The sequence below is a fragment of the Alloalcanivorax profundimaris genome, from assembly GCF_015265435.1.
Classification (GTDB): Bacteria; Pseudomonadota; Gammaproteobacteria; order Pseudomonadales; family Alcanivoracaceae; genus Alloalcanivorax; species Alloalcanivorax profundimaris.
On the sequence record NZ_JABJWH010000011.1, the window covers coordinates 1 to 44,621 of the forward strand.

The following is a 44,621-nucleotide window of genomic DNA, read 5'->3' on the forward strand; positions in this document are numbered from 1 at the left end:
CAGGATGTCAAACCGGGAGCCCCCAGGGACGGGTTCACGGCGTTCCCGGAAAGGGGGCCACGCCGAGACGCGGCCCCGATGGAGGGTCCATACGTCTAACGAAAACGAAATCACCCATGCCCTCGCGCCGTGGGATCCAACGCCGTCCGCATGGACTCCCCCAACGCATTGAACGCCACCGCCGTGACCATGATGATCAGCCCCGGCGCGTACATTTGCTCCGGCACCAGCGACATATACAGATAGCCCCGCGCGATCATGGCGCCCCAGCTCACGTCCGGCGGCTGTACCCCCAGACCCAGGAAGCTGAGGCTGGCCTCCGCCAACAACGCCACCGCCAGCAGCAGCGTGCTCTGCACGATCACTGGCTGAATCGCGTTGGGCAGCACATGCCGCCCCAGCAGCCGCAACGGCGAGGCGCCAAAGCAGCGCGCCGCGTCCACGTACAGCTCCTGACGCACCACCAGCGTCCGGGCGCGGATCAGCCGCGCGATCTGCGGCGCGAACACCAGCCCCACGGAAAACATGGCGTTGGTCAGACCGATGCCCATGGCGCCGGTCACCGCCACCGCCAGAATGATCGCCGGGAACGACAGGAAGGTATCGATCAGGCGGCTGATGGCCACGTCGGTCCAGCCGCCCACGAAGCCGGCGATCAGCCCCAGGGGAATGCCGATCAGCAGCGCCACGGCCACCGCCAGCAAGGCGGCGTACAGGGAATTGGCGCCGCCGTGGATCAGCCGGCTGAGCACATCCCGGCCCAGGTCGTCGGTGCCCAGCCAGTGGGCCGCCGAGGGCCCTTCCAGCATGTGTTCCAGATCCTGATGGGCGGGGTCGTAGGGGGCCACCCAGGGGGCCAGCAGGGCGGTGCCGAGAATCAGCACCAGCACCACCAGGCTCAAGGCGGCGCGCGGGTCGCCACGCAGCCAGCCGAGCGCGCGCCGGGCCAGGCCCGGCTCGTCGGCGGCGGGCGCGGACGGGGAAGAAACGGTGGCGTTCATGCGTGAATCCTCGGGTCGAGCACGGTGCAGGCCAGATCGGTGCACAGGTTCACCAGAATCACCGTCACCACCATGGCGAGCACGGCGCCCTGCACCACCGGGAAGTCGCCCTGCAGCACGGCGTTGACGATGGAACTGCCGATGCCGGGAATGGCGAACACCGCCTCCACCACCACGGTGGCGGCAAGAATCTTGTTGAACAGCAGGCCCACCACGGTGAGCAGGTTGACGCTCACGTTCTTGAGGCCGTGCTTCCAGAGAATGCGCGCCGGGCTCAGGCCCTTGGCGTGCAGGGTGCGCACATGCTGGGAAGACTGGATCTCCACCAGGGAGCCGCGCAGTTGCCGCGCCACCTCGGCGATGCCGTTGGTGCACAGCGCCAGCGCCGGCAGGGTGGCGTACCAGAGCGCGGCGCTGAAATCCTCCGTCGGCGATACGAAGCCGGTGGCGGGAAACCACTGCAGCCCCAGGGCCAGGAACAGCACCAGGATCATGCCGAACCAGAAATTGGGCACCGCCACGCCCAGGGACGCGGCGCCCATGATGGCGCTGTCCAGGGGCGAGCCGGCGCGGGTGGCGGCGAGAATGCCCAGCGGCACCCCCACCAGCACCGAGATCAGCACCGCGTAGACGGCGATCAGCAGGGTGTTGGGGAAGGTGCGCGCGATGGTCCGCGCCACCGGCTCGCCGGACAGCAGCGAGCTGCCCAGTTCACCCTGGGCGGCGTGGCCCAGCCACTGGCCGTACTGCACCAGGAACGGCTGGTTCAGGCCGTAGGCCTCGCGGATCTGTTCGATGCGTTCCATGGAGGCGTTCTCCCCGGCCAGGGTCACGGCCACGTCGCCGGGGATCAGCTGCATCAGGCAGAACACGATGAAGGTGGCGAGCACCAGGATCGGCAGGGACTGCAGCAGCCGGGCGCCGACCATGCGCTGTTTGACGCGGTTGGCCACGGGATCAGCCCTCGAGAGTTACATCATTGAACTTGGGTTTGCCGAGCAGGTTGTTGCGCAGGTTCTTCACCTTGCCGTTGACGGCGACGATGCTTTCCCGGAACGCCAGCGGCACCACCAGGGCGTCCTCCATCACCAGCCGTTGCACCTTGGCCAGGGCCTCCTTGCGGGTGGCCAGGTCGTCGCTGCCGCGCGACGCCAGCAAGGCCTCGGTGAAGCCCTCCGGCGGCGCCTTGTCGCCGGCGTTGAAGTAGGACTCCTGGTTGTACATCAGCGAGTAGCTGAGGCTGGGGTCCGGCCGGCCGGTCCAGGCGGACAACAGCAGATCGCCCTGTTTCTTGGCGAAGTATTCCGCCGACATGTCGGCGATGGTGCCGGTGCGGAAGCGGCCCTTGATGTTGGCGCGCTCGAACTGCGCCAGCAGCAGCTCCTGCATCTGCACCGAGGACTGGTCGTTGTAGCCGCGCATATCCAGGGTCACGCCGTCGGCGTAGCCGGCCTCTTTCAGAAGCGCGCGGGCCTTATCCGGATCATGGGGGTACAGCTCGGCGGTTTGCGCGTCGTAGGCCCAGTGGGATTTGGGCAGATTCATGTAAGCGGCTTCACCGGAGCCGGCCATGGCGCCGCGAATAAAGGCGTCCCGGTCCACGGCGTAATTCAGGGCCTGGCGCACCCGGCGGTCGGCCAGGGTGTCCCGGGACATGTTCAGGTAGAGCTGATAGCAGTACACGGTGGAACCGATCACGCCGTTCAGGGTGGGCAGTTTCTCCACCAGCGGTTTCTGCCGGCCGTCCAGGTGGTAGGCCAGGTCCGCCTGGCCGGACATCACCGCGCGCAGGCGGGTGGCGCTGTCGGTGATGATCGAGAAGGTAATGCCGGCCAGGGCCGGTTTGTCGTCGCGGCGGTAGCCGTCGAACGCGGTCAGGGCGATCTCGCTGCCGTCGTTCCACTTCTGGAATTTCATGAAGCCGGTGCCCACCGGGGTGCGATCCACCCGGTTGCCGTTGGCCTCGAGCGCCTTGGGCGACACCATCATGCCGGCCCGGTCGGAGAGGATCAGCGGCAGGGCGGTGTCCGGGTTCTTCAGGTGCAGGGTGACGGTGTGCTCGCCGTTCACCGTGACCTGGTCCACCGAGCCCAGGTCGGAGCGGATGTTGGAAAATTCCGCCGCGCGGCTGCGATCCAGATTGGTCTTCACCGCCTCGGCGTTGAAGGGCGTGCCATCGTGGAAGGTGACGCCCTGGCGAAGATGCAGTACCAGGGTTTTCGGGTCGGTGAATTCCCAGCGTTCCGCCAGGCCCGGCTCCGCCTTGAGGCTGTCGAAGTCCCAGGTCACCAGGGTGTCGTAGATCGGGAACAGGAACACATGGTCGGAGCCGGAGCCGCCGGTGGCCGGGTCCAGGCTGGACGGGTTGGCGTTGGCGCCGACCCGCAACACGGCGCCGCCGCCCTGGGCCCAGAGCCGGCCCGGCGCGCCGAGCGTGCCGACCGCCAGGGCGCCGGACAGATAACCGAGAAAGGCGCGGCGGGAGACCGCGTGGCCGCCCACGTTCAGGGTGTCGTGGTCCGGGTGTGGGTGGTGGGGCTCTTTCATGTTCATGGGGCTCTCCTGGAATTTTGTTGTTTTGTTCGGAAAACGGGTGGTTCAGGCGGGGCCGGCGAAATGGCAGGCCACGCGATGGTCTGGTGCCACTTCCCGCCATTCCGGCGCCTGCTCGGCGCAGCGCGTTTCCGCCCGCGGGCAGCGGGTGCGGAACGGGCAGCCGGACGGCGGATTGAGCGGGCTGGGGATTTCGCCCTGCAGGCGGATGCGGCGGCGGTGGTCACGCTGGTCGCTGGGCAGGGGCAACGGCTCCGCCGACAGCAGCGCCTGGGTGTAGGGGTGCAGGGGCTGTTCGCACACGGTCCCCGCCGGGCCCTGTTCCATGAGCCGGCCCAGATAGAGCACGCCCACCCGGTCGCTGACGTGGGAGACCACGGAGATGTCGTGGGTGATGAAAGCGTAGGTGATGCCGAACTCGTCCTGCAGATCGGCGAACAGGTTGAGAATGGCGCCGCGAATGGACACGTCCAGGGCCGCCACCACCTCGTCGCAGACGATGAAGCGCGGCCGCAGGGTCAGGGTGCGGGCGATGTTGACGCGCTGTTTCTGGCCGCCGGACAGCTCGTGGGGGTAGCGCCGGCCGATCCCGGCGGGCAGGCCCACCCTTTCCAGGGCTTCGTCCACCACCCGGCGCCGCTGGCGGCGGTCGCCGTCGCCGAGGATATCCAGGGGCTCCATCACCGACCGGGCGATGGACATGCGCGGGTTCAAGGCGGCGTGGGGGTCCTGGAAGATGATCTGGTGGTCACGGCGCTGGCGCCGCCGTTGGGCCCGGTTCAGCGAAGATGGCGCCTGGCCGTCGTAGAACAGGTGCCCGTCGGTGAGCGGCTGCAGGCCGGCCAGGGCCCGGCCCAGGGTGGTCTTGCCGGAACCGGATTCGCCGATCAGCCCGAAGGTTTCGCCGGGGTGGATGTCGAAGCTCACGTCCTCCACCGCCTTGACGGTGCCGGCGCGGGTGGGGAAGTGGACGCGCACCCGGTCGGCGCGCACGCCGGCGCCGGTGGCGGTGCGGGGAGTCAGTGGTGCGTTCATGGGGTCACCGCTCCGGGCAGGGTGAGTTCGGCGCCGCGCCAGCAGCGCGCCAGGCGCCCGCCGTCCAGCTCACGCAGGGGCTGGCTTTGTTCGCAGCCGTCGGCGGCGTGCGGGCAGCGCGCCTGGAAGCGGCAGCCGGAGGGCATCTCCGCCGGCGCCGGCACGCGCCCGGGAATGGATGGCAGCCGGCCGCCCCGCTCACTCAGGCCGGGCAGGGAACGCAGCAGGCCGGAGGAATACGGGTGGCCCGGGCGCCGCAGCACGCTGTCCACCGGGGCGCTTTCCACCACCTCGCCGGCGTACATGGTGAGCAGCCGGGAGCAGGTTTCCGCCACCACGCCCAGGTCGTGGGTGATGAACAGCAGGGCGGTGCCGGTGGTGTCGCTGAGCTCGCGCAGCAGGTCGATGATCTGCGCCTGCACGGTCACGTCCAGGGCGGTGGTGGGTTCGTCGGCGATCACCAGCCGGGGCCGGCAGATCAGCGCCATGGCGATCATCACCCGTTGCCGCATGCCGCCGGAAAACTGGTAGGGGTAGTCGTCCAGGCGCTGCCGGGGCGACGGGATGCCCACGTCCTCCAGGGCGGTGATGGCGCGTTCGCGGGCCTCCTTGCGGCTGACCCGCTCGTGGGCGCGCAGGGTCTCGATGAGTTGCTCGCCCACGGTGAACACCGGGTCCAGGGCGCTCATCGGCTCCTGAAAGATCATGCTGATGTCGCGGCCGCGCCGGCGGCGCAATTCCCGGGCCGGCATCTTCAACAGGTCGCGGCCCTGGAACAGGATCTCGCCGCGTACCCGGGCGGTGCGTTCCGGCAGCAGACCGAGCAGGGCCAGGCCGGTGACGGTCTTGCCGCAGCCGCTTTCGCCGACCACGCCAACCCGCTCGCCATGGCCCACCGTGAACGACACGTCCCGGGTAATGGCGGTCTCGCCGGCGTCGTGCGCGAACGCGATCTTCAGATTGTTCACCGCCAGCAGGGGCTGGCCGGCGGTACTTTCCTGTTGCTCGTGCGCCATGGTTTATCTCCGTGCCGGCACATCCACGGTCGGCCTCTTCCGGGGCCGAAGGGGATTGTTGTTATCGGTTGCCGTAAGCGGCGGTGACGGTGTCGATCACCGCCTGATAATGGTCGAGCAGTTTGTTCAGGCCGCTGTGCTGGGTGAGCAGCGAGCCGAAGTACCAGAGCGGGGTGATCAGCATCACCACCTGGCGCACCGGGGTGTCGGGGCGCAGTTCGCCGTCGCCGATGGCCAGTTTCACGGCGTGGGACACATGGTCCTCGAAGTGCCGCGACATCTCGGAGATGCCTTCCTGGATGCGCTCCGGAATCAGATGCCGCTCGAAGCGCGCCCGCGCCGACAGGCTCCAGGGGTTACGGCCCCGTTCGTTGTCGTTGAATTCATAGAAGCGACGCTCGCAATCCCGGGCCACCAGCCCGATGCGCTCCGCCAGGGTCAGGCCGGGGCGCGCCCAGACGTTCTGGAACTGCTGCTCCAGGTCGTCGAAGGTTTCCTGGAACACCGCCTCGATCAGCGCCGCCTTGTTGCCGAAGTGGTAATGCAGGTTGGCGCGGGTGGTGTTCACCACCTCGGCGATGTCGCCGTAGCTGACGTCGCTGAGCCCGCGCTGGATGAACAGGGCCCGGGCGGCGGCCTTGATCTGGGCCTTCATGGGGGGCTGGCCCAGCTGGGATTTTTTTTCCGGTCGGGCCACGCCGGCCTCCTGATGGTTGAGTGAAACACCGCAAGTGCTGACTAATCTGCAAGTAAATAAAACCCGAGTCAATACTAATTGACGTGCAAGTCAGTATCTCGCTATCTTGCCGCCAAACCGATCACTAAAACGAACAAACCGGACCGCGCCATGACCCGTAAGCTTCTGATCGCCAACCGTGGCGAAATCGCCGTGCGCATCGCCCGCGCCGCCGCCGACCTGGACATCGCCACCGTGGCGGTGCACCCCGCCGACGACGAGCGTGCCCTGCACACCCGCGTGGCCGACCAGGCGGTGGCCCTGGAAGGGCGCGGCGCCGCCGCCTACCTGGACGCCGAGCAGTTGGTGCGGGTGGCCGTGGAAACCGGCTGCGACGCGGTGCACCCCGGCTATGGTTTTCTCAGCGAGAGCCGGGATTTCGCCGAGCGCTGCCAGCAAGCCGGCCTCACCTTCGTGGGGCCGACCCCGGAGGTGCTGGCCCTGCTCGGTGACAAGGCCCGCGCCCGGGTGCTCGCCGAGGAATGCCAGGTGCCGGTGGTGCCCGGCACCGGCGCCGACACCACCCTGGAGCAGGCGCGGGCGTTCCGCGACGGCCTGGGCGCCGACGCCACGGTGATCGTCAAGGCGATCGCCGGCGGCGGCGGGCGTGGCATGCGCATCGTGGGCCCCGGCGACGATCTGGCCGAGGCGTTCAAGCGCTGCCAGGCGGAAGCCGAGGCCGCGTTCGGCAACGGCGCCCTGTACGTGGAGCGTTTTATCGATCGCGCCCGGCATATCGAGGTGCAGGTGGTGGGTGACGGCGGCGAGACGCCGGTGCATCTGTGGGAACGGGAATGCAGCCTGCAGCGCCGCAACCAGAAACTGGTGGAAATCGCGCCGGCGCCGACCCTTTCCGACGCGACCCGGCAAAAGCTGCTGGACGCCGCCCTGCGGCTGGCGAGCCGGGTCGGCTACCGGAGTCTGGGCACCTTTGAATTCCTGGTGGACGCGGACGAAAGCCGCTTCGCCTTTATCGAGGCCAACCCGCGCCTGCAGGTGGAGCACACCGTCACCGAGGAAGTCACCGGCGTGGACCTGGTGCAAACGCAATTGAGGATCGCCGGCGGCGCCTCCCTGGCGGACCTGGGCCTGAGCCGCGACACCGTGCCGGCGCCCGCCGGCTTCGCCGTGCAGCTGCGCATCAACATGGAGACCATGGACGCCAGCGGCGAGGCGCGGCCCGCCGGCGGCACCCTGGCCACCTTCGAGCCGCCCTCCGGCCCCGGTGTCCGGGTGGACACCTTCGGTTACCGGGGCTACCGCACCAGCCCCCACTACGATTCCCTGCTGGCCAAGCTGATCGTGCACGGCCGCGGTGACTACGCCGCCGCCGTGCGCCGCGCCTACCGCGCCCTGTGCCAGTTCCGCATCGAGGGCGTGGACACCAACATCGGCTTCCTGCAGAACCTGCTGCGCCGGGACGAGGTGGCGGACAACGCCGTTTACACCCGCTTCGTGGACGACCACATGGCGGCGCTGGTGAACGGCGGCGAGCACCCGTCCCTGCACTTCGGCGCGGCCGGCGGCGAGGCGGAATCACAGGGCCCGTCGATCCAGGCGCCGGCGGGCACCGAAGGCGTACCCACGCCCATGCAGGGCGTGGTGGCGGAGCTGCTGGTGGCCGAGGGCGACAGCGTCCGCGAAGGCCAGCCGGTGGCCTTCGTGGAGGCCATGAAAATGCAGCACCGGGTGGAGGCGGCCACCAGCGGCACGGTGCGCCAGCTCGCCTTCGCGGTGGGCGACGCGGTGGCCGCCGGCGACCCCTTGTTGTTCATCGAGCCCGGCGAGGTGGCGGTGGACGCCGATGCGGAGGAAGAAGACATCGACCTGGACCGCATCCGCCCGGACCTGGCCAAGCTGCAGGCCCGGGAAGCCCTGCTGCGCGACGAGAACCGCCCGGACGCCGTGGCCAAACGGCGCAAGACCGGCCAGCGCACCGCCCGGGAAAACGTGGCGGCGGTGGTCGACGAGGACAGCTTCATCGAATACGGCGCCTTCACCTTCGCCGCCCAACGGGCCCGCCGGGAGGTGGACGACCTGATCCACAACACCCCGGCGGACGGCATGATCACCGGCATTGGCTCGGTGAACGGCGCGCTGTTCGATGAGACGAAAAGCCGCTGCGCGGTGCTGGCCTACGACTACACCGTGCTGGCCGGCACCCAGGGCACCATGAACCACAAGAAAACCGACCGCATTCTGCAGGTAGCCGAGCAGCAGAAGCTGCCGGTGATCTTCTTCGCCGAGGGCGGCGGCGGCCGCCCCGGCGACACCGACAACGCCACCAAGGTGGCCGGCCTGGATGGGCCCAGCTTCCTGCAATACGCCCGCCTCAGCGGGCTGGTGCCGCGCATCGCCGTGGTGTCCGGCCGCTGCTTTGCCGGCAACGCGGTGCTGGCGGGCACCAGCGACATCCTGATCGCCACCGAGAACGCCTGCATCGGCATGGCCGGCCCGGCCATGATCGAGGGCGGCGGCCTGGGCGTGTTCAAGCCCGAGGAAGTGGGCCCGGTGTCGGTGCAGCGCGCCAACGGCGTGGTCGACTGCGTGGTGAAGGACGAACAGGAAGGCGCCGCCCTGGCGAAAAAACTGATGGGCTACTTCCAGGGCACGGTCACCGACTGGCAGTGCGAGGATCAGCGCTGGCTGCGCCGGGCGGTCCCGGAAAACCGCCTGCACGCCTACGACATGCGCGAGCTGATCCGCCTGCTGGTGGACACCGACTCCACCGTGGAGCTGCGCCGGGATTTCGCGCCGGGCATGATCACCGCCTTCGTGCGCGTCGAGGGCCGGCCCCTGGGCCTGATCGCCAACGATCCCAAGGTGCTGGGCGGCGCCATCGACGCCGCCGGCGCCGACAAGGCCTCACGCTTCATGCAGCTGTGCGACGCCTTCGGCATTGCGCTGGTGAGCCTGTGCGACACCCCCGGTTTCATGGTCGGCCCGGACGAGGAAAAAACCGCCATGGTGCGCCGCACCTGCCGCATGTTCGTCACCGCCGCCAGCCTCACCGTGCCGCTGCTGTCCCTGGTCACCCGCAAGGGCTATGGCCTGGGCGCCCAGGGCATGACCGGCGGCTCCTTCCACGCGCCCCTGTTCTGCGCCTCCTGGCCCAGCGGTGAATTCGGCGGCATGGGCCTGGAAGGCGCGGTGAACCTGGCCTACAAGAAGGAGCTGGACGCCCAGGAAACCCCGGAGCAACGGGAAGCGCTGTTCAAGAAGCTGGTGGACAAGCTCTACGAGCGCGGCGAGGCGTTGAGCATGGCCGCCGCCCTGGAAATCGACGCGGTCATCGACCCGGCGGACTCCCGCGCCTGGATTCTGCGCGGCCTGCGCGCCACCCCGCCGGGCGGGCTGGAACCCATCGCCGGGAAGCGCCGGCCGATGATCGACACCTGGTGAGGCAGTGAACAGTTAACAGTGAACAGTTAAGAGCGCTTGGGTGGTCGGCGTGTCACCCGGCTTGGGGGCGGCTTTAGCCGCGATTGCCGGGGTGGACCAGATTCTGAAGCGGTTCCCCGTTGGCGATGCGGCGTACCTGTTCGCGCAGGTAGGTGGCCAGGCGTGGTTTGAGGGCTTCCGAGCGGCCGCCCACGTGGGGGACCAGGCAAAGTCCCGGCGCGTCCCACAGGGGATGGTCGGCGGGCAGGGGTTCCGGGTCCACCACGTCCAGGGCGGCGCGCAGGCGGCCGCTTCGCAGCTCGGCGAGCAGGGCGTCGGTGTCCACCACCGGGCCCCGGGCCACGTTCACCACCAGGGCGCCGTCCGGCAGGCGGGCCAGGAAGTCCGCGTTCACCATGCCCCGGGTGGCGTCGTTGAGCGGGGTGATCAGGATCACGATCTCCGCCGCCGGCAGCAGCGCCGGTAACTCGTCCACGCCGTGCACATGGCCGCGCTCATCGTCCCGGGCGCGGGTGCCGACCCGGGTCAGCTCGACGCCGAACGGCGCCAGCCGCTCGGCGATGGCGGCGCCCACGCCACCGGTGCCGATCATCAGCACCTTGCGGTCCAACAGCCCCGGCGTGGTGAACGGCCGCCAGACGTGCTCCGCCTGGTCCCGGGCGAAGTGGTCCAGGCCACGCTGGGCGGTGAGGATCAGCCCCAGGGTCAGTTCCGCCGTGGGGCCGGCGTGCAGCCCATAGGCACTGGCCACGGCGGCGCCGCGTCCCGCTTCGATAAAGCCGTCGTAGCCGGTGGACTGGGTCTGGATCAGCTTGAGATTGGGCAGGGTGGCCAGGCGCTGTTTGCCCGCCTCGCCGGCGGGATGATGAAACACCACCGCTTCCACCTCCGCCTCGCTCAGGCCCTCGGGCGCGCCTGTCAGATCCCAGACGCCCAGCTTCAGATCCCCGGCCTGATCCTTGACGGTGTCCAGGTGCCATTGGGTGGGCAGGGTAAGGGTGCGGATGTTGAGGGTGGTCACGGCAAAGCTCCGGGCGCGTAAGAAGAAGTTAACAGTGAACAGTTAACAGTGAAGGGGACCGGGAGGGGAGTCTACCGCATGGCGCGCTGTTAACTATTCACTGTTAACTTTCCCCCGCCATGCCTTGCAGCGCGCCGCCGGCGTCTCTATAACGGGAGCCTGTCATTATTCAAGGTTTTGAAGCGGGAGAATGCTTGTGTCTCAACTGGTGCCCGAGGTGGATCCGGACGGTCTGCTGGAATACTCCGTGGTGTTCACGGACCGGTCCCTCAATCATATGTCCCAGGCGTTTCAGCAGGTGATGCGGGATATCTCCACCACCTTGAAGCAGGCCTACGGCGCCGAGGCGGTGGCGGTGGTGCCCGGCGGCGGTACTTTCGCCATGGAAGCGGTGGCCCGCCAGTTCGCCACCGGCAAGCGCTGCCTGGTGATCCGCAACGGCTGGTTCAGCTACCGCTGGAGCCAGATCTTCGAGATGGGCGGCATCCCCGCCGACGAAACCGTGCTCAAGGCCCGGCCGGTGAGCGGCGAGGGTGAGCCGGCGCCGTTCGCGCCGGCGCCGCTGGACGAGGTGCTGGACACCATTCGCCGGGAAAAGCCGGAGATGGTGTTCGCGCCCCACGTGGAAACCGCCGCCGGCATGATCCTGCCGGACGATTACATCAAGGCGGTGGCGGAGGCGGTGCACGAGGTGGGCGGCCTGTTCGTGCTCGACTGCATCGCCTCCGGGGCGATCTGGGTGGACATGCGGGACACCGGCGTGGACGTGCTGATCAGCGCGCCGCAGAAAGGCTGGAGCTCATCGCCCTGCGCCGGCCTGGTGATGTTCAACGACACCGCCCTGGCCCGTCTTGAAGAGACCCGCAGCACCAGCTTCGCCGCCGATCTGAAGCGCTGGCTGGACATCATGCGCGCCTACGAAAACGGCGGCCATGCCTACCACGCCACCCTGCCCACGGACAGCCTGGCGCGCTTCCGCGACTTCATGGAGGAGACCCGTGCCCAGGGCTTCCCGGTGGTGCGGGCTCTGCAGGAAGAGCTGGGCGGCCGGGTGCGTGCGCTGTTCGCCCGCCACGGCATCCGCAGCGTGGCGGCGCCGGGCTTCGAGGCCCCGGGTGTGGTGGTCTGCTACACCGACGATGACGGCCTGCACAACGCCAGCAAGTTCATCGCCGAAGGCCTGCAGACCGCCGGCGGCGTGCCGCTGATGTGCGACGAACCGGCGGATTTCAAGACCTTCCGGGTGGGGCTGTTCGGCCTCGACAAGCTCAACCACGTGGAGCGCACCGTGGAGACCCTGGAAAACGCCCTGAAGCACATCCTGGGCTGACCGCGCCCGCCGGGCGCCCGCCGGCGCCCGGCCCGTTTTCACGGTTTTTTATAAACTCATCCACCGGATTGCCCTTCTAATAGAGGGAATGAAGCGACCACGGATTGGCAGACAACTTTGACGAAGTTGTATACCCTTCACGTCGCTCACCGCCTTCAACCGAAGAGGAATCCACCATGATTCGACCCCTGATTTCCGCCCTGATCGCCGCCCCGCTGCTCGCCGCCGGCACCGCCGCCTGGGCCGCCGACGACAGCCACGCCATCGAGGGCGTCTGGGAAACCGACAGCGGCGGCTATGTGCAGATTTACCAGGCCGGCGAGGACACCTGGAACGGCCGGGTGGTGGGCTCCAGCAGTGGCGAGGCCCGCTACGACGAGAACAATCCGGACGAGGACAAGCGTGGCCGCCGTCTGCTTGGCGTGGAGGTGCTCAAGGATCTGCACTACGCCGGCGGCAACAAATGGGAGGACGGCAACATCTATTCCCCCGACAACGGCAAGACCTACAGCGCCAAGGCCACCCTGGCCGACCCGGACACCCTGGAAGCGCGCGGCTACATCGGCGTCAGCCTGCTCGGCCGCAGCCAGACCTGGCAGCGGGTCGGCACCGACGCGCCGCACCTGCACGAGGAACTGCTTGAAAAGCAGTGAATAGTTAATAGTGAACAGTTAACAGCGGCGCGGGTGGGCGGGGCGCCACCGCGAGGCCCTGCCCGCGCTTAAAGGCCGCTGGCCGCGGGAAAGCCCTTCCGACCGCGCTTTCTTTTAGCTGTTAACTCTTAACTCTTAACTGTTAACTGTTAACTGTTAACTGATTTTCCCAGTTCGCCATCCACGAAGTGGGCGACCATGTCGCCCAGTCCGCGCACCAGATCGTCGAAATCCACCGCCGGGTTCGGGTCGGTGAGATAGCGGATCACCGTGAACACCCCGCCATTGATCATGATGAAGCCCATGGCCGGCAGGTTGCCCAGCCGCGTCAGCTGTGGGTGATGCATCACGTACTGCACCAGCAGGTTCATCAGCAGCTGGTTGATCGGCTCCAGCTGATTGCGCGGCGCGAAGTAGGCGGCGTAGCTCATGTAGCGCAGATAGCGGCCGTCGTCCCGCTCCAGCAGATCCCGGAAGCGGTACAGCAGTTCGGCGATCAGCTCGCGGATGTCCAGGCGTACCAGCTCCGGAATGCGCGGCTGCACCAGCGCCACCACCTCGCGCACGACGTGCTGGTGCATGGCGTCGAACACCTCCTCCTTATTGGCGAAGTATTCGTACAGCGAGCCCACGCCGACGCCGGCGATCTCGGCGATGTGGCGGGTGGTGGTGCCTTCCACGCCGTGCCGGCACAGGGAAATGAAGCCCGCTTCGACGATGGCGTTGACGGTGGCCTTGGCCCGTTGCTGGGTGGGCCGGCGCTGGCGGGATGAGGTGGGCATATCCGAGTTGAATCCGAACAAATGATCGGACTACTTTGCCATTGATGAATGTCACGGTCAATTTGGCACCGTGCTGGCGAGGACTCCGAACATGACTGACAGCCTGACCCGAAATTCCCGTGCCGTGGTGACCGGCGCCGGCAGCGGCATCGGCCGCGCCTTCGCCCTGGAACTGGCCCGCCGTGGCGGCCGCGTGGTGTGCGCCGACCTGGACCAGGCCGCCGCCGGCGCCACCGTCGACGCCATCCGCGAGCAGGGCGGCCAGGAGGCCCTGGCGGTGCACTGCGACGTGTCCCGCCTGGAGCAGGTGGAGGCCCTGGCGGAGCGCGCCGCCCAGTGGTTCGGCGAGGAGCCGGATCTGGTCATCAACAACGCCGGCGTGGGCGCCGGCGGCAAGCGCATCGGCGACATCCCCATGGAGGACTGGCACTGGGTCATGGGCGTCAATATGTGGGGCGTGATCCACGGCTGCCACGTGTTCGCGCCGCGCCTGCGCGGCCTGGGCGGCGCCGGCATCATCAATGTCTGCTCCACCGCCAGCTTCGCGGCGGCGCCCAGCATGGGCCCCTACAACGCCAGCAAGGCGGCGGTGCTGGCGGTGTCCGAGACCCTGGCGGCGGAAAGCGCCGGCAGCGGCCTCAGGGTCACCGCCCTGTGCCCCACCGTGGTGAAGACCAACATCTTCACCAGCGGCCGCATTGACGACTCGGTGACGCCGCTGATGAACCGCTGGGTGTCGCTCACCGGCGTCTCCGCCGAGGGCGTTGCCCGCACCACGCTCAAGGCCCTGGACAAGGGCCGGCTCTATGTCCTGCCGCAGATCGACGCGCGCCTGATCTGGCGCGCCAAACGCTACGTGCCGGCGCTGTACGCGCGCGGCGCCGGTCTGCTCAGCCGTTTCACCCTGGCTTCCTGAATCCTTCAAAAAGGGAGAACAACATGGCTTCCATCGATCTCGAAAAAATGCTCGCCAAGGTCAAGGCCAGCCAGTGGGCGCTGGCGGACATCGACTGGGACGCGCCGGGCGCCGAGCTGGTCACCGAGGAGCAGTGGCCCAAGCTCAAGGCGTTCATGGCCGATCTGATGTGGATCGAGCACGTCGGTGCCCGGGGCTTCGCGGCCATGGCCAGGAAAGCGCCCAACGACACCCTCAAGGAAATCTACACCTACTTCCACGCCGAGGAGCAGCGCCACGCCAACGCCGAGATGGCACTGATGAAGCGCTGGGGCATGCTGGATGGCGACCGGGTGCCGGAGCCCAACAAGAATCTGCGCCTGGTGATCCAGTGGCTGGATCGCTACAGCGACGACATGCCCCTGGAGGTGCTGGGTTCGGTGATCCCGATGCTGGAGATCGCCCTGGACGGCGCGCTCTGCACCTTCCTGCTGGACACCGTGGACGATCCGGTCTGCCATCAGGCGTTCGCGCGCATCAACGACGATGAATCCCGGCACCTGGGCGTGGGCTTCCACGTACTGGAAATGCAGGGCCACGGTGACGTTTACAGGAAGGTGATCAAGACCCTGGGCACCATCCTGGACCCGCGCCTGATCCTGGGCATCGCCTCCTACGCGCCGCTGCTCAACCGCATGCGCGATAACGTGATCGCCATGGGGCTGGGCGAGGAGCGGCTGTACGCGGCGATGAAGAAATTCGAGCGCATCGGCGGGCGCACCGCCGACGGCCGCCGCAACCCCTGGTATCAGATCATCAGCCGCCATGGCCGCATCGTCATCAATCGCCGCCACAAACTGTACCACACACCGGTGGATGCCATGGTGCGCCTCACCGACCGGATTCCAGACCGGGTGATGCCCTCCCGCGTACCCACCTGGGTCAAGGGCATCACCTACAAACCCGTGGTGTAACCACCTTGGTGGCGGCTGGGCGGCATGCCGCTTCAGCCGCGCCTCCGAGCAAAGTCTGAAACAGCATGAGCAACAGCATGAGCGAAACCGACCAGCCCCGGACCAGCGCCAACCAGACATCCGCCGCGACGCCCTCCAAAACCGCCGCCAAGAAGGCGGCGTCGCGAAAACGCCCGGTGAAAAAAGCGGCGCCGAAAAAGGCCGCCGCTAAGAAAGCCGCCAGTACGAAATCCGCCAGCAAGAAAGCCGGCGCCAAGAAGGCCCCACGCAAGGCCGCCGCCCGAAAACCCGCCGCCAAACCGGCCTCGGTGCTGATCGTGGGCGCCGGTTTCGCCGGCCTGGGCATGGCCATCCGCCTCAAGAAGGCGGGCATCGAGGATTTCGTGATCCTGGAACGGGGCGAGGACGTGGGCGGCACCTGGCGGGACAATACCTACCCGGGCGCCGCCTGCGACATTCCCTCCAACCTGTATTCGTTTTCCTTCGCGCCCAACCCGAACTGGTCGCGCAGCTATTCCGGCGGCGCGGAGATTCTTGATTACGTTCACTACCTGGTGTCCGCCTTCGGGCTGCGCAAGCACATCCGTTTCCAGCACAACGTCACGGCGCTGGACTTCGACACCCGCCGGGGGCTGTGGACCGCCGAGCTGGAAGGCCGTGAACCGCTGCGCGCCCGCGCCGCGGTGATGGCCCAGGGGCCGCTGTCCAACGCCAGCTTCCCGGACATCGAAGGCGTCGAGGACTTCCAGGGCAAGAAGATCCACAGCGCCCGCTGGGATCATGACTACGACTTCACCGGCAAGCGGGTGGCGGTGATCGGCACCGGCGCCAGCGCCGTGCAGATCGTCCCCGAGCTGGTGGAAAAAGTGGTCCGCCTCAAGGTGTTCCAGCGCACCCCGGCCTGGGTGATTCCGCGCCCGGACTTCCGCACCCCGGACTGGAACAAGACCCTGTTCCGGGCCCTGCCCGCCAGCCAGAAGGCGGTGCGCGAGGCGCTGTTCTGGACCCACGAAACCATGGCCATGGCGGTGATCTGGAATTCGCCGCTGACCCGGCTGGCGGAGCGGCTGGCGCGGCGCCACCTGCGCCGCCAGGTGAAGGACGACTGGATGCGCCGGCAACTGACGCCGGATTTCCGCATCGGCTGCAAGCGGGTGCTGGTGTCCAACGATTATTATCCGGCGCTCCAGAAGGACAACGCCCAACTGATTACCTGGCCGATCGCCAAGCTCTCGGAGAACGGCATCCGCACCGCCGATGGCGTGGAGCACGAGCTGGATTGCGTGGTGTTCGCCACCGGCTTCGACGTGCCCAAGAGCGGCACGCCCTTTCCGGTGCGCGGCCGCGCCGGCCGCGAGCTGGGCGAGGAATGGGCGCGCGGCGCCCAGGCCTACAAGAGCATCAACGTGGCCGGTTACCCGAACCTGTTTTTCCTGTTCGGGCCCAACAGTGGGCCGGGGCATAACTCCGCCCTGGTGTACATGGAGGCCCAGCTCGACTATGCCCTGCGTGGCGTGCAGCGGCTGCTGGACGACAACCTCAAGCTGATGGACGTGAAGCCGGCGGTGCAGGCGCGTCACAATAAACAGCTTCAGAAGCGCCTGGCGCGGACCAATTGGAATTCCGGCTGCAAGAGCTGGTATCTCACCGAGGACGGTTTCAACGCCACCATGTTTCCGGGGTTCGCCACCCAGTACCGGGCGCAGATGGCGACCTTCGAGGATCGGGATTATGAGTGGGTGGCGCTCAAGGCTTAGTGGGAGCCGGACCCTCCAGAGGGCGCGCGTCCCGGTGTGGCCCCCTTTCCGGGAACGCCGTGAACCCCCGCAAGCGGGTCCGGCCCCCCATCACAGATGGGCGGCGTTCGGCGGCGCGCGAAGCAGTGCTTCGCAACACGCTTGCCTCACCCCTGGGGGCTCCCGGTTTGACATCCTGTCAAACAGGGTCCCGGAAAGGGGGCCACACCGGGACGCTTCGAGGTAGCGTCCCGCGCGGCTTCGCCTCTTGGGGTGGGTGGTGCGTTGTAGGAGCGGCCGGGCGGCGTACCGCTTTAGCCGCGATTCGGCGTTTCTACAGGGTGAAATAGGCCGCCGTGTCGCCTCGGTGTTCGCGGGCTTTTTTGAGTTCGGCGCGGGCCACGGTGCGAAGGTGCACCTCGTCCGGGCCGTCCAGGAAGCGCAGGGCCCGGCCCCAGGTGTAGAGGTAGGCCAGCGGCGTGTCCGGGGACAGGCCCATGGCGCCGAACACCTGGATCGCCCGGTCCACCACCCGGGTTTGCAGGCGCGCCGCCACCAGCTTGATGGCGGACACCTGGGTGCGGGCGGCGGCGTTGCCGTGGCGGTCCATGGTCCAGGCGGCGTGCAGCACCAGCAGCCGGGCCTGGTCGATTTCCAGCCGGGATTCGGCGATCCAGTCCTTCACGTTCTCGTGCTCGCTCAGGCTCTTGCCGAACACGCGCCGTTCCAGGGCCCGTTCGCACATCATTTCCAGGGCCAGCTCGCACTGGCCGATGGTGCGCATGCAGTGGTGCACGCGGCCCGGGCCGAGCCGGGCCTGGGCCATGGCGAAGCCTTCGCCGGGGGCGCCCAGCCGGTGGCTGACCGGCACGCGCACGCCGCGGAACACCAGCTCGCAGTGCCCTTCCGGGGAGTGGTGCTGAAAGATCGGGATGTTGCGTTCCACGGTGAGGCCGGGGGCGTCCATGGGCACGATCAGCATGGAGTGCTGGCGGTGCGGTTCGCCGGTGGGGGCGTCGTCGCAGCGGCCCAGCACCACGGCGAAGGCGCAGTGCGGGTGGTTGGCGCCGGTGATGAACCATTTGCGGCCGTCGATCACGTAGTGGTCGCCGTCGCGGCGGAAGGTGGTGCCGATATTGGTGGCGTCGGAGGAGGCCACGTCCGGCTCGCTCATGGCGAAGCAGGAGCGGATCTCGCCGTCCAGCTGCGGGCCCAGCCACTGGCGGTACTGGTGCTCGTCGGCGAAGCGGTGCAGCAGTTCCATATTGCCGGTGTCCGGGGCGCTGCAGTTGAACACCTCGGCGGCCCAGGGCAGCCGCCCCATGATTTCCGCCAGGGGCGCGTAGTCCAGGTTGCTCATGGCGGTGCCCGGTTCGTTCTCGCGCAGCTCCGGCAGGAACAGGTTCCACAGGCCCAGCTCCCGGGCGCGGGCCTTGAGCGGTTCCAGCACCGCCAGCGGGTAGCGGCCTTCGTTGGCGGTCCGGTGCCAGTCGGCGTTGCGGGGCAGTACCTCCTTGTCCATGAAGCGGCGCATCAGGTCCTGGACCTGAACGGCGTATTCGGAATAACTGAAATCCATGGCGGCTCCGGATCATCGGCAAGAGGGTGGCATGATCCGGCCAGGGTAGGGCGCCCGGGCCGGGCCGCCGTTGACGCACATCAAGGGCCGGCGAAGGGGCCAGCGGATTGGCCGTAGCGCCGTCGGAACGGCCCGTTTTGCCCTTTCCCCGGCGCCGGGGCGGGGGCATCATGGCGACCCTTGAAGTTGACATTGAGTAATGTAAGCCTTGGTGCCGCAGCGCGGCCGGGCTGGAGGTAAAGCATGTCCGGGAACCATTTCGACGTACTGATCATCGGCGCCGGCCTGTCCGGCGTGGGCGCCGCCTGCCACCTCAGCCGTGACTGCCCCGACCGCAGCGTGGCGTTGATCGAGCGCCGCCAGCGCATGGGCGGCACCTGGGATCTGTTCCGCTACCCGGGCATCCGCTCCGACTCGGACATGTACACCCTGGGCTACAACTTCCGCCCCTGGACCGATCCCAAGGTGCTGGCCGACGGCCCGTCCATCCGCCAGTACATCGTCGACACCGCCCGCCAGTACCGGATCGAGGACAAGATCCACTACGGCCTGCGCATGCTCGGCGCCGACTTTTCCACGCAAACCAGCCTGTGGACCGTGCAGGTGGAGCGCGAGGAAACCGGCGAGCGGGAAACCTACACCTGCCAGTTCCTGCTCTGCTGCACTGGCTACTACAACTACGATGAAGGCTATAAGCCGGCCTTCCCCGGCGAGGACGACTTCAAGGGCCGGGTGATCCATCCCCAGCACTGGCCGGAGGATCTGGACTACAAGGGCAAGAAGGTGGTGGTGATCGGCAGCGGCGCCACCGCCGTCACCCTGGTGCCGGCCATGGCCGGCGAGGCCGGGCACGTGACCATGCTGCAGCGCTCGCCCACCTACATCGCCACGGTGCCCGAGCGCGACGAGATCTCCGTGGGCCTGCGCCGTTTCCTGCCGGAGATGGTGGTCTACCGCATGGCGCGGGCGCGCAACATCAGCCTGCAGCGTTTCATCTTCAAGCTTTCCAAGCAGCGCCCGGGCCTGGTGCGCCGCGCCCTGCTCGCCGCCGCCCGCCGCCAGCTCGGCGGCGAAGTGGACATGAAGCACTTCAAGCCCAGCTACAATCCCTGGGACGAGCGCCTGTGCGCGGTGCCCAACGGTGATCTGTTCAAGGTACTCAAGAAAGGCGAGGCGTCCATCGTCACCGACCACATCGACACCTTCACCGAGAACGGCATCCGCCTGAAATCCGGCGAGGAGCTGGAGGCGGACATCATCGTCTCCGCCACCGGCCTCAATGTGCAGCTGCTGGGCGGCGCCGACCTGACCGTGGACGGCGAGACCCGCGAACCCAACGACATGCTGGTCTACAAGGGCCTGATGCTGCGCGACGTGCCCAACATGGCCATGGTGTTCGGCTACACCAACTCCTCCTGGACCCTCAAGGCGGACCTGGTGGCGGAGTACGTGGGCCGCCTGCTCAACTACATGTCCCGCAAGGGCCTGCGTCAGGTAACGCCCCGGGACCCGGAAGGCTGCGACACCGACGCCTCCTTCCTCGACCTGCAGTCCGGCTATGTCCAGCGCGCCGCCCACAAGCTGCCACGCCAGGGCAGCAAGGCGCCCTGGAAGGTGCTCAGCAACTACTTCTACGACCTGCCGCGCCTGCGCTTCGGCCGGGTGGACGACGGCAGCCTGGAGTTCGTCAAGGACGAGAGCCGCAAGCGGCGCGGCGTCGCCGCCCTGCTGCGCGGCTGAGGGCCGGCGCCGGGGCCAGGGACGGCGCCCTGTCATCTAGTTGTCACGGTAATTTCTCCGTGAAGGCCGCATAATCGGGCTCCCATTTTTCTGCTCCGGGGGGAGTCTTTCATGAGCCACAGACCGGGCGATGCATCGCCGTTGATGGCGCGCCTTACCGAGGCCGCGCGCGCTCAGGACGAGGCCGCGCTGGCCCTGCTCAAGGACCGGACCACCCTGGACCCGGACCGGGTTCATGATCTTCGCGTCACCGTCAAACGCCTGCGCGCTCTGTGGCGCCTGGCCGGCACCCAGGGCCCGCGCAAGCTGGCCGACAAGCAGGACAAGCGCCTGCGCGCCGCCGCCAAGAGCCTGGCCGGCGCCCGCGATCTTCAGGTCATGGGCGAGACCCTTGATGCCCTGCGCGCCGCCACCCGCCGTGACTACGAGAAAGAGGCCCTGGACCGGGTCCGTGAACTGGCCCTGGCCAACGACGCCGGCGACGCCGTGCAGCCGGAGAAACCGGCGGAGCTGGAACAGGCCTTCCTGGACGACCGCGACCGCTGGACCAACCTGGAAGTGGACGGCGACGACGACACCCTGATCAAGAAAGGCTTCGGCCGCCTCTACGCCAACACCCGCCGCCTCGGCCACGACGCCATCGCCGAGGACGAGCCGGAGGCCTGGCACGGCTTCCGCAAGTGGGTGAAATACCAGCTCTATCAGCTGGAGCCGTTCGCCGGGCCGCTGGAAAACAGCGACATTTCCCTCAAGGATTTCAAGAAACTGGGCAAGAAGCTCGGTGATCTCCACGACCTGCACGTGCTCGACGACTTCCTGCGCCAGGCCAAGAAGAAAGCCGACGACAAGGAACCCTTCGGCCACGTGCGCCAGCTCATCGGCCGCCGGGAATCCGCCCTGGTCAGCGACTGCGAGAAACGCACCCGGAATGCCTTCAGCCTCAAGCCCAAGGCGTTCCGCAAGGCCCTGCGCCAGGCGCTGGACACCGGCGCCTGATTTCAGGCCCGGCCGGCGCCGTCTTCCTGTTCGTCGTCGTCCTTCACCGCGGGCTCGAAGGCGCGCTTGTCGTCGGGCAGGGCCACCGGGTCGCCCACCGAGAGGCCGGCGTGCTGGTCCAGGCGCTTGCCGCTGTCCGCGTCCATGATCGCCGCCACCTTGCCATGGCTGATGCCTGCCTTGCGGTCATAGGCGTCCACGGTGACGCGCACCACCCGGCCCCGGTAGCGGGCCGACAGCACGCTGCCGGCGTGGGGTTCCGGGTCGATGTTGGGGTCGTTCCGGTAATAGGCGGTGACGCTTTGCGCGCCCGGGTCGTCCCAGTCGATGTGTGCCATCAAGGCTCTCCTTAAAGCTCGCCGTCCAGTTCCGGGTAATGGCGAAAGATGCCGTTTTCGTTGAACGGCTGCCGGCGGTCCGAGTCCAGATAGTCGCGCAGCCGTGGGCGCGCCGCCACCCGTTCCACCAGGGCGCCGATCTTGGGCAGGTCGTCCTCCGCCTGGCGCATGGCCCTGGGCAGGGCGTAGCGCAGGCCGGTGACGGTCTGGAACAGGGACAGATCCACGTAGCCGTGGCGGTCGCCCACCAGCACGTCGGCGCCGCCCGGGTTTTGCTCCATCACCTGCTCGAAGTATTCCAGGAAGCGCGGCAGCCGGTGTTCGCGGAACAGGGCGGCGCGCTTCAGCGCTTCGTCGCGCTGCTCCTCGTAATAGAGGCTCGACGACAGGGGGTGATGGGTGTCATGAATCTCGGCGACGAAATCCATCAGCGTCAGCTGCAGGCCGTGGGCCCAGTAGCGCTGATTCTCGTCCTCCGGGACCAGATCCAGGCGCGGCGCCAGGAACTGCAGGATATTGGCGGTGTGCGAAAGCACCAGGTCGCCGGCCTTGAGGAAGGGCGGCGCGAACGGCGGGCGCGGCGTGGCGTCGCCGCTCAGGTAGATGTCCAGGGCGGGCACGCCCAGCTCCTGGTCCGGGGCGCCGCGGCCCACGTCCAGGTAGTCGGCGCCGGCATCCTCCAGGGCGAGCCGGACGTATTCGCCGCGGCCCTGGATGCCCGGCCAGTAGAACAGTTCGTAGTGCATGACGGTCTCCCTGCTCGCTCCTGTGGAACCTCAAAACGGTAGGATAATTCGACCGGCCGCGTCCAGCGACGCCCGCTCAGGCGCGCACGCCGGGCTGGCCGCGCAGCAGTTCGATCAACCAGTCCACGAACACCGTCACCTTGCCGGACAGGTGGCGGTTGTGGGGGTAGACCACGGACACCAGGGAGGGTCTGGGCCGGTATTCGGGCATCACCTCCACCAGCTCGCCGCCGGCCAGGTAGCCGTGGCAGCCGTGCAGCGGAATCTGCACCAGTCCCAGGCCGGCCAGGGCGGCGGCCACGTAGGCCTCGGTGTTGTCCACGGTGACCGAGCCGGGTGGGTCCAGGTAATGCACCCGGCCCTCGGCGTCGCCGTATTCCCAGCGCAGCGGCCGGCCGGTGCGGGCGGCGTGATAGCGCACCACCCGGTGCCGGGCCAGGTCCTCCGGGGTGCGTGGCACGCCGTGGCGTTCCAGGTAGGCCGGCGAGGCGCAGTTCACTTCCTCCACCTCGCCGACGCGGCGCGCCACCAGCCCGGAGTCGGGCAGCGGGCCCACCCGCAGGGCGCAGTCCACCCGTTCCTCGATCAGGTCCACCGGGCGGTCGCTGATGCCGATCTCCAGCTCAATGTCCGGGTAGCGTTCCAGGAACACCGGCAGCGACGGGATGATCAGCCGCCGCGCCGGGTGGCCGGGCAGGTTCACCCGCACCCGGCCCCGTGGCCGCTGCTGCTCGGTGAGCGGCGCCTCGGCGTCCGCCAGGGCGTCCAGCACGTGCAGGCAGCGCTCGTAATAGGCGCCCCCGTCCAGGGTCGGCGACACCCGCCGGGTGGTGCGGTGCAGCAGCCGGGTGCCCAGGTGCGCTTCCAACTGCTGCACGGCGGTGGTGACCGTGGCGCGGGGCATCTCCAGGGTGTCGGCGGCGCGGGTGAAACTGCCGGTTTCCACCACCCGGGTGAACACCAGCATGGCTTTGAAACGGTCCATGGCGGGCTCGATTGTTCAGATTCATGAATAGAGTAACCGATCTTCGCCGGTTTATCGGTGGAATGCGAACGGCGAGACTGTCTCCCTCTTTAACAGCGAATGGAGAACCGCGATGCAACAACGTCAGTTGGGACGGGACGGCCCCCTGGTTTCCGCCCTTGGACTGGGCTGCATGGGCATGAGCGCCTTTTACGGCCACCGTGACGACCGGGAGTCCATCGCCACCCTGCACGCCGCCCTGGACGCCGGCGTCAATCTGATCGACACCGCCGACATGTACGGCCCCCACACCAACGAGGAACTGGTGGGCCGGGCCATCGCCGACCGTCGCGACCGGGTGTTCCTGGCCACCAAGTTCGGCGTGGTGCTGGATCCCTCGGACCCCCACGCCCGGGGCGTGGACGGCCGCCCGGAGTACGTGCGCCGGGCGGTGGAAGGCAGCCTGCGCCGCCTGGGCGTGGACCACATCGACCTGTACTACCAGCACCGCATCGACCCGGCGGTGCCCATTGAGGACACCGTGGGCGCCATGGCCGACCTGGTGCGCGAGGGCAAGGTGCGCTACCTGGGGCTCAGCGAGGCGGCGCCGGACACCGTGCGCCGGGCCCAGGCGGTGCACCCCATCGCCGCCCTGCAGATGGAATATTCCCTGTGGACCCGGGACGCGGAGGAAGGGCATCTGGCCACCTGCCGCGAGCTGGGCATCGGGTTCGTGGCCTACAGCCCCCTGGGCCGGGGGTTTCTCAGCGGCGCGATCCGCTCCCCGGAGGATTTCGAGGCCGACGATTACCGCCGTCATAACCCCCGCTTCCAGGGCGACAACTTCCACCGCAACCTGAAACTGGTGGATCAGGTGCACGATCTGGCGCGGGAAAAAGGCGTCAGTGCCTCGCAACTGGCGCTGGCCTGGGTGCTGGCCCGGGGCGAGGATGTGGTGCCCCTGTTCGGCACCAAGCGGCGCCGCTATCTGAACGACAACCTGGGCGCCCTGGACGTGGCCCTGAGCGCCGAGGAGGTGGCGCGGCTGGACGCCATCTTCCCGCCCCACGCCGCCGCCGGCGAACGCTACGCCGCCGAAGGCATGGCCAGCGTGGGCCGTTGAGGGCGGCGCCCGCTCCTACCGCTCCGGGTTGCACGGCTCCGCCCATCTCGGGTCGGCGGTGAACAGGGTGTCGGTGACCTGCTGCGGGTAGACCGCCGACACCGCCCGCTGCAGGCGGTCGCGCACCGCGTCCAGCTCCGCCAGGCTCGCGATGGGGTGGTCCGGCGGCAGCACCACGTGGATGATCACGTAGAGCTGCCGACCGGGACGCACCATGCGCACCTCCACCTGGCGCACCGGCAGGTCCGCCAGGGCGGCGTCGGTGGCGGCGCGCACCGGCCGGCGCAGGTCCCGGGGCGGGGCCCGGTTGAGCAACTCGCGCAGGGCGCCCCGTGCCATGCGGATCGGCATACTCAGGCAGAACAGCACCACCGCGATCACCAGCACCGAGTCCACGTACGGCAGGATCTGGTACCAGCCCAGCCAGCGCGCCACCGGCAGGAAGCAGAAGGTGAGCAGCACCGAGCTGGAGATCAGGGCGTTGATCAGCCAGTTTTCGTAATCCGCGCGCACCAGGGGCGTATCCAGATGCCCCAGGCTGCGGCGCAGGGTCCAGGCGGTGAAGGAACAGGCCAGGGTGGCGAACACGGCGTAGACGATGGCCGGCCCGGCGAGGATTTCGCGGCCGCCGCCGAGCAGGGCGATCAGGGCGTCGACCAGGGCGAACAGCGCCACGCCCAGGATCAGCAGGCCCTTGCCGGCGTTCACCAGGGATTCGAAATAGCCGTAGCCGAACGGGAACTTGCGGTCATCGGGCTGGTTGGTCAGGGCGCTGATGCGCACCGTGACCAGGGCCACCAGGAAATAGATGAGATTGAACAGGCCATCGAGAAGAATGGCCTTGGATTGCGTGATGCTGGCCGCGGTCACCGCCGCGCTGCCCACCACCACGGACATGAGCGCCGACAGGAGCAGAACCCCGCGTTCGGTTTTCATCGCCTTGCCTTCCCTTTTCCACGTCGCTGAACACACCGGCCGCCCAGTCTACCCGAAGCGGGGCGCCGGGGAGCGGTTCAGTGGTCGTCGCCGGAAAAGTCGCGGTAGGCGTCGATGGCCTTGCGGGTCAGCGCCGGGCCGGCGGCCCGGGTGAGAAAACGGCGGGTGCCCGGGCTGGCGGCGATCACCACGCCGGCGGCCAGGGCGCCCAGGGCCACCACGGTGGTGTGCTCCCGGGTCCAGCGCAGCGCCGGGTCGCCGATCAGCGGGCGCAGGCTGTCCTCCAGCCGGGCTTCCACCGGCGGTGTCGCCGGCGGTTCCGGTTGCGCCGGACCCTTGGCCAGCCGCCGCACGCCCAGCCCCAGCAGCACCGCCACCACCAGCAGGCCGAGGCCGGTGAACAGGCTGGCCAGGGGCGCGCCCACCCGGGGGGCGAGCGCCAGCCAGCCGGCGGTGGCGAAGCACAGCAACGCCGCCAGGCCGGTGAGCATGGCCAGCCAGACCAGGGCGTTGAGGCTGAACAGGGACGACAGTGGCCGGCGCAGGTTCATCGTTAGCGGCTGATCAGCTTGCCGAGCAGAATGCCCACGCCGAAGGCGGCGAGCACGCTGGTGAAGGGGCGCTCCTTGATCTGCGCGCCCACCTGCTCGGTTTGCAGTTCGGCCTGCTTGCGCACGTCGTCGAACTGGGCGCGGGCGCTTTCCACGCCGGCCTGGGCCCGTTGCTGGGTGGATTTCTTGACCGCGTCGGCCAGGGTGCCCAGGTCACGGCGCAGTTGGTCGATGTCCTTCTTGAGAGCTTCGGTTTCCTGACTCATGTAACCACCTCCTGTTGGCAAATAAAGGATGCGAATCCTTGAATAGCCAAGCATAGACAAACGGGGCCGCCGTTGCCTATAGACCGATATCAATAAACCGCGCCAGGGGGAGCCTGGAACGGCGCCCGGCGCGGGCCGGGCGCTTTTGCAAAAGAATGATAAAGCCGCGCCTCAGAGGTGGCGGATCAGCTCGTCGGTGAACGCGTCGGTGGAGGCGTTGCCGCCCAGGTCCGGGGTCACCACCTTGCCTTCGCCGACCACATGGCGGATGGCGCCGCGCAGGCGCTCCGCCTTCTCGTTCATCTCCAGGTATTCGAGCATCATGCCGGCGCCCAGCATCAGCGCGGTGGGGTTGGCGACGCCCTTGCCGGCGATGTCTGGGGCGCTGCCGTGCACCGCCTCGAAGATGCCGCGATGCTCGCCCACGTTGGCGCCCGGCGCCAGGCCCAGGCCACCGGTCAGGCCGGCGCACAGATCCGAGAGGATGTCGCCGAACAGGTTGGTGGTGACCAGCACGTCGAAGCGGTGCGGGTTCATGGCCAGCTGCATGGCGCAGTTGTCGACGATCATTTCCTCGTGCTCGATGTCCGGGTATTCCTCGGCGATGCTGCGCGCCACGCTCAGGAACAGGCCGGAGGTGGACTTCATGATGTTGGCCTTGTGCACCACGGTGACCTTGCGGCGGCCCAGGCGGCGGGCGGCTTCGTAGGCGAAGCGGATCAGGCGCTTGGATTCCTTGCGGGTGATCACGCTGCGCAGCTCGGCGCGTTCGCCGTCGTCGGTGACCATCTGGCCTTCGCCGGAATAGATGCCCTCGATGTTCTCGCGGATGGTGAGGATGTCCACGTTGTCGTAGCGCGAGCGCACGCCGGGGATGGACAGCGCCGGGCGCAGGTTGGCGAACAGATCGAAGTGCTTGCGCAGGGTCACGTTGACGGAGCGGAAGCCCTTGCCCACCGGGGTGGTGATCGGGCCCTTCAGGGCCACCGGGTTCTTCTCGATCATGTCCAGGGTTTCCTGGGGCACCAGGTCCTTGCCCTGATCCAGGGCGGTCTGCCCGGCGATGGCGCGGTCATAGGCGAAGTCACAATCCAGGGCGTCCAGCAGGCGCAGGGTGGCATCGATGATATCCGGACCAATTCCGTCGCCGGGAATGACTGTTACGCGTGTTTCCGCCATGGATCTAACTCCTTTGATTATCGGGTGGGATAATGGGTGGGCCGGCATGCCCCGTCGATACGACTTTCGCAGCGAGGGCGGGCCGGAGCCCGAATCTGGGATCGCCAGTGGGGCGCTAGTCTACCAGAACCGCGCCTTTTCGTCGGGGCCTTTGGCATTCAAAGTCCATGCCATGCGCCGTTTCGAGGTTTCCTTGGGGTGGCCCGGGCGTCATGATAGATCGGGTTTTTTGCAATCAGGGGACGGACCATGTGGTTATCGGTGGTCGCCATCGCCGTGGGCGCGGCGCTGGGCGCCAATCTGCGCTGGCTGCTCAGCCTGTGGTTGAACGCGCTGTTCCCGGCGGTGCCGCTGGGCACGCTCAGCGCCAACCTTCTGGGCGGCTGGCTGATCGGGCTGGCCCTGGGGGTGTTCGCCTGGCTGCCGCCGCTGACGCCGGAATGGCGGCTGCTGGTGGTGACCGGCTTTCTGGGCGCGCTCACCACCTTCTCGTCGTTTTCCGCGGAAATGTTCATCAACCTCCAGGCCGGGCGCTGGGGGCTGGCCCTGGGCGGCATCGCCGCCCATGTGGTCGGGTCGCTGTGCATGACCGGCCTGGGTTTGGGGATGGTGGCGCTGGCGCGCCAGTTGCTGACCCGCTAGCGCCGGGCGGCGGGCGCCTCAGGCGCGGACGGTTTCGGGGCGTTCCCCGCGCAGTTTGATCACGTCCGCCCGGGGCGGATTGCCGAACAGGCGGCTGTATTCGCGGCTGAAATGGGACGGGCTTTCGTAGCCCACCCGGAAGCTGGCGGTGGCCGCTTCCAGGCCCTCGGCGAGCATCAGCCGGCGCGCTTCGTGCAGGCGCAACTTCTTCTGGAACTGCAGCGGCGACATGCGCGTGACCTGTTTGAAGCTGTGGAACAGGGACGACTCGCTCATGTTGGCCAGGTCCGCCAGATCACGGATGCGCAACGGCTCGCTGAAACGGTCCTTGAGCACCGAGATCACCCGGGCGATGCGGTGCGCCTGGGTGTCCGCCACGGCGAACTTGCGCATGCGCGGGCCGATCTCGCCGATCAGGGCCCGGTAGATGATCTCGCGGCGGGCCAGGGGCGCCAGAATGCGCGCGTCCCGGGGGTTGTCCAGCAGCGCCACGAAGCGCAGCACCGCCTCCACCATGTCCTTCTCCGCCTGGGCCCGGCCCAGGCCACAACTGCAGGCGTTTTCCGGGTCCTCGGGGTCCCCCGGTTCCAGCAGTTCCTCGCCCAGCTCCAGCATCAGGTCGGTGACCTCCTGCGGGTCCACGTTCACCTTCACCCCCAGATAGGGATTTTCCGGGGTGGCGTCGGTGACCTTGCCGAGCACCGGCAGGTGCACCGAGGACACCAGGCAACTGAGCGGCCCATAGGCGATTTCCCGATCCCCCAGCCACACCGTCTTGGCGCCCTGGGCGATCAGGCAGAACGACGGGTCGTACACCGAGGAGCCCATGCAGCTGGTGGTGGAATTGGAGCGCACCAGCTCCAGGCCGGGGATCGCGGTGTCGTTGAGGCCTTCGTTGGGGGCCCATTTCTGGATCTGGCACGCCAGAGTTTTCGCCAATCGGGCCAGGTCGTCGTCCAGTGGTTCGAGGATGGTTTGGTTGGCAATCACGAATCCGCCCTCCGGTTCGCGGGCAAGCCGCTGTTTTGTCGATGAGCGGCGAGTATACGCCCGCATTCCGGGGCCTGGATGACAAAACGCCAATCCCTGCAGGATCGGGCAAGCACCCGGCAGAAACGGGCAATCCGGCAAGGATTATGCCCCGATCCGGCCCGTTTTGTCGCCGCCGCACCGGATCGGGGCGGCGTTTCTCAAACAGAATCAGGCAAGACCCGCGCAGGAATCGGATAACGTTCCCTTCCCCTTTCCCCCTAGATTGTTCCGCCCTACCCGAAGCGTTTTTAAAAAACGGAGCGACACATGATGGAAAGCGTCAACGAGGGTCCCCTGGCCGGCATGGGGCTGTACTGGGGGCTGATCGCCGTGCTTATGGCGGCGCTGTTCCTGGCCGGCTGCGACGCCCGCGGCGAGGCGGAGGCCGGCGCCGCGCCGCCGGCCCCGGAGGTGGACGTGGCGCCGGTACTGGTGGAACCGGTGACCCTGTGGGAAACCTTCACCGGCCGGCTGGAAGCGCCGGAGACCGTGCAACTGCGCCCCCGGGTGAGCGGCTACATCGACGAGGTGGCCTTCGAGGAGGGCGAGCTGGTGGAAGCCGGGGACCTGCTGTTCCGCATTGATCCGCGCCCCTACGAGGCGCGGGCGCGGGCCGCCCGGGCCTCCCTGGCCCAGGCCCGCAGCCAGGCGCGCCTGGCCGGCGGCGAGGCGGAAAGGGCCCGCAAGCTGCTCGGCAGCCGTGCCATTTCCCGGGAAGAACACGACCAGCGTCAGGCGGCGCTGCTCAACGCCCGCGCCCTGGTGGACGAGGCCGAGGCGGCCCTGGCCAGCGCCGAACTGGATCTGGCCTACACCCGCGTTACCGCGCCGGTGGACGGCCGCATCGGCCGGGCCCGGGTCACCAAGGGCAACCTGGCCAGCGCCGACCAGACCCTGCTCGCCACCCTGGTGTCGGTGGATCCCCTGCATGTCTATTTCGACAGTAACGAGGCGGACGCCCTGGATGCCCAGCGTCTGCAACAGGCGGGAAAGGCGCCGCCGGTTCGCATCGGTCTGACCGGCGAACCGGGCTTTCCGCACCAGGGGCAACTGGACTTCGTGGACAACCGCCTGAACGCGGACACCGGCACCCTGCGCTACCGGGCGCTGCTGCCCAATCCGAATGGCATTTTTAAGCCGGGCCAGTTCGCCCGGGTGGAAATGCCGGTGACCCGCCTTGACCAGGCGGTGCTGATCAGCCGCAAGGCGGTGCTCGCCGACCAGGACCGGCGTTTCGTCTACGTGGTGGGCGAGGACAACACCGTGGCCCGCCGGCAGGTGAGCACCGGCCGCCAGGTGGAGGGACTGGTGGTGGTCCGCGACGGCCTGAATTCCGGTGACCGGGTGATCGTCAACGGTACCCAGAAGGTGTTCGGCGCCGGCATGCCGGTGGCGCCCCATCTGGTTTCCATGCGCGACGCCCCCGGCGGCGAGGTGGCCGCCCGGCCCTGACTTTTTAACTGGGAACGACGAACCGCGGCGGCCTTCCGGGCCGCCGTTCAGGAGCCCTTTGTCATGAATTTCTCCCGTTTCTTCGTGGACCGGCCGATTTTTGCCGCGGTGCTGTCCATTATTATTTTCGCGGTGGGGGCGATCTCGATCCCCAACCTGCCGATCAGTGAGTACCCGGAGGTGGCGCCGCCCTCGGTGCTGGTGCGCACCGTCTATCCCGGCGCCAACCCCAAGGAAATCGCCGTGATGTGGCCACCGCAACGCGGCCCGATACTGGCGGCCATCTACATCACCGAAACCGACGCCACCCTGGAGCAACGCAACGCCGCCATCGCCGACATCGGCCGCGCCCTGGCCGCCGCCGTGGCGCGCTAAAAGCCAGCGGCATCTTGAGAAAATGGAGGAGGCCGGCTAGTTTTTAACTCTGGGAATGGAATGCGGAAAAGGGGAGGGGAACATGGAAAACCCGTATCAAGCATCGGCGGTGCCCGTCACGAAAGAACCGAGTGCGGAAAGCAATGCCGACCTGGAGCTGGCGCCGCGCGGGCATCGTCTCGGCGCGGCCATACTGGACAGCATTTTCAGCGGGCTCTTCATCGTCGCGGTTCTTTTTGCCGCCGGTTTTGTTTCCGGGATATTCCTCGAAGACGCGGAAGCCTTCTGGCTGAATAACTTCGGTGCCGGGCCAAGCGGCCAGATGAGCTTGCTTGGTGGGGCCCTGCTGATGGCCGTGGCACTGTCGGGCTGGTTGCTGATCAACGGCTATTTTATCGTCCGCAATGGCCAGACGCTGGGTAAGCTGATTCTCAAGATCAAGATGGTTCGGGCCGACTCCGGTGCTTTGCCATCCCTGCCCCGGGTGGTCTTTCTGCGTTTTTTGCCGGTCAATCTGGTCGCGCTGATCCCGTTGGTTGGCAACCTTATCCTGCTCGCCGATGCGCTGTTCATCTTCGGTGATGAGCGGCGCTGCCTGCACGATCGTATCGCCGGTACCCGTGTGGTGTTGGCGGTGCCGTCGGTGGCGGCCTCCCAGGTGGCGGCCTAGCCGGGATTCAGTCGCGCAGGTTGTCGAGCATGCGGTTGCCGATTTCGATGAAGGTGTCCTGATCGCGCTTCGGGATACCCTTCAGCAGCCGTGCCTTGACGTCGTCTTCCGCTTCCTGGATGCGGGCCATCAGGCCCGCGCCGGTCTCGCTGAGCGCCAGCAACTGGCTGCGGCGGTCCTCCGGGTTGGGGGTGCGGGTGACCAGGTCCATGGCCTCCAGCTCCTTGATGACGCGGGTGATCTGCGCCTTGTCGCGCCCGGTGACGGCGGCGATATGCTGGGCGGTGCAGTCCGGCTGGCGGTGGATCATCTGCAACAGACGCACGTGCATGCCGTTGATGGGCAGGTCGTAGTCGCGGATCGCGCGCTTGCTGCTGACCTTGAACTGGAAGGCCAGCTGCCAGAGCACCTGGCGGATATCGGCTTGGTGTGGCATGGATGTCGGGGTGTCGTATTTTGTTGACAAAGTCAACCAGTGAATTTATGGTTGATATTGTCCACTAATTGCCGGGGCGCCACAAGCGCCCCCGTTTCCCATGAGGTGACCCATGCCCCGACCCGCGCCCCGTATCCTGGAGGTGCTGCGCACCGAGAACCCGACCCCGAACATGAAGCGGGTGGTGCTCGGCGGCGGCGATCTGAGCGATTTCCCTGACGACCACGAAAGCGCCAACTTCAAGCTTTTGATTCCCCGACCCGGCCAGACCGGCATCGCCCTGCCGCCGTTCAACGACACCCCGGAAGAGCACAAGCCCTTCGTGCGCACCTACACCCTGCGCCATTTTGATCGCGCCCGCGGCGAGGTGATTGTCGACTTCATGATGCACGCGGACCACGGCCCCGCCTCCGGCTGGGCCGCCCGGGCCCGGCCCGGCGACCGCATCGGCTTCGCCGGGCCGGGCAAGCCCAAGTTCGTGGATTTCGACGCTGACTGGTTCCTGTTCGCCGGCGACATGTCCGCGCTGCCGGCCATCGGCGCCAACATCGAGCGCCTGCCCGCCCACGCCCGTGGCTACGCGGTGCTCGACATCCTCGACCCCGCCGACCAGCAGCCGTTGCCGTTCCCGGACGGCATCCAGGTCACCTGGCGGGTCAATCCCTACCCGGAGCAGCCGGCGGTAGGCCTGGTGGACACGGTGCTGGCGCTGCCCTGGCTGGACGGCTCCCCGGCGGTCTGGGTGGCCGGGGAAAGCGGTGCGGTGCGCGCCCTGCGCCGCTACTTCACCCAGGAACGCCAGGTGGACCGCCGCCGCCTCTACGCCAGCGGCTACTGGCAAATCGGCATGACCGAGGACCGCCACCAGCTCGAAAAGCGCAAGGATAAGGATTGAGGGAGACCGGCCGCAGGATCGGGCAAGAACCGCGCGCTAACCGGCTACCGGGACGCGGCCCTGGCGGTGGATACTGAACGCCACGATACAGACATGTCGTGGTCCATTCTTACCCCCCAGGGCCAGCGGACGGCCCGCCCTTTTTTTGCGGTTCTCACGCCGCGCAGCACTTCTTGAATTTTTTGCCGCTGCCACAGGGGCAGGGCTCGTTGCGGCCCGGCTTCAGGTTGCTCACCGTGCTGTCGCCGTCCAGGTAAAACCAGTGGCCGTCCTCGCGCACGAAGCGGGAGGTCTCCTCCAGCACCGAAAAGCCCTTGCCGTTGCGCCGCAGGGCGCGGAAACGCACCCGTCCACGGTCGCCGTCGGCGTCTCTGTCCAGCACCGTCAGTTCCAGCCAGTCGTCACCGTCGTCCAGCATCAGCCCGGTGGGGCGGGTGTGCGGGTGCCAGCTTTTGGCCACGTAGGTCGTATCGTTGCGCACGAAGGCACTGTAGCGCGAGCGCATCAGCGCCTCCGGCGTGGACGCCGGTTCACCGCGATGCAGCGGCGCGCAGCAGTCCTCGTAGGGCAGGTCGGATTGGCAAGGGCAGGTCGTCATGGCGGCGATTATAGCGTTTTCGGGCGATACATCTGGAAGCGGGACGTCTCGTTGACGGTGAAATAATCCGCCGGGCCGCCGGCGCGCAGGATCGGTTCGGCGGCGGCGGTGTCGTAGACGCCCTCCTTGAGCAGGTGGCGGGCGATGTGCACGCCCACCACTTCACCCAGCACCAGCCAGGTGTCGGTCTCGGCGCCATCGGCACCGGTCAGGCGCAGCACCTGGCTGAGGCGGCATTCGAAGGACACCGGGGTTTCCTTCACCCGGGGCACGCCGATGATCCGTGACGGTTCCGGGGTCAGCCCGCTCAGCTCGAACTCATTCACTTCCGGCGCCACCGCCGCGCAGCTCTGGTTCATGGCGTCCGCCAGGGGGCGGGTGGCCAGGTTCCAGCCGAATTCCCCGGTGGCCTGGATGTTCCGCACACTGTCCTTGTAGCCGATGCTGGCGAAGCCGACGATCGGCGGCCGGTAGTTAAAGGCGTTGAAGAAGCTGTAGGGCGCCAGATTGAGCACGCCGTCCGGGCTTTGTGAGGAAATCCAGCCGATCGGGCGCGGCGCCACCAGGGCGTTGAAAGGGTCGTGGGGCAGGCCGTGGCCCTGCGCGGGCTGATAGAAATGAATGTCGTCGCTCATGGGGCAATGTTACGGGCGGCGAGGTTCGTGCCACAAGCGGGGGATCGCGACTAAAGTCGCTCCTACGGTGTTCCGTACGGTAGGAGCGACTTTAGTCGCGATCATCCCCGCGGCCATTCATGAGACCGATCAGCCGGCACACGGCTTCAGTCGCGATACCTCACCAGCGGTAGGTGACGGTGGCGGTGTAGGTGCGTTCCTGGCCGTAGAAGCACAGGTAGGTGCAGGTGGTGGCGTCCTCGTCGGTGAGGTTGCGCACGTTGAGGGCCAGGCGCCAGTCGTCCAGCCAGTAGCCGAGCAGGGCGTCGTAGACGGTGTAGTCCGGCACGCGCACGGTGTTGCCCAGATCGTAGGTGGCGCCGATGTAGCGGGCGCCGGCGCCCAGGTTCAGGTTGCTGAGCGCGCCGCCGAAGCGGTAGTCCGCCCACAGCGAGGCGCTGTGCTCGGGCACGGCGCCGGGCTCGTTGCCTTGGTTGCCGTTGTTGCTTTTGGTGACCTCCGCGTTGGTGTAGGCGTAGCCGGCGATCAGGCTGAGGCCGTTGGTGAGCTGGGCGCGGGCTTCCAGTTCCGCGCCCCGGGAGCGCACTTCCCCTTCCTGGATCTGCGGGCCGCCGGCCAGGTCCGTGGTGAGCACGTTCTGCTGGGTCAGGTCGTACACCGACAGGGTCACCGACAGATCCTGGTCGTCCGGCGCGTAGCGCAGGCCGGCTTCGTATTGCTCGCCCTCGGTGGGGTCGTAGTCGGCGCCGGCGGTGCCGTTCACTGGCTCGAAGGATTGCGAGTAGCTCAGGTAGGGCGCCCAACCGTTGTCGAACAAATACACCAGGCCGGCGCGGCCGGTGAAGGCGCTGTCGTCGTAGGTGGTGGCGCGGTCGCCGGTGAGCCGGTCACGCTGCTCGCTTTCGAAGCGGTCGTAGCGGCCGCCCAGCAGGATTACCCAGCGGTCGTCCACCTTGATGTGGTCCTGGGCGTAGAAGCCCAGTTGCTGGTTGTCCGTTTTGTAGGAGCGCGCCGGCGTGGCGCTCAGCACCACCGGGGACCCGTACACCGGCGCGTACAGATCCAGCGGCGCCACCGTGCCGCTGTACTGGGCGCGGGCGAAGCTCTGCTCGTTGTAGTCGGCGCCGAACAGCAGGGTGTGCCGCGTGCGGCCCAGGTCGAACACCCCTTCAAGCTGGTTGTCCAGGCTCCAGCTGTGGTTGTCGTCCTCGCGGGGGTAAGGGCTGCGGCTCACCGTGCGCTGATCGGCGGCGTAGCCGCCCACGCCGATGTCCACGTAATCGGTGTCGGCGGTGAAGTAGAGCGCGTTCTGTCGCACCGTCCAGGTGTCGTTGAGCCGGTGGCTGAACAGATACCCCAGGGTGTAGCTCTCGGAGACGAATTCGTTGAAGCCCGGCTCGCCGGTGAAACGGTCCCGGTCGATGTGGCCGTTGGGGTTGGACTCCACGGTGCCGGAGAACGGCAGGCCGTAAACATAGGCGGTGTCGTTCTTTTGGTAGTTGGCGAACACCGTCAGGCGGGTGGCGTCGGTGGGCTGCCAGGCCAGGGCGCCCTGCAGGAAGTCCCGGTCATCGGGAACGTAGTCCACCATGGTGTCGCTGTCCCGGGTCAGGCCGGTGACCCGGTAGGCGAAGCGGCCGTCGTCGGTGAGCGGGCCGCCGAAGTCCGCCGCCAGCTGGCGGCGGTCGTGGCTGCCGCCCTGCAGGCGGATCTCGCGCAGCGGTTCCCGGGTGGGCAGCTTGGTGACCATGTTGATCACGCCGCCGGGCGCGGCGGCGCCGTACAGAATCGAGGCCGGGCCGCGCAGCAGCTCGATGCGCTCCATGCCATAGGGTTCCGCGGTGGCGCTGAAGGTGTTGCGGGCCAGCTTGGCGCCATTCAGGTAGAAGGGGCTGGCGCCGGTGACGTTGAAACCGCGGATCTGCAGGCCGTCGCTGGTGGTGCCGTTGGCGCCGCCGGTGAGCGATTGCACGCCGGGGGTGTAGGCCAGGGCCTGGTCCAGGGTCTGGGCGTTCTGGTTTTCGATCTGCTCCCGGGTCACCACGGACACGGACTGCGGAGTTTCCTTGATGGCCACATTGCTCTTGGTGGCGGTGACGCTCTGGCGGGCCACGTAGCCGTACACCGGCGCCAGGCCGTCGGTTTCCGTCTGGCCGTTCACTTCCACCGCTTCCAGGGTGTTGCCGCGCTCCAGGATGACGCTGTCATCGCCGGTCACCCGGAAGGTCACCGGGGTGCCGGCCAGCAGCCGGCGCAGCGCGTCCAGGGGCGCGTAGTCGCCGCTCAGGGCCGGCGCCCGGTGGCCGCGCAGCAGGCTGGCGTCGCCGCCGATGGTCAGCCCGGTCTGGCGGGCCAGCTCGGTGACGGCTTGATCCAGGGGCTGGGCGGGCAGGTCGAGTTCGGCGGCGCCGGCGGGCAGCGCCAGGGCGCCGAGCAGGCAGGCCATCGTTAGCCGGGATAGGGCGCGCCGGGGGCGGAAGGGTAAGGGCATGGAAGTCTCCTGTGGTTGCCTTATACCTTCCATGACCGGCGACGGCCCGGATCGGGCAGAAAAAATCAGTCCACCCACACCACGTAGGGGGTGATGCGCCGTACCCGCACCGGCAGAGCGTCGGCCAGCACCGCCAGAGCCTGCTCGCTGTCGTCGGCGGGCAGCACGCCGGTGAAGCGCAGGTCCGAGGGCAGCGCCGGGCTCGCCAGCAGCCAGCCCGGGCGGTGCCGGGACAGCCTGGCCAGCACGTCCTCCAGAGGCGTGTCGTTGAACACCAACCGGCCATCCAGCCAGTCGAAACGCCCCGGCGTCAGCGCCGCCGGGGCATCACTGCGCTTGCGGGTCAGGGTGGTGCCCTCGCCGGCGTGCAGCACCCGGGCCGTCGCCGGCCGGGCGGCGGGGATCACCCGCACCGAGGATTCCCGCACCGCCACCCGGGTGCGCTCGCCCTCCAGGGTCACGCTGTACTCGGTGCCCAGGGCCTCGGCGGTGCCGTGGCGGGTGACCACCTGGAACGGCCGGTTGGCGTCCGGCGCCACCTTCACGAACAGCCGGCCGCGCAGCAGCCGCACCCGCCGCAGGTCCGCGTTCAGGGTCAGGCGCACGGCGCTGTCCGCGTCCAGGGTCAGGCGGCTGCCGTCGTCGAGCACCAGCACGCGCCGCTCGCCGGTGCCGGTGTGGGCGTCGCCGCGCCACAGGGTCCACGGCAACTGCCAGGCGATCAGCCCGATCAGCAGCCACACCACCAGCACGCCGGCCCGGGAACGGCGCGGGCGCTCCGGCATCAGGCCGTCCCATAGGGTGCGCATCTCATGGAAGACGCGGCGGTGGCGTTCGTCCTCCGCCTGCCAGGCCTGGCAGCGGCGTTCCAGCTCGGCGCGCTCCGCCTCGCCGGCCTCGTGCAGGGCCACCACCCAGTCCGCCGCCCGGTCGCGGATGCCGTCCGTGCCGCTCATTGGCCGGCCCCCTGTTCCAGGGCATCGTGCAGCCGCCAGTGGCAATGGGCCAGGCAGCGCGCCAGATATTGCTTCACGCTGCTCTCGGACACCGCCAGCCGCTCACCGATGGCCCGGTAGCTCAGGCCCTCCAGGCGCGCCATCAGGAAGGCGCGGCGTGGCTTGTCCGGCAGTTCCTCAAGCAGCAGGTGCAACACCCGGGACAGCAGATCCCGGGCCCCGGCCACCTGCTCCGGGCCGCGCCGGTCGGTGCCCTCCAGCAGCACCGCCACGCTGTACAGCGCCTCGCGCTCGATGCGTTGCCGCTGGTTGCGGTTGATCAGAAGGCGGCTGGCGATCACCAGCAGGTAGGCGCGCGGCTCATGGATCCGGGCCGGGCCGCCGGTGATCAGGCGCAGGAAGGTGTCGTGGGAGAGGTCGGCGGCGTCCTGGGGGCTGAGCAGCTTGCGCCGCAGCCAGTTGAACAGCCAGCCGTGATGTTCGTGGTAGAGCAGGCCGATGTCCGGCATCGCGCCCGAAGACGCCCCGGCGGTGTCCCGTCGCCGGGGCACCGACAACGACCTTGAAGTCATGCTCACCCCTCGCCCCTTTTTCGATAATGCGAACAATTATCATTAAAAGAGACGGGAGTGACAAGCGGGCGATCGCCCTCAGCTCGCGGCCACCTTCGCCGGCGCGTCCCCGTATTTGATGTCGTACTTGCGGATCAGCTCCTCCCGCCGGGCCGGGTCGAAGTTGATGTTGCGCGCATCGTAGCCGGCGTGTTCCAGCAGACGCTTGTCCATCACGTTGTACCAGAGCGGCGGGAAGTAGCTGATGAAGAACATGCCGAAGTAGCCGTTGGGCAGGGTGGGCAGGTTCTCGAAGTGGCGCAGGCTCTGATAGCGCCGGGTCGGGTGGGCGTGGTGGTCCGAATGCCGCTGCAAGTGGAACGTAGCCCAGTTGGAGAACATGTGGTTGCTGTTCCAGCTGTGGTACGGCTTGGTGCGTTCATAGCGACCGTTGGCGGTTTTGTGGCGCAGCAGGCCATAGTGCTCGATGTAGTTGGCGGAGGTGAGCTGAAACGCGCCCCAGAACGCGGTGGCCAGAATGTAGGGCAGCAGGCCGATGCCGAAGAGCGCCAGCACCGAGCCCCAGGCCACGGCGGTGATGATCGCCGGCTGGATGATCTCGTTCTCCAGGGACCACACTGATTTGCCGCGCGCCTCCAGACGATCTTTTTCCAGACGCCAGGCACGCTTGGCGGCGCCGGGAATCTCCCGCAGCACGAACTTCCAGATGCTCTCGCCCATGCGCGAGGAGGCCGGGTCCTCCGGCGTGGCCACGTCCTTATGGTGGCCCTTGTTGTGCTCGATGAAGAAGTGCCCGTAACCACACGGCGCCAGCACGAACTTGGCCAGCCAGCGCTCGCCCTTGCCTTTCTTGTGGCCCATCTCGTGACCCAGGTTGATGCCCACGCCACAGGTGCCGCCGATCAGGTAGACCATGGCCAGCACCCCGTACCAGGGCAGATCCTGGGTGCCCACGAACCAGGCGCCGAAGAACCAGGCGCCCCAGATCAGCGGCACCAGGGCGTAGGTCACCCAGCGGTAATAAGGATCGTCCTCCAGCTGCGGGACGATCTCCTCCGGCGGGTTGCTCAAATCCTCGCCGATGATCATGTCCAGCACCGGCACCGTCAGGTAGTAGAACACCAGGGGAATCCACAGCGTCCAGGCGTTGCCGGTGGCGAAATACAACGCCGGGCCGACGAACACGATGGCCGGCACGAAGATGGAGGTGAACCACAGTTTTCGCTTGCGGTCGCGGTACACGACCCCGGAAGGTCCGGTGAAGACGCCTGCCTTGCTCATAGCAACCTCGATATTGTTGTTCGATGGGATACAGAATGTCTCCCCCGGACCTTGCAAGGCACCGCCTAAGGTGGCAATAAGTCGTCATATAGTGACAAAGGACCCGACCATGGTTGCCACCGACACCGGCCGCCTGCGCCCCGCCATCCACCCGGTCTACCCCCGGCTGATGTGCGCCTATCTGCATGAAAGAGGCTTCGAAAACGACGCCATCTTCCGTGGCACCCGGCTGCAATGGGAGCAACTGCTCGGTGAACACCGCTACCTGAGCCTGGAGCAGGTGTCGCGCCTGGAGCGGCGCGCCGTGGCCCTCACCGGCACCCCCTGGCTGGGCCTGGAAATCGGCGCCGCCACCTCGGTGTCCGCCCACGGCCCGCTGGGCTACGCGGTGATCTCCGCCCCGGACCTGCGCGCCGTGCTCAAGGTAGTGGCCCGCTTCGTGGCGGTGCGCTTCCAACTGGTGGAACTCAGCTTCGAGGAGGACGAACGGGAAGGGCGGCTCACCCTCCACGAAAAAGTGGATCTGGGCGACATGCGGGAATTCAACGCCGGCTCGATCCTCGCCACCTACTTCCAGCTGGTGGATACGGTCACCTCCCGGCGCCTGCGCGACGCCCACATCCAGGTGCCCTTCGAGGCGCCGCCCTGGGCGGACCAGTATGAACAACGGCTCGGCTGCCCGGTGACCTTCGGCGCCGACCACCTGGCCATTACCCTGCCCAAGCCGGTGCTCGACACCCCCTGCCTCACCGCCGACCCGGGCCTGCACCGCACCGCGCTAAGGGACTGCGAACACCAGCTCAAGCAACTGCAAAGCGGCGGCCCGCTCAGCCAGCGCATCGGCATCGAGCTGCTCGACGGCGACGGCCAGTACCCCACCCTGGAAGACATGGCCGCCCGCTTCGCCATGTCGCCGCGCACCCTGATCCGCAAGCTAAAAACCGAAGGCACCCGCTACCAGGAACTGCTCGACGACGTACGCGGCGAGCTCGCCGCCTGGTACCTCCTGGAAACCGACCTCCCGGTGGAACGCATCGCCGAACGCCTCGGCTACCAGGACCCCTCCAACTTCAGCCGCACCTTCCAACGCTGGTTCGGCGTCACCCCCCGGCAAATGCGAAGAGAACAGTAGGAGCGACTTCAGTCGCGATTCCACACCCGGCTACACCACACCACGCTCAACACCTCTCCACCCCCAACAAAAACCGCTCCAACGCAAACACATGCTCATCCTCCGCCCCCAACTCCCGCAACGCCTCCGCCAGATTCAACAAATAATCCCGATTCGGCCCACTAGGCCCATGACTCCCCGCAATCTGCCGCGCGATCGCCGCCTCCGACGCCGGCCCCAAAAACGCCGCGTTGTCCTCCGTGGCGATGTACACCAGCCCTTCCTCATGCCCGCCATCGGAAAACGTCATCGGCGTGGAAAACCGCAAATAGCCGTTCTTCTCCCGCACATCCAGATGATCAAACACCGCCGGCGCCACCCGATACGCCATGCCCGCGCACACCGTCCCCGGGCTCTCCACCAGCGTCAGCACCCGCCCCGGCGATTCCGGCGTCCCCCGGTGATCGTGGGACCCCTGCCAGAACCGCCGCGCCCAGCCGCGAATGCTCGCCGGCCGCTGCTCCAGATACGGAAAATCCGCCTTGAAAATCAGCGACCCGTAACCGAACAACCAAACGCTCTCGCGCCCGCTCAAATCCTGCCGCTGCTTATTGATCTCGATGGTATTGAATGACATGCGCCCAGGATAACGAATCCCGCCCCAACCCGCCGCCGCTGATCATTCACTCCATGCCCAATCGAACCCCCCGGCACATACCCACCCTTGACCCCAAACAACCAAAACCCCCGACCATTTCCGCTACAATCCCCAACACCACGAACAAACCAACAAGGGCCCCCATGAAAGACGTACGCCAGGAATACCACGCCCCCGGCCTCACCGAAGCCGACCTGCTGGCGGACCCGGTCGAGCAGGCCCGCCGCTGGGTCGACGAAGCCATCGACGCCAACCTCCCCCTGGCCAACGCCATGACCCTCGCCACCGTCTCCGCCGACGGCCGCCCCTCCAGCCGCGTGGTCCTGCTCAAAGGCATCGAGGACGGCGGCTTCGTATTCTTCACCCACTACGACAGCCGCAAAGGCGACGACATCGCCGCCAACCCCAACGTCTCCTTCGTCATGTTCTGGGGCCCCTTCGACCGCCAGCTGATCGTCAACGGCCGCGCCGAAAAACTCGACCCCCAACAATCCCGCGACTACTTCGCCAGCCGCCCCCGCGACAGCCAGCTCAGCGCCGCCATCTCCCCGCAAAGCCGCCCCACCACCCGCGAACAACTGGAAGCGGACATGGCCAGCCTCGCCCAGCAATACCCGGAAGGCGAAACCGTCCCCATGCCCGACACCTGGGGCGGCTACCGCATCACCCCGGAAGAAATCCAGTTCTGGCATGGCCGCCCCAGCCGTCTGCACGATCGCTTTCGCTACCTCAAACAAGGCGCTACCTGGATCCGAGAACGTTTGGCGCCCTGAGCAAGCGAAGGTGCCGGCTACCCAAGCGGGCTACGCACCCCCGCAAAACCCTGCCCCAGAACATGCGTGTAGATCTGCGTGGTATTCAGGTCGCTATGGCCGAGCAGTTCCTGCACGGTACGAATATCCACTCCACTGAGCAGTAGCTGGGTCGCAAAGCTATGGCGAAACGTGTGGCTGGTAGCGGATTTTCCTAAGCCAGCATCCGAAACCGCCCGTTTCACTGCCTTTTGAACGGCGCTTACGTGGAGGTGGTGTAGCACCCATCGCCCCTCCCCGTCTTGGCACAGGCCCTCGGAAGGAAACAGCCATTGCCACTGAACTGACAACGAAGCGAAAGGATACTTACGGGCTAGAGCACCGGGCATGGACGTCGGCGTTCGCTTCTCCGCCGGCGTGACTTTCACTTCATCCGTGCGCGCTTTCGTAAGGGAACGAAGCGGCGTTGCCAGGGACTCCGGCAACAACGTATTCCTGTCCTTCGCTCCCTTACCGTCACGCACCGTAATCGTACGCAGCCCAAAATCAATATCCTTCACGCGTAAACGAGCTGTTTCCGTAACCCGCAACCCGGCGCCATAGATCAAAGAGACGATGAGTTTATGTGGCGCCGGCAACCGATCTATAACCGCCATCGCTTCGTTATGATTCAGAACAACGGGTAGTTTTGGAGGGCGCCTCACCCTGGAAATATTCTGGATGTCGCCCAGCGGCACCTTGATCACGTGGCGATATAGAAACACCGGAGCGTTCAACGCCTGATTCTGTGTGGCGGCCGCTACGCCTCTCTTCGTCGCAAGCCAAGTCAAAAAGGCCGAAACTTCTGGCTCCGACATTTCAGCGGGGTGGCGCAGCTTGTGGAACCGAATGAAATAGCGAATCCAGTACCAATAGGTCTTCTCGGTCCGTGGGCTGTAATGGCGCACCCGAATGGCATCGCGAAACTGATCATGGAGCCTTGGGCGCCTGTCACTATCTGAACCGTCCCGGGATTCCCGGAGGCTCCAAACCTTGAGAGGATGGAGCCATGAGCACATCAAAACGATATTCCCCCGAGGTACGCCAGCGGGCGGTCCGCATGGTTTTTGACCACGAAGCCGACTACCCCTCGCAGTGGGCGGCCATCGGCGCCATTGCCCCCAAGATCGGCTGCACGCCGGAAACCCTGCGTAGCTGGGTCCGCCAGGCTGAACGTAACGCAGGGCGCCAGGAGGGCATGACTACCAGCGAGCATGAGCGGATCAAAGCGCTGGAGCGCGAGAACCGTGAACTGAAGCAGGCCAACGAGATCCTTCGCAAGGCCTCAGCGTATTTTGCCCAGGCGGAGCTCGACCGCCGCGGCAAGTGATGCTCGACTTCATCGACCATCACCGAGAGTCGTACGGGGTCGAGCCGATCTGCCGTGTTCTGCCGATCGCCCCGTCGACCTACTACGAGCACAAGGCGCGTCACGCCCAGCCTGATCGCTCGCCACCCCGCATCCAGCGTGATCACTGGTTGAGCGCCGAGATCCAGCGCGTCTGGGACGAGAACTTCGGTGTTTACGGTATCCGCAAGGTCTGGCGCCAATTGCATCGAGAAGCGATCTCTGCCGCTCGCTGCACCGTCGAGCGCCTGATGCGCCGAATGGGGCTGCGTGGCGTGGTGAGAGGCAGGCCAGTCCGAACGACCGTACCAGATCCCAACCAGGCCTCTCCGGCGGACCTGGTGCGACGGCAGTTTCAGCCGGCTCAGCCGAATGCGCTGTGGGTGTCGGATTTTACCTATGTCGCGACCTGGCAGGGGTTCGTGTACGTCGCCTTCGTCATCGATGCCTTTGCCCGCCGGATCATCGGCTGGCGTGTCTCCCGCTCACCCCGCACCGACATGGTGCTCGATGCGCTGGAGCAGGCGCTTCATGAACGGCCTCAGCGACCTGGCAGCGACTTGGTCCACCATAGCGATAGGGGCGTTCAATATGTCTCGATTCGATACACAGAGCGCTTGGAGGATGCCGGTATCGCCCCGTCTGTCGGGAGTGTCGGCGACTCATATGACAATGCGCTGGCCGAGACAGTGATCGGGTTGTTCAAGACGGAGGTCATCCGCCGAAGCGGGCCATGGCGGCACCTGGAGGCCGTTGAGTTCGCCACCCTGGAGTGGGTCGACTGGTTCAATCATCGGCGGCTCCTGGAACCGATCGGCAACATGCCGCCTGCTGAGCGAGAAGCGCTGTATTATGAGCAACAGGGTCAGGCCAAGAAGGTGGCCTGACTCAAACCAATGGGTCTCCGAGAAAGCCGGGACGGTTCAGTCCCTGCACCAGGTCGTTCTCGTTGCCGTCACCCAGCGCCACGAACTCCGGTACATCGGTACCGTGGTTGAGCCCCACGCTCAGCTTCACGTTGCCCGCGTCCGGCCGATAGGCAGCCCACGGGAACAGCTTCAGCGACAGATCGATGGCGCTGGCATCCAGTGAGTAAAGCGGGTTCTTGAAGCGGAACTTGTGCCGC

The 44,621-nt window shown here is 67.2% G+C and carries 42 protein-coding genes, 3 pseudogenes and 1 other annotated feature; of the genes and pseudogenes, 18 read left to right on the forward strand and 27 right to left on the reverse strand.

The genetic code is table 11. From position 1 onward, the window contains the following. Positions 1-110: 110 nt before the first annotated feature. The 6 genes from HMJ39_RS07690 to HMJ39_RS07715 form a co-directional block, all read right to left on the reverse strand. Complete coding sequence (locus HMJ39_RS07690; protein WP_194296846.1) at positions 111-1,001, reverse strand: ABC transporter permease; 891 nt, start codon at positions 999-1,001, stop codon at positions 111-113. Beyond that, positions 998-1,954 carry an ABC transporter permease gene (locus tag HMJ39_RS07695; protein WP_323370860.1) on the reverse strand — a complete coding sequence of 319 codons (957 nt, stop codon included), beginning with the start codon at positions 1,952-1,954 and terminating at the stop codon, positions 998-1,000. Before HMJ39_RS07695 ends, HMJ39_RS07690 begins: the two co-directional genes overlap by 4 nt. A 4-nt stretch (positions 1,955-1,958) precedes the next feature. Then, positions 1,959-3,554: an ABC transporter substrate-binding protein gene (locus tag HMJ39_RS07700; protein ID WP_194296847.1), complete on the reverse strand. Its 1,596-nt coding sequence runs from the start codon at positions 3,552-3,554 to the stop codon at positions 1,959-1,961. A 45-nt stretch (positions 3,555-3,599) separates the two neighbouring features. Then, on the reverse strand, positions 3,600-4,589 hold the full coding sequence (locus HMJ39_RS07705) for an ABC transporter ATP-binding protein (protein WP_194296848.1): 990 nt from the start codon (positions 4,587-4,589) through the stop codon (positions 3,600-3,602). Then, a complete protein-coding gene (locus tag HMJ39_RS07710; RefSeq protein ID WP_194296849.1) occupies positions 4,586-5,605 on the reverse strand; it encodes an ABC transporter ATP-binding protein in 1,020 nt (339 codons plus the stop codon). Before HMJ39_RS07710 ends, HMJ39_RS07705 begins: the two co-directional genes overlap by 4 nt. A gap of 61 nt (positions 5,606-5,666) precedes the next feature. Continuing rightward, positions 5,667-6,302 carry a TetR/AcrR family transcriptional regulator gene (locus tag HMJ39_RS07715; RefSeq protein WP_194296850.1) on the reverse strand — a complete coding sequence of 212 codons (636 nt, stop codon included), beginning with the start codon at positions 6,300-6,302 and terminating at the stop codon, positions 5,667-5,669. 150 nt (positions 6,303-6,452) lie between these two features. Here HMJ39_RS07715 and HMJ39_RS07720 point away from each other — a divergent pair, with 150 nt between their 5' ends. Further along, a complete protein-coding gene (locus HMJ39_RS07720; protein ID WP_194296851.1) occupies positions 6,453-9,743 on the forward strand; it encodes a carboxyl transferase domain-containing protein in 3,291 nt (1,096 codons plus the stop codon). Positions 9,744-9,816: 73 nt separating this feature from the next. On the opposite strand, the gene HMJ39_RS07725 is transcribed toward HMJ39_RS07720, so the two are convergent. Further along, positions 9,817-10,764, reverse strand: coding sequence for a 2-hydroxyacid dehydrogenase (locus HMJ39_RS07725; RefSeq protein WP_194296852.1), 948 nt, complete (start codon positions 10,762-10,764; stop codon positions 9,817-9,819). A 196-nt stretch (positions 10,765-10,960) separates the two neighbouring features. Between HMJ39_RS07725 and HMJ39_RS07730 the strand changes: the two genes are divergently transcribed. Together HMJ39_RS07730 and HMJ39_RS07735 are read left to right on the forward strand one after the other, a co-directional pair. Then, positions 10,961-12,094, forward strand: a complete 1,134-nt coding sequence (locus HMJ39_RS07730) for an aminotransferase class V-fold PLP-dependent enzyme (protein WP_194296853.1) — start codon at positions 10,961-10,963, stop codon at positions 12,092-12,094. 176 nt (positions 12,095-12,270) lie between these two features. After that, positions 12,271-12,747: a DUF2147 domain-containing protein gene (locus tag HMJ39_RS07735; RefSeq protein ID WP_161385290.1), complete on the forward strand. Its 477-nt coding sequence runs from the start codon at positions 12,271-12,273 to the stop codon at positions 12,745-12,747. Positions 12,748-12,896: 149 nt separating this feature from the next. Here the strand turns inward: HMJ39_RS07735 and HMJ39_RS07740 are convergent, their stop codons facing one another. Continuing rightward, complete coding sequence (locus tag HMJ39_RS07740) at positions 12,897-13,529, reverse strand: TetR/AcrR family transcriptional regulator (RefSeq protein ID WP_194296854.1); 633 nt, start codon at positions 13,527-13,529, stop codon at positions 12,897-12,899. 91 nt (positions 13,530-13,620) lie between these two features. Between HMJ39_RS07740 and HMJ39_RS07745 the strand changes: the two genes are divergently transcribed. The 3 genes from HMJ39_RS07745 to HMJ39_RS07755 all read left to right on the forward strand — a co-directional run bounded on the left by HMJ39_RS07745 (position 13,621) and on the right by HMJ39_RS07755 (position 17,155). Then, a complete protein-coding gene (locus HMJ39_RS07745) occupies positions 13,621-14,445 on the forward strand; it encodes an SDR family NAD(P)-dependent oxidoreductase (RefSeq protein WP_194296855.1) in 825 nt (274 codons plus the stop codon). 23 nt (positions 14,446-14,468) lie between these two features. Continuing rightward, positions 14,469-15,398 (forward strand): ferritin family protein, encoded by a 930-nt coding sequence (locus tag HMJ39_RS07750; RefSeq protein ID WP_194296856.1) that lies wholly within the window; start codon positions 14,469-14,471, stop codon positions 15,396-15,398. 77 nt (positions 15,399-15,475) lie between these two features. Further along, on the forward strand, positions 15,476-17,155 hold the full coding sequence (locus HMJ39_RS07755) for a flavin-containing monooxygenase (protein ID WP_194296857.1): 1,680 nt from the start codon (positions 15,476-15,478) through the stop codon (positions 17,153-17,155). Positions 17,156-17,468: 313 nt separating this feature from the next. Here the strand turns inward: HMJ39_RS07755 and HMJ39_RS07760 are convergent, their stop codons facing one another. Further along, entirely contained in the window at positions 17,469-18,713 is a 1,245-nt protein-coding gene (locus HMJ39_RS07760; protein WP_194296858.1) for an acyl-CoA dehydrogenase family protein, read from the reverse strand. A gap of 243 nt (positions 18,714-18,956) precedes the next feature. Here HMJ39_RS07760 and HMJ39_RS07765 point away from each other — a divergent pair, with 243 nt between their 5' ends. Both HMJ39_RS07765 and HMJ39_RS07770 read left to right on the forward strand, forming a co-directional pair. Beyond that, the gene (locus HMJ39_RS07765) at positions 18,957-20,453 is read left to right on the forward strand and encodes a flavin-containing monooxygenase (protein WP_194296859.1); all 1,497 of its coding nucleotides are present in this window, start codon (positions 18,957-18,959) and stop codon (positions 20,451-20,453) included. A 111-nt stretch (positions 20,454-20,564) separates the two neighbouring features. After that, positions 20,565-21,449 (forward strand): CHAD domain-containing protein, encoded by an 885-nt coding sequence (locus HMJ39_RS07770; RefSeq protein WP_194296860.1) that lies wholly within the window; start codon positions 20,565-20,567, stop codon positions 21,447-21,449. 2 nt (positions 21,450-21,451) lie between these two features. Here the strand turns inward: HMJ39_RS07770 and HMJ39_RS07775 are convergent, their stop codons facing one another. From HMJ39_RS07775 to HMJ39_RS07785, 3 genes are all read right to left on the reverse strand, one after another. Next, complete coding sequence (locus tag HMJ39_RS07775) at positions 21,452-21,787, reverse strand: hypothetical protein (RefSeq protein ID WP_228462219.1); 336 nt, start codon at positions 21,785-21,787, stop codon at positions 21,452-21,454. A gap of 11 nt (positions 21,788-21,798) precedes the next feature. Further along, the gene (locus HMJ39_RS07780) at positions 21,799-22,533 is read right to left on the reverse strand and encodes a glutathione S-transferase (protein WP_194296862.1); all 735 of its coding nucleotides are present in this window, start codon (positions 22,531-22,533) and stop codon (positions 21,799-21,801) included. A 76-nt stretch (positions 22,534-22,609) separates the two neighbouring features. Then, complete coding sequence (locus tag HMJ39_RS07785; protein WP_194296863.1) at positions 22,610-23,518, reverse strand: LysR family transcriptional regulator; 909 nt, start codon at positions 23,516-23,518, stop codon at positions 22,610-22,612. A gap of 112 nt (positions 23,519-23,630) precedes the next feature. Here HMJ39_RS07785 and HMJ39_RS07790 point away from each other — a divergent pair, with 112 nt between their 5' ends. Continuing rightward, positions 23,631-24,620, forward strand: coding sequence for an aldo/keto reductase (locus tag HMJ39_RS07790; protein ID WP_194296864.1), 990 nt, complete (start codon positions 23,631-23,633; stop codon positions 24,618-24,620). Between the two features lie 15 nt (positions 24,621-24,635). Here HMJ39_RS07790 and HMJ39_RS07795 read toward each other — a convergent pair whose 3' ends face one another. The 4 genes from HMJ39_RS07795 to HMJ39_RS07810 form a co-directional block, all read right to left on the reverse strand. Next, a complete protein-coding gene (locus tag HMJ39_RS07795) occupies positions 24,636-25,556 on the reverse strand; it encodes a cation diffusion facilitator family transporter (protein WP_194296865.1) in 921 nt (306 codons plus the stop codon). A 77-nt stretch (positions 25,557-25,633) separates the two neighbouring features. Continuing rightward, positions 25,634-26,107, reverse strand: coding sequence for a hypothetical protein (locus HMJ39_RS07800; RefSeq protein WP_194296866.1), 474 nt, complete (start codon positions 26,105-26,107; stop codon positions 25,634-25,636). Between the two features lie 2 nt (positions 26,108-26,109). After that, a complete protein-coding gene (locus HMJ39_RS07805; protein WP_194296867.1) occupies positions 26,110-26,373 on the reverse strand; it encodes a DUF883 family protein in 264 nt (87 codons plus the stop codon). A 171-nt stretch (positions 26,374-26,544) separates the two neighbouring features. Next, positions 26,545-27,552, reverse strand: coding sequence for an isocitrate dehydrogenase (locus tag HMJ39_RS07810; RefSeq protein ID WP_194296868.1), 1,008 nt, complete (start codon positions 27,550-27,552; stop codon positions 26,545-26,547). Between the two features lie 249 nt (positions 27,553-27,801). On the opposite strand from HMJ39_RS07810, the gene crcB reads away from it, so the two are divergent. Then, the gene (crcB, locus tag HMJ39_RS07815; protein ID WP_161385306.1) at positions 27,802-28,194 is read left to right on the forward strand and encodes a fluoride efflux transporter CrcB; all 393 of its coding nucleotides are present in this window, start codon (positions 27,802-27,804) and stop codon (positions 28,192-28,194) included. A gap of 18 nt (positions 28,195-28,212) precedes the next feature. Here crcB and HMJ39_RS07820 read toward each other — a convergent pair whose 3' ends face one another. Continuing rightward, positions 28,213-29,184 carry an AraC family transcriptional regulator gene (locus HMJ39_RS07820; protein WP_323370862.1) on the reverse strand — a complete coding sequence of 324 codons (972 nt, stop codon included), beginning with the start codon at positions 29,182-29,184 and terminating at the stop codon, positions 28,213-28,215. 345 nt (positions 29,185-29,529) lie between these two features. On the opposite strand from HMJ39_RS07820, the gene HMJ39_RS07825 reads away from it, so the two are divergent. The 4 genes and pseudogenes from HMJ39_RS07825 to HMJ39_RS07835 all read left to right on the forward strand — a co-directional run bounded on the left by HMJ39_RS07825 (position 29,530) and on the right by HMJ39_RS07835 (position 31,723). Continuing rightward, on the forward strand, positions 29,530-30,678 hold the full coding sequence (locus HMJ39_RS07825; RefSeq protein ID WP_407645803.1) for an efflux RND transporter periplasmic adaptor subunit: 1,149 nt from the start codon (positions 29,530-29,532) through the stop codon (positions 30,676-30,678). Positions 30,679-30,741: 63 nt separating this feature from the next. Then, positions 30,742-30,921 (forward strand): annotated as a pseudogene (locus tag HMJ39_RS07830) (efflux RND transporter permease subunit); the annotation flags it as partial. Further along, positions 30,916-31,053, forward strand: a pseudogene (locus HMJ39_RS19225) (class A beta-lactamase); the annotation flags it as partial. The pseudogenes HMJ39_RS07830 and HMJ39_RS19225, both read left to right, overlap by 6 nt. Before the next feature lie 82 nt (positions 31,054-31,135). After that, a complete protein-coding gene (locus HMJ39_RS07835) occupies positions 31,136-31,723 on the forward strand; it encodes an RDD family protein (protein WP_194296870.1) in 588 nt (195 codons plus the stop codon). A 7-nt stretch (positions 31,724-31,730) separates the two neighbouring features. Here the strand turns inward: HMJ39_RS07835 and HMJ39_RS07840 are convergent, their stop codons facing one another. Next, positions 31,731-32,159, reverse strand: coding sequence for a MarR family winged helix-turn-helix transcriptional regulator (locus HMJ39_RS07840; protein WP_194296871.1), 429 nt, complete (start codon positions 32,157-32,159; stop codon positions 31,731-31,733). Between the two features lie 112 nt (positions 32,160-32,271). On the opposite strand from HMJ39_RS07840, the gene HMJ39_RS07845 reads away from it, so the two are divergent. Then, a complete protein-coding gene (locus HMJ39_RS07845; RefSeq protein WP_194296872.1) occupies positions 32,272-33,054 on the forward strand; it encodes a siderophore-interacting protein in 783 nt (260 codons plus the stop codon). A 154-nt stretch (positions 33,055-33,208) separates the two neighbouring features. On the opposite strand, the gene HMJ39_RS07850 is transcribed toward HMJ39_RS07845, so the two are convergent. The 6 genes from HMJ39_RS07850 to HMJ39_RS07875 form a co-directional block, all read right to left on the reverse strand. Further along, entirely contained in the window at positions 33,209-33,652 is a 444-nt protein-coding gene (locus HMJ39_RS07850; RefSeq protein ID WP_194296873.1) for a YchJ family protein, read from the reverse strand. An 8-nt stretch (positions 33,653-33,660) separates the two neighbouring features. Then, positions 33,661-34,287 carry a flavin reductase family protein gene (locus HMJ39_RS07855; protein WP_194296874.1) on the reverse strand — a complete coding sequence of 209 codons (627 nt, stop codon included), beginning with the start codon at positions 34,285-34,287 and terminating at the stop codon, positions 33,661-33,663. 160 nt (positions 34,288-34,447) lie between these two features. Further along, positions 34,448-36,778: a TonB-dependent siderophore receptor gene (locus HMJ39_RS07860; protein ID WP_194296875.1), complete on the reverse strand. Its 2,331-nt coding sequence runs from the start codon at positions 36,776-36,778 to the stop codon at positions 34,448-34,450. 65 nt (positions 36,779-36,843) lie between these two features. Further along, positions 36,844-37,734: a FecR family protein gene (locus HMJ39_RS07865; protein WP_194296876.1), complete on the reverse strand. Its 891-nt coding sequence runs from the start codon at positions 37,732-37,734 to the stop codon at positions 36,844-36,846. Beyond that, complete coding sequence (locus HMJ39_RS07870) at positions 37,731-38,306, reverse strand: sigma-70 family RNA polymerase sigma factor (RefSeq protein ID WP_228462220.1); 576 nt, start codon at positions 38,304-38,306, stop codon at positions 37,731-37,733. Before HMJ39_RS07870 ends, HMJ39_RS07865 begins: the two co-directional genes overlap by 4 nt. Before the next feature lie 78 nt (positions 38,307-38,384). Next, on the reverse strand, positions 38,385-39,587 hold the full coding sequence (locus HMJ39_RS07875) for an alkane 1-monooxygenase (RefSeq protein WP_194296877.1): 1,203 nt from the start codon (positions 39,585-39,587) through the stop codon (positions 38,385-38,387). Between the two features lie 109 nt (positions 39,588-39,696). Here HMJ39_RS07875 and HMJ39_RS07880 point away from each other — a divergent pair, with 109 nt between their 5' ends. Next, positions 39,697-40,719: an AraC family transcriptional regulator gene (locus HMJ39_RS07880; protein ID WP_194296878.1), complete on the forward strand. Its 1,023-nt coding sequence runs from the start codon at positions 39,697-39,699 to the stop codon at positions 40,717-40,719. A 46-nt stretch (positions 40,720-40,765) separates the two neighbouring features. Here the strand turns inward: HMJ39_RS07880 and HMJ39_RS07885 are convergent, their stop codons facing one another. Further along, positions 40,766-41,335, reverse strand: coding sequence for a gamma-glutamylcyclotransferase (locus HMJ39_RS07885; protein WP_194296879.1), 570 nt, complete (start codon positions 41,333-41,335; stop codon positions 40,766-40,768). Positions 41,336-41,499: 164 nt separating this feature from the next. Between HMJ39_RS07885 and pdxH the strand changes: the two genes are divergently transcribed. Further along, on the forward strand, positions 41,500-42,129 hold the full coding sequence (pdxH, locus tag HMJ39_RS07890) for a pyridoxamine 5'-phosphate oxidase (RefSeq protein WP_194296880.1): 630 nt from the start codon (positions 41,500-41,502) through the stop codon (positions 42,127-42,129). A 17-nt stretch (positions 42,130-42,146) separates the two neighbouring features. Here pdxH and HMJ39_RS07895 read toward each other — a convergent pair whose 3' ends face one another. After that, on the reverse strand, positions 42,147-43,166 hold the full coding sequence (locus tag HMJ39_RS07895; protein WP_194296881.1) for an integron integrase: 1,020 nt from the start codon (positions 43,164-43,166) through the stop codon (positions 42,147-42,149). Between HMJ39_RS07895 and HMJ39_RS07900 the strand changes: the two genes are divergently transcribed. After that, positions 43,157-44,382 (forward strand): IS3 family transposase gene (locus HMJ39_RS07900; RefSeq protein ID WP_194296882.1). Its coding sequence is split into 2 segments (ribosomal slippage): positions 43,157-43,442 and positions 43,442-44,382, totalling 1,227 coding nucleotides; the frame shifts between segments, so codons are not numbered across the junction. The genes HMJ39_RS07895 and HMJ39_RS07900 overlap by 10 nt on opposite strands. Next, positions 43,435-43,551, forward strand: a sequence feature (AL1L pseudoknot). It overlaps the preceding gene by 117 nt. A 40-nt stretch (positions 44,383-44,422) precedes the next feature. Here HMJ39_RS07900 and HMJ39_RS07905 read toward each other — a convergent pair. Next, a pseudogene (locus HMJ39_RS07905) lies at positions 44,423-44,621 on the reverse strand (IS4 family transposase); the annotation flags it as partial.

What these genes read in the sequence shown, in the direction of transcription:
- HMJ39_RS07690 (WP_194296846.1), bottom strand. Translation starts at nt 1,001, where the DNA reads ATGAACGCCACCGTTTCTTCCCCGTCCGCGCCCGCCGCCGACGAGCCG.
- HMJ39_RS07700 (WP_194296847.1), bottom strand. Translation starts at nt 3,554, where the DNA reads ATGAACATGAAAGAGCCCCACCACCCACACCCGGACCACGACACCCTG.
- HMJ39_RS07705 (WP_194296848.1), bottom strand. Translation starts at nt 4,589, where the DNA reads ATGAACGCACCACTGACTCCCCGCACCGCCACCGGCGCCGGCGTGCGC.
- HMJ39_RS07710 (WP_194296849.1), bottom strand. Translation starts at nt 5,605, where the DNA reads ATGGCGCACGAGCAACAGGAAAGTACCGCCGGCCAGCCCCTGCTGGCG.
- HMJ39_RS07720 (WP_194296851.1), top strand. Translation starts at nt 6,453, where the DNA reads ATGACCCGTAAGCTTCTGATCGCCAACCGTGGCGAAATCGCCGTGCGC.
- HMJ39_RS07735 (WP_161385290.1), top strand. Translation starts at nt 12,271, where the DNA reads ATGATTCGACCCCTGATTTCCGCCCTGATCGCCGCCCCGCTGCTCGCC.
- HMJ39_RS07740 (WP_194296854.1), bottom strand. Translation starts at nt 13,529, where the DNA reads ATGCCCACCTCATCCCGCCAGCGCCGGCCCACCCAGCAACGGGCCAAG.
- HMJ39_RS07745 (WP_194296855.1), top strand. Translation starts at nt 13,621, where the DNA reads ATGACTGACAGCCTGACCCGAAATTCCCGTGCCGTGGTGACCGGCGCC.
- HMJ39_RS07750 (WP_194296856.1), top strand. Translation starts at nt 14,469, where the DNA reads ATGGCTTCCATCGATCTCGAAAAAATGCTCGCCAAGGTCAAGGCCAGC.
- HMJ39_RS07755 (WP_194296857.1), top strand. Translation starts at nt 15,476, where the DNA reads ATGAGCGAAACCGACCAGCCCCGGACCAGCGCCAACCAGACATCCGCC.
- HMJ39_RS07760 (WP_194296858.1), bottom strand. Translation starts at nt 18,713, where the DNA reads ATGGATTTCAGTTATTCCGAATACGCCGTTCAGGTCCAGGACCTGATG.
- HMJ39_RS07765 (WP_194296859.1), top strand. Translation starts at nt 18,957, where the DNA reads ATGTCCGGGAACCATTTCGACGTACTGATCATCGGCGCCGGCCTGTCC.
- HMJ39_RS07770 (WP_194296860.1), top strand. Translation starts at nt 20,565, where the DNA reads ATGAGCCACAGACCGGGCGATGCATCGCCGTTGATGGCGCGCCTTACC.
- HMJ39_RS07775 (WP_228462219.1), bottom strand. Translation starts at nt 21,787, where the DNA reads ATGGCACACATCGACTGGGACGACCCGGGCGCGCAAAGCGTCACCGCC.
- HMJ39_RS07780 (WP_194296862.1), bottom strand. Translation starts at nt 22,533, where the DNA reads ATGCACTACGAACTGTTCTACTGGCCGGGCATCCAGGGCCGCGGCGAA.
- HMJ39_RS07785 (WP_194296863.1), bottom strand. Translation starts at nt 23,518, where the DNA reads ATGGACCGTTTCAAAGCCATGCTGGTGTTCACCCGGGTGGTGGAAACC.
- HMJ39_RS07790 (WP_194296864.1), top strand. Translation starts at nt 23,631, where the DNA reads ATGCAACAACGTCAGTTGGGACGGGACGGCCCCCTGGTTTCCGCCCTT.
- HMJ39_RS07795 (WP_194296865.1), bottom strand. Translation starts at nt 25,556, where the DNA reads ATGAAAACCGAACGCGGGGTTCTGCTCCTGTCGGCGCTCATGTCCGTG.
- HMJ39_RS07800 (WP_194296866.1), bottom strand. Translation starts at nt 26,107, where the DNA reads ATGAACCTGCGCCGGCCACTGTCGTCCCTGTTCAGCCTCAACGCCCTG.
- HMJ39_RS07805 (WP_194296867.1), bottom strand. Translation starts at nt 26,373, where the DNA reads ATGAGTCAGGAAACCGAAGCTCTCAAGAAGGACATCGACCAACTGCGC.
- HMJ39_RS07810 (WP_194296868.1), bottom strand. Translation starts at nt 27,552, where the DNA reads ATGGCGGAAACACGCGTAACAGTCATTCCCGGCGACGGAATTGGTCCG.
- crcB (WP_161385306.1), top strand. Translation starts at nt 27,802, where the DNA reads ATGTGGTTATCGGTGGTCGCCATCGCCGTGGGCGCGGCGCTGGGCGCC.
- HMJ39_RS07825 (WP_407645803.1), top strand. Translation starts at nt 29,530, where the DNA reads ATGGGGCTGTACTGGGGGCTGATCGCCGTGCTTATGGCGGCGCTGTTC.
- HMJ39_RS07835 (WP_194296870.1), top strand. Translation starts at nt 31,136, where the DNA reads ATGGAAAACCCGTATCAAGCATCGGCGGTGCCCGTCACGAAAGAACCG.
- HMJ39_RS07840 (WP_194296871.1), bottom strand. Translation starts at nt 32,159, where the DNA reads ATGCCACACCAAGCCGATATCCGCCAGGTGCTCTGGCAGCTGGCCTTC.
- HMJ39_RS07845 (WP_194296872.1), top strand. Translation starts at nt 32,272, where the DNA reads ATGCCCCGACCCGCGCCCCGTATCCTGGAGGTGCTGCGCACCGAGAAC.
- HMJ39_RS07850 (WP_194296873.1), bottom strand. Translation starts at nt 33,652, where the DNA reads ATGACGACCTGCCCTTGCCAATCCGACCTGCCCTACGAGGACTGCTGC.
- HMJ39_RS07855 (WP_194296874.1), bottom strand. Translation starts at nt 34,287, where the DNA reads ATGAGCGACGACATTCATTTCTATCAGCCCGCGCAGGGCCACGGCCTG.
- HMJ39_RS07860 (WP_194296875.1), bottom strand. Translation starts at nt 36,778, where the DNA reads ATGCCCTTACCCTTCCGCCCCCGGCGCGCCCTATCCCGGCTAACGATG.
- HMJ39_RS07865 (WP_194296876.1), bottom strand. Translation starts at nt 37,734, where the DNA reads ATGAGCGGCACGGACGGCATCCGCGACCGGGCGGCGGACTGGGTGGTG.
- HMJ39_RS07870 (WP_228462220.1), bottom strand. Translation starts at nt 38,306, where the DNA reads ATGACTTCAAGGTCGTTGTCGGTGCCCCGGCGACGGGACACCGCCGGG.
- HMJ39_RS07875 (WP_194296877.1), bottom strand. Translation starts at nt 39,587, where the DNA reads ATGAGCAAGGCAGGCGTCTTCACCGGACCTTCCGGGGTCGTGTACCGC.
- HMJ39_RS07880 (WP_194296878.1), top strand. Translation starts at nt 39,697, where the DNA reads ATGGTTGCCACCGACACCGGCCGCCTGCGCCCCGCCATCCACCCGGTC.
- HMJ39_RS07885 (WP_194296879.1), bottom strand. Translation starts at nt 41,335, where the DNA reads ATGTCATTCAATACCATCGAGATCAATAAGCAGCGGCAGGATTTGAGC.
- pdxH (WP_194296880.1), top strand. Translation starts at nt 41,500, where the DNA reads ATGAAAGACGTACGCCAGGAATACCACGCCCCCGGCCTCACCGAAGCC.
- HMJ39_RS07895 (WP_194296881.1), bottom strand. Translation starts at nt 43,166, where the DNA reads ATGTGCTCATGGCTCCATCCTCTCAAGGTTTGGAGCCTCCGGGAATCC.